This window comes from Bacillus sp. NPDC077411, assembly GCF_044543425.1.
Lineage (GTDB): Bacteria > Bacillota > Bacilli > Bacillales > Bacillaceae_G > Bacillus_A > Bacillus_A bruguierae.
Map to the genome: position 1 here is coordinate 1 of NZ_JBITWA010000022.1, position 57,671 is coordinate 57,671.

Annotated in this window: 52 protein-coding genes and 4 pseudogenes (1 of these 56 running past the window's edge); 13 read left to right on the forward strand and 43 right to left on the reverse strand. The window is 34.8% G+C overall.

The annotated features are described in order from the left end of the window. Positions 1-178: 178 nt before the first annotated feature. The 10 genes from ACIGHG_RS21015 to ACIGHG_RS21060 all read right to left on the reverse strand — a co-directional run bounded on the left by ACIGHG_RS21015 (position 179) and on the right by ACIGHG_RS21060 (position 15,400). On the reverse strand, positions 179-949 hold the full coding sequence (locus ACIGHG_RS21015; protein ID WP_396550388.1) for a 4'-phosphopantetheinyl transferase family protein: 771 nt from the start codon (positions 947-949) through the stop codon (positions 179-181). 138 nt (positions 950-1,087) lie between these two features. Continuing rightward, positions 1,088-1,309, reverse strand: a complete 222-nt coding sequence (locus ACIGHG_RS21020) for an MbtH family protein (RefSeq protein WP_336474200.1) — start codon at positions 1,307-1,309, stop codon at positions 1,088-1,090. Continuing rightward, positions 1,306-8,463, reverse strand: coding sequence for an amino acid adenylation domain-containing protein (locus tag ACIGHG_RS21025; RefSeq protein ID WP_396550390.1), 7,158 nt, complete (start codon positions 8,461-8,463; stop codon positions 1,306-1,308). Before ACIGHG_RS21025 ends, ACIGHG_RS21020 begins: the two co-directional genes overlap by 4 nt. Positions 8,464-8,469: 6 nt before the next feature. Then, entirely contained in the window at positions 8,470-9,402 is a 933-nt protein-coding gene (locus ACIGHG_RS21030; protein ID WP_336474202.1) for an isochorismatase family protein, read from the reverse strand. Positions 9,403-9,447: 45 nt separating this feature from the next. Beyond that, entirely contained in the window at positions 9,448-11,067 is a 1,620-nt protein-coding gene (locus ACIGHG_RS21035; protein WP_396550423.1) for a (2,3-dihydroxybenzoyl)adenylate synthase, read from the reverse strand. 3 nt (positions 11,068-11,070) lie between these two features. Continuing rightward, positions 11,071-12,291, reverse strand: a complete 1,221-nt coding sequence (dhbC, locus tag ACIGHG_RS21040) for an isochorismate synthase DhbC (RefSeq protein ID WP_336474245.1) — start codon at positions 12,289-12,291, stop codon at positions 11,071-11,073. Between the two features lie 24 nt (positions 12,292-12,315). Beyond that, positions 12,316-13,092 carry a 2,3-dihydro-2,3-dihydroxybenzoate dehydrogenase gene (locus ACIGHG_RS21045; protein ID WP_336474203.1) on the reverse strand — a complete coding sequence of 259 codons (777 nt, stop codon included), beginning with the start codon at positions 13,090-13,092 and terminating at the stop codon, positions 12,316-12,318. Positions 13,093-13,469: 377 nt separating this feature from the next. Continuing rightward, on the reverse strand, positions 13,470-13,649 hold the full coding sequence (locus ACIGHG_RS21050; protein ID WP_090914844.1) for a DUF3970 family protein: 180 nt from the start codon (positions 13,647-13,649) through the stop codon (positions 13,470-13,472). A gap of 90 nt (positions 13,650-13,739) precedes the next feature. Further along, positions 13,740-14,822 carry a DUF418 domain-containing protein gene (locus ACIGHG_RS21055; RefSeq protein ID WP_336474204.1) on the reverse strand — a complete coding sequence of 361 codons (1,083 nt, stop codon included), beginning with the start codon at positions 14,820-14,822 and terminating at the stop codon, positions 13,740-13,742. 14 nt (positions 14,823-14,836) lie between these two features. Continuing rightward, a complete protein-coding gene (locus ACIGHG_RS21060) occupies positions 14,837-15,400 on the reverse strand; it encodes a TetR/AcrR family transcriptional regulator (protein WP_336474205.1) in 564 nt (187 codons plus the stop codon). 117 nt (positions 15,401-15,517) lie between these two features. Here ACIGHG_RS21060 and ACIGHG_RS21065 point away from each other — a divergent pair. The 4 genes and pseudogenes from ACIGHG_RS21065 to ACIGHG_RS21080 form a co-directional block, all read left to right on the forward strand. Then, positions 15,518-15,664 (forward strand): annotated as a pseudogene (locus ACIGHG_RS21065) (MFS transporter); the annotation flags it as partial. Positions 15,665-15,702: 38 nt separating this feature from the next. Next, complete coding sequence (locus ACIGHG_RS21070; RefSeq protein ID WP_336474206.1) at positions 15,703-15,945, forward strand: hypothetical protein; 243 nt, start codon at positions 15,703-15,705, stop codon at positions 15,943-15,945. Further along, positions 15,938-16,309, forward strand: a complete 372-nt coding sequence (locus ACIGHG_RS21075) for a DUF2085 domain-containing protein (protein WP_336474207.1) — start codon at positions 15,938-15,940, stop codon at positions 16,307-16,309. The genes ACIGHG_RS21070 and ACIGHG_RS21075 overlap by 8 nt, the downstream gene beginning before the upstream one ends. A gap of 257 nt (positions 16,310-16,566) precedes the next feature. Then, positions 16,567-17,769 carry an MFS transporter gene (locus ACIGHG_RS21080; RefSeq protein ID WP_396550393.1) on the forward strand — a complete coding sequence of 401 codons (1,203 nt, stop codon included), beginning with the start codon at positions 16,567-16,569 and terminating at the stop codon, positions 17,767-17,769. A 32-nt stretch (positions 17,770-17,801) separates the two neighbouring features. Here the strand turns inward: ACIGHG_RS21080 and pduL are convergent, their stop codons facing one another. Continuing rightward, positions 17,802-18,371, reverse strand: coding sequence for a phosphate propanoyltransferase (pduL, locus tag ACIGHG_RS21085; RefSeq protein WP_336474209.1), 570 nt, complete (start codon positions 18,369-18,371; stop codon positions 17,802-17,804). Positions 18,372-18,648: 277 nt separating this feature from the next. Here pduL and ACIGHG_RS21090 point away from each other — a divergent pair, with 277 nt between their 5' ends. After that, the gene (locus ACIGHG_RS21090) at positions 18,649-19,842 is read left to right on the forward strand and encodes an LL-diaminopimelate aminotransferase (protein WP_396550395.1); all 1,194 of its coding nucleotides are present in this window, start codon (positions 18,649-18,651) and stop codon (positions 19,840-19,842) included. Between the two features lie 171 nt (positions 19,843-20,013). Beyond that, positions 20,014-20,424, forward strand: coding sequence for a 3-hydroxyacyl-ACP dehydratase FabZ family protein (locus ACIGHG_RS21095; protein ID WP_396550397.1), 411 nt, complete (start codon positions 20,014-20,016; stop codon positions 20,422-20,424). 85 nt (positions 20,425-20,509) lie between these two features. On the opposite strand, the gene ACIGHG_RS21100 is transcribed toward ACIGHG_RS21095, so the two are convergent. The 8 genes from ACIGHG_RS21100 to ACIGHG_RS21135 all read right to left on the reverse strand — a co-directional run bounded on the left by ACIGHG_RS21100 (position 20,510) and on the right by ACIGHG_RS21135 (position 30,674). After that, positions 20,510-21,712 carry a Ger(x)C family spore germination protein gene (locus ACIGHG_RS21100; protein WP_336474212.1) on the reverse strand — a complete coding sequence of 401 codons (1,203 nt, stop codon included), beginning with the start codon at positions 21,710-21,712 and terminating at the stop codon, positions 20,510-20,512. Next, positions 21,693-22,799, reverse strand: coding sequence for a spore germination protein (locus tag ACIGHG_RS21105; RefSeq protein ID WP_336474213.1), 1,107 nt, complete (start codon positions 22,797-22,799; stop codon positions 21,693-21,695). Before ACIGHG_RS21105 ends, ACIGHG_RS21100 begins: the two co-directional genes overlap by 20 nt. A gap of 27 nt (positions 22,800-22,826) precedes the next feature. Next, positions 22,827-24,347 (reverse strand): spore germination protein, encoded by a 1,521-nt coding sequence (locus tag ACIGHG_RS21110; protein WP_336474214.1) that lies wholly within the window; start codon positions 24,345-24,347, stop codon positions 22,827-22,829. A 193-nt stretch (positions 24,348-24,540) separates the two neighbouring features. After that, entirely contained in the window at positions 24,541-24,666 is a 126-nt protein-coding gene (locus ACIGHG_RS21115) for a hypothetical protein (protein WP_277928448.1), read from the reverse strand. Positions 24,667-24,809: 143 nt separating this feature from the next. Continuing rightward, positions 24,810-27,158, reverse strand: coding sequence for an RNA polymerase recycling motor HelD (gene helD, locus ACIGHG_RS21120; protein ID WP_396550400.1), 2,349 nt, complete (start codon positions 27,156-27,158; stop codon positions 24,810-24,812). Positions 27,159-27,460: 302 nt separating this feature from the next. Then, a complete protein-coding gene (locus ACIGHG_RS21125; protein WP_396550402.1) occupies positions 27,461-29,545 on the reverse strand; it encodes a V-type ATP synthase subunit I in 2,085 nt (694 codons plus the stop codon). Positions 29,546-29,702: 157 nt separating this feature from the next. Further along, the gene (locus ACIGHG_RS21130; protein WP_396550426.1) at positions 29,703-30,455 is read right to left on the reverse strand and encodes an alpha/beta fold hydrolase; all 753 of its coding nucleotides are present in this window, start codon (positions 30,453-30,455) and stop codon (positions 29,703-29,705) included. A 12-nt stretch (positions 30,456-30,467) separates the two neighbouring features. Next, positions 30,468-30,674 carry a hypothetical protein gene (locus ACIGHG_RS21135; protein WP_396550404.1) on the reverse strand — a complete coding sequence of 69 codons (207 nt, stop codon included), beginning with the start codon at positions 30,672-30,674 and terminating at the stop codon, positions 30,468-30,470. A 523-nt stretch (positions 30,675-31,197) separates the two neighbouring features. Here ACIGHG_RS21135 and ACIGHG_RS21140 point away from each other — a divergent pair. Further along, a complete protein-coding gene (locus ACIGHG_RS21140) occupies positions 31,198-31,338 on the forward strand; it encodes a YrzI family small protein (RefSeq protein ID WP_090914870.1) in 141 nt (46 codons plus the stop codon). A 266-nt stretch (positions 31,339-31,604) separates the two neighbouring features. Here the strand turns inward: ACIGHG_RS21140 and ACIGHG_RS21145 are convergent, their stop codons facing one another. The 4 genes from ACIGHG_RS21145 to ACIGHG_RS21160 form a co-directional block, all read right to left on the reverse strand. Continuing rightward, positions 31,605-33,368, reverse strand: a complete 1,764-nt coding sequence (locus tag ACIGHG_RS21145; protein ID WP_336474246.1) for a SulP family inorganic anion transporter — start codon at positions 33,366-33,368, stop codon at positions 31,605-31,607. Positions 33,369-33,448: 80 nt separating this feature from the next. After that, complete coding sequence (locus ACIGHG_RS21150; RefSeq protein ID WP_090914872.1) at positions 33,449-33,889, reverse strand: DNA mismatch repair protein; 441 nt, start codon at positions 33,887-33,889, stop codon at positions 33,449-33,451. After that, positions 33,873-34,241 (reverse strand): ArsR/SmtB family transcription factor, encoded by a 369-nt coding sequence (locus ACIGHG_RS21155; protein WP_090914874.1) that lies wholly within the window; start codon positions 34,239-34,241, stop codon positions 33,873-33,875. The genes ACIGHG_RS21150 and ACIGHG_RS21155 overlap by 17 nt, the downstream gene beginning before the upstream one ends. Before the next feature lie 232 nt (positions 34,242-34,473). After that, on the reverse strand, positions 34,474-35,556 hold the full coding sequence (locus ACIGHG_RS21160) for an AI-2E family transporter (protein ID WP_336474218.1): 1,083 nt from the start codon (positions 35,554-35,556) through the stop codon (positions 34,474-34,476). Between the two features lie 290 nt (positions 35,557-35,846). Here ACIGHG_RS21160 and ACIGHG_RS21165 point away from each other — a divergent pair, with 290 nt between their 5' ends. After that, entirely contained in the window at positions 35,847-36,659 is an 813-nt protein-coding gene (locus ACIGHG_RS21165) for an HNH endonuclease (protein WP_336474219.1), read from the forward strand. Positions 36,660-36,896: 237 nt separating this feature from the next. On the opposite strand, the gene ACIGHG_RS21170 is transcribed toward ACIGHG_RS21165, so the two are convergent. The 5 genes and pseudogenes from ACIGHG_RS21170 to ACIGHG_RS21190 form a co-directional block, all read right to left on the reverse strand. Beyond that, on the reverse strand, positions 36,897-36,989 hold the full coding sequence (locus ACIGHG_RS21170) for a putative holin-like toxin (RefSeq protein ID WP_090914879.1): 93 nt from the start codon (positions 36,987-36,989) through the stop codon (positions 36,897-36,899). A 161-nt stretch (positions 36,990-37,150) separates the two neighbouring features. Then, a complete protein-coding gene (locus tag ACIGHG_RS21175; RefSeq protein WP_336474220.1) occupies positions 37,151-38,218 on the reverse strand; it encodes a hypothetical protein in 1,068 nt (355 codons plus the stop codon). A 118-nt stretch (positions 38,219-38,336) separates the two neighbouring features. Further along, positions 38,337-39,032 carry a phosphopantothenoylcysteine decarboxylase domain-containing protein gene (locus ACIGHG_RS21180; protein ID WP_396550407.1) on the reverse strand — a complete coding sequence of 232 codons (696 nt, stop codon included), beginning with the start codon at positions 39,030-39,032 and terminating at the stop codon, positions 38,337-38,339. Between the two features lie 12 nt (positions 39,033-39,044). Further along, complete coding sequence (locus ACIGHG_RS21185; protein WP_336474222.1) at positions 39,045-39,869, reverse strand: AAC(3) family N-acetyltransferase; 825 nt, start codon at positions 39,867-39,869, stop codon at positions 39,045-39,047. A 156-nt stretch (positions 39,870-40,025) separates the two neighbouring features. Then, positions 40,026-40,232, reverse strand: a pseudogene (locus tag ACIGHG_RS21190) (multidrug resistance efflux transporter family protein); the annotation flags it as partial. Positions 40,233-40,359: 127 nt separating this feature from the next. Between ACIGHG_RS21190 and ACIGHG_RS21195 the strand changes: the two are divergent. Beyond that, a pseudogene (locus ACIGHG_RS21195) lies at positions 40,360-40,485 on the forward strand (VOC family protein); the annotation flags it as partial. Between the two features lie 221 nt (positions 40,486-40,706). Here the strand turns inward: ACIGHG_RS21195 and ACIGHG_RS21200 are convergent. After that, positions 40,707-41,882: an erythromycin esterase family protein gene (locus tag ACIGHG_RS21200; protein ID WP_396550409.1), complete on the reverse strand. Its 1,176-nt coding sequence runs from the start codon at positions 41,880-41,882 to the stop codon at positions 40,707-40,709. Positions 41,883-42,418: 536 nt separating this feature from the next. Further along, entirely contained in the window at positions 42,419-42,901 is a 483-nt protein-coding gene (locus ACIGHG_RS21205; RefSeq protein WP_336474223.1) for a hypothetical protein, read from the reverse strand. An 839-nt stretch (positions 42,902-43,740) separates the two neighbouring features. Between ACIGHG_RS21205 and ACIGHG_RS21210 the strand changes: the two genes are divergently transcribed. Next, positions 43,741-44,244 (forward strand): MepB family protein, encoded by a 504-nt coding sequence (locus ACIGHG_RS21210; RefSeq protein ID WP_336474224.1) that lies wholly within the window; start codon positions 43,741-43,743, stop codon positions 44,242-44,244. 255 nt (positions 44,245-44,499) lie between these two features. On the opposite strand, the gene ACIGHG_RS21215 is transcribed toward ACIGHG_RS21210, so the two are convergent. Further along, positions 44,500-45,024: a hypothetical protein gene (locus tag ACIGHG_RS21215; RefSeq protein ID WP_336474225.1), complete on the reverse strand. Its 525-nt coding sequence runs from the start codon at positions 45,022-45,024 to the stop codon at positions 44,500-44,502. A gap of 661 nt (positions 45,025-45,685) precedes the next feature. Here ACIGHG_RS21215 and ACIGHG_RS21220 point away from each other — a divergent pair. Beyond that, positions 45,686-46,102, forward strand: coding sequence for a hypothetical protein (locus tag ACIGHG_RS21220; RefSeq protein ID WP_336474226.1), 417 nt, complete (start codon positions 45,686-45,688; stop codon positions 46,100-46,102). 561 nt (positions 46,103-46,663) lie between these two features. Continuing rightward, complete coding sequence (locus tag ACIGHG_RS21225) at positions 46,664-47,095, forward strand: hypothetical protein (RefSeq protein WP_396550412.1); 432 nt, start codon at positions 46,664-46,666, stop codon at positions 47,093-47,095. A gap of 143 nt (positions 47,096-47,238) precedes the next feature. Here the strand turns inward: ACIGHG_RS21225 and ACIGHG_RS21230 are convergent, their stop codons facing one another. The 7 genes and pseudogenes from ACIGHG_RS21230 to ACIGHG_RS21260 all read right to left on the reverse strand — a co-directional run bounded on the left by ACIGHG_RS21230 (position 47,239) and on the right by ACIGHG_RS21260 (position 52,429). Then, a complete protein-coding gene (locus ACIGHG_RS21230; protein ID WP_336474228.1) occupies positions 47,239-47,739 on the reverse strand; it encodes a GNAT family N-acetyltransferase in 501 nt (166 codons plus the stop codon). Positions 47,740-47,913: 174 nt separating this feature from the next. Next, complete coding sequence (locus ACIGHG_RS21235) at positions 47,914-48,882, reverse strand: NAD-dependent epimerase/dehydratase family protein (RefSeq protein WP_336474229.1); 969 nt, start codon at positions 48,880-48,882, stop codon at positions 47,914-47,916. A gap of 409 nt (positions 48,883-49,291) precedes the next feature. After that, positions 49,292-50,056 carry a VOC family protein gene (locus ACIGHG_RS21240; protein ID WP_336474230.1) on the reverse strand — a complete coding sequence of 255 codons (765 nt, stop codon included), beginning with the start codon at positions 50,054-50,056 and terminating at the stop codon, positions 49,292-49,294. 242 nt (positions 50,057-50,298) lie between these two features. Then, positions 50,299-50,528: pseudogene (locus ACIGHG_RS21245) on the reverse strand (cupin). Then, positions 50,495-51,049, reverse strand: a complete 555-nt coding sequence (locus ACIGHG_RS21250) for a GNAT family N-acetyltransferase (protein WP_336474231.1) — start codon at positions 51,047-51,049, stop codon at positions 50,495-50,497. The pseudogene ACIGHG_RS21245 and the gene ACIGHG_RS21250 overlap by 34 nt, the downstream one beginning before the upstream one ends. Positions 51,050-51,053: 4 nt before the next feature. Next, positions 51,054-51,719, reverse strand: a complete 666-nt coding sequence (locus ACIGHG_RS21255) for a serine hydrolase (RefSeq protein ID WP_336474232.1) — start codon at positions 51,717-51,719, stop codon at positions 51,054-51,056. Further along, positions 51,719-52,429: a nucleotidyltransferase domain-containing protein gene (locus tag ACIGHG_RS21260; RefSeq protein WP_336474233.1), complete on the reverse strand. Its 711-nt coding sequence runs from the start codon at positions 52,427-52,429 to the stop codon at positions 51,719-51,721. Before ACIGHG_RS21260 ends, ACIGHG_RS21255 begins: the two co-directional genes overlap by 1 nt. Before the next feature lie 897 nt (positions 52,430-53,326). Here ACIGHG_RS21260 and ACIGHG_RS21265 point away from each other — a divergent pair. After that, positions 53,327-53,863 (forward strand): hypothetical protein, encoded by a 537-nt coding sequence (locus tag ACIGHG_RS21265; RefSeq protein ID WP_336474234.1) that lies wholly within the window; start codon positions 53,327-53,329, stop codon positions 53,861-53,863. 258 nt (positions 53,864-54,121) lie between these two features. Here the strand turns inward: ACIGHG_RS21265 and ACIGHG_RS21270 are convergent, their stop codons facing one another. From ACIGHG_RS21270 to arsA, 5 genes are all read right to left on the reverse strand, one after another. Beyond that, complete coding sequence (locus tag ACIGHG_RS21270; RefSeq protein WP_396550416.1) at positions 54,122-55,123, reverse strand: sensor histidine kinase; 1,002 nt, start codon at positions 55,121-55,123, stop codon at positions 54,122-54,124. Beyond that, positions 55,120-55,791, reverse strand: a complete 672-nt coding sequence (ybdJ, locus tag ACIGHG_RS21275) for a two-component system response regulator YbdJ (RefSeq protein ID WP_336474248.1) — start codon at positions 55,789-55,791, stop codon at positions 55,120-55,122. The genes ACIGHG_RS21270 and ybdJ overlap by 4 nt, the downstream gene beginning before the upstream one ends. 11 nt (positions 55,792-55,802) lie before the next feature. Next, positions 55,803-56,786 (reverse strand): alpha/beta fold hydrolase, encoded by a 984-nt coding sequence (locus ACIGHG_RS21280; RefSeq protein WP_336474236.1) that lies wholly within the window; start codon positions 56,784-56,786, stop codon positions 55,803-55,805. A gap of 291 nt (positions 56,787-57,077) precedes the next feature. Next, positions 57,078-57,359: a HesB/IscA family protein gene (locus tag ACIGHG_RS21285; protein WP_336474237.1), complete on the reverse strand. Its 282-nt coding sequence runs from the start codon at positions 57,357-57,359 to the stop codon at positions 57,078-57,080. A 21-nt stretch (positions 57,360-57,380) separates the two neighbouring features. Next, positions 57,381-57,671: the final stretch of an arsenical pump-driving ATPase gene (gene arsA / locus ACIGHG_RS21290; protein WP_336474238.1), read on the reverse strand. Its footprint extends 1,476 nt past the window's final position; only the last 291 of its 1,767 coding nucleotides appear in the window; the start codon falls outside the window, past its right edge — the gene reads right to left on this strand; its stop codon occupies positions 57,381-57,383.

Consider the following 57,671-nt stretch of genomic DNA (forward strand, 5'->3'; position numbering starts at 1 on the left):
TGAGGGGGATGGAGCTTCTGACGTAGAGGTTTTTTTACCTCGTAGGAAGAAGCGAAGCCACCGAACATTCTAGCCACTGGAGCTGGACAATGCTTTCACTGAATTTTGAAATGGGAGTATTACTGCTCACGAATAGCGGGATAAATAATGAAATAATAGTTACCCGAACCAACTTATTCTAGTAGGATACAGTCATGTTCGGCTTTTTATCTAAAAGTCGCTTTGCATGAAACTGTCTAATTTCTTTTACCTCTTTACTTAGTATAGAAAGAGCTGCGACATAATTGGCTTCTGGATACAAATCTATCATAGAAGTAATTTCCACAAGTTCTGGTTTGTTCTTAAATAAAAGTAACTGAGGAGAAGAGGCTGGACTAGACACACTAAGATTAGAAGGCTGAATACTAAGCCCCTCTCCTGTTGCTTTTAAAAGTGACTCTTTCCTTGTCCAATATGTTAAAAAACCTTTTACTTGCTCTTCTGTTGTTAATTTTTTAATCTGAGCAAATTCTTGATCCGTTAGTACTCCTTCAGACATTGTCATCACGTCAATCTTTGGTCTCAATTGTTCCACATCAATCCCCACAGGTGTTGACGCAGTAAATGCAACTCCTACTATTTCGCCTGAATGCGATACAGAAAAATGCGGCATTCCATTAGGTAATTGTGGCCGTCCATGTGGTAGTTTGCAATTAGAACAGGTACGGTCTATTGGGACTTGATAAGGAAACATCTTAAGCTGCCCACCTAATACTAATCTACTAATCACACATCCAATAATAAACCTTACTTGATCGTGGGAATGATGAAATACATTTGCTCTTTCTCGTTCTGTTTCATTTAGTAAGTCATAATGCCATGGTTGTATGTCTGTAATTCGCGCCCACCATATTTGACAACTATCTCTAGTAAGTAGTGGTACGGAATCAACAACCTCCCAATCTTTCATAAAAAATCACTCACTTTCACATTCTCTATATTTTATAAAGGAAACTTCCGTATTATTTTCTCGTACAACACTTGAGTGGAAATATTACCAGATTTTCCGTTTAGTCTAGGTAATATTTTTTTACAATGCAATTCATTGTTACTTCCCTGATGGAGTGCATGCAAGCGAGCGAAGATGATTTGGCTGCATATCATTCCAATGTAATTCAATATATGCTAGACAAGCTTGTCTACTATCTTGTTCGTGAACAACATCCCAACCAGATGGTACATCAAGAAAGGATGGCCAGACAGAATACTGGCCTTCCCCATTTACTAGCACTTTATACATGAAATTATCATTTTCAAATGGATTCGTCATACTTTACTTACCCCTCTCATTCCTTGTAATCTACTAGCTAATACTTGTCCAATTTCTGTAAGCGGTCCTGGCTGACATAAATCTTTATGCCGACAATCAATTTCATACAATTCAATCTCTCCATCTATATAACTATGCCATGTGTCTGGAGAAATTGGATTAAACCATTCTGGTATGATTGTTGATCTAAAGAATAAAAGGTTACCATAAAATGTTTTAGGAACGTACTTCCCTAAAAGACCGACAGAATTTACATATGTTTCTTTTAAATTCAAAATCGTCTCCTCTTCAAGAATAGCTAGCGTACTTCCATCCCTGCGAAGTATATCGATAGCGTTCGCCATATCAAGAGGTTTTCCATCCATGTTATCTGGGTCATATCCACCTAATGCCAGCAATGCAATGAGCGCTTCTGCCTCACTAGGTGCATCTGTATTCGGTAAGAAGTGACCTGGATAAGAATCAAGCATAACAAGCAGTTCAACTTCTTCTCCCTGATTTTGTAATTGGGTCGCCATCGCGTGAACAACATTCCCTCCGAGAGACCAACCTAATAATCGATACGGACCGTACGGCTGAACCTCACGAACATGTTCAATATAATCTGCAGCCATCTCTTCTAATGTTTTTGGTAGTTCTTCATTTTTTGCAATACCACGCGCTTGCACACCATAAATTGGATAATTCGTTCCTAAAGACTTCATTAACCCTGCATAACACCAGCTTAGTCCACCTGCTGGATGCACGCAGAACATAGGTAATTGTTCTCCACCTGTTCTTAATGGCAAAATTACATCTAGCGCACTTTGGCTTGTTCCCATCTTAAGTCTTTCGGTAAGCCCAGCAACTGTTGGTGCTGTAAACAAGGTCCCAATACTCAACTCTACTCCAAGTGCTGCCCTAATTCGGCTCATTAACTGAACAGCAAGTAATGAATGACCACCAATATCAAAGAAACCATCATCAATACCAATTCGCGGTAAATTCAGAATGTCTGTAAATAAATCACATAAAATTTCCTCTTGTGGTGTTCGTGGTCCTCTACTTATTGTAGATATAGTGAACTCTGGTGCCGGTAATGCTTTGCGATCTAACTTACCATTTGGAGTTAGAGGTAATTCACTGATCATAACAAAAGCGTATGGAATCATATAATCAGGTAAACTATATCCTACATACTGGCGCATTGCAGTTGTATCAAGAACATGATGTTCTGAAGAAACAATATAGGCCACTAAACGCTTATCACCAGGTTGATCTTCACGTACAATAACAGCCACTTGTTCAACATGAGGGTGCTGCATAATAACTGTTTCAATTTCACCTAGTTCAATTCGGAAACCCCTAATTTTAATTTGATGGTCTGCACGTCCTATATAATCTAATGTTCCATCTTGATGCCAACGTGCCAAATCTCCTGTACGGTACATGCGGGTACCCGGTTTTCCATATGGATCTGCTATAAATCGTTCGGCAGTTAATCCTGCACGTCCTAAATAACCACGGGCAAGCCCTGCTCCTGCAACATACATTTCTCCTACTACTCCTGGTGGTACCGGCTGTAAATAGTTATCTAATACATACACTTTAAGATCTGGTATACTACATCCAATTAAACTATTTGCTCGTAAAGATACAATATTTTGATTGAGTTCAATATAACTCACATGTACAGTTGTTTCTGTAATACCATACATATTGATAAGTTTAGGTGAATTTTCTGGATGACGACTATACCAATCTTCTAAACGACTAAGTTCCAGTGCCTCACCGCCAAAGATAATATAGCGTAAAGAAAGTTTTTGCCCCGCTTCAATATTTTCACGATCTGCTTGCATAAGTTGATAAAATGCTGATGGTGTCTGATTTAAAACTGTTACCTTTTCACAAACAAGTAGATTTAAAAATTCTTTAGGTGAACGGGTCACACTGTGTGGTACAACAACAAGACGTCCCCCATACAATAGTGGTCCCCAAATCTCCCAAACCGAGAAATCAAAAGCATAAGAATGGAACATTGTCCAAACATCTTCTGAATTAAATTGGAACCAATGATTTGTTGCTTCAAATAGTCTAAAGACATTTTGATGAGGAATCATTACACCTTTTGGTCTACCTGTCGAACCTGATGTGTAAATAACATAGGCGATATGTAAAGGTGATAGCGGTTGTATTCGTTCTATATCTCCTATATTCTCTTCACTATGCTTACTTAATTCTCCAATTATTTCCGAATCATCAACTACAATTTTGGGTGTCTTGCCACAATCAATTACTACTTGTGTATTTGTAATGACACAAGTAGGTTCTGCATCATTTAGCATAAACGCGATGCGATCGGATGGATAGTCAGGATCTAACGGTAAATATCCACCTCCAGCTTTCAGAACTGCTAATAAGCTGACAACCATTTCTAACGATCTTGGCATTGCTAAAGCAACCATTTTTTCTGGTCCAACACCTTTCGCAATCAATAGGCGTGCGAGCTGATTTGCTTTCTTATTTAGCTCTGCATAACTTATTGTAGTATTTTCAAATACTACTGCAGTAGCTTCTGGAGTACATTGAACCTGCTTTTCGAATAATTCTGGTAAAGTCATTTCAGATATAAGCTGAACATCACTATTCCATTTTTGTAGTACTGTTTGACGCTCTTCTTGTGTTAAGATCTCTAAATGTCCAATCGGTTGATCTGGATTTTCCACAGCATTTTCTAATAATCGCAATAGACGTGCAGCGAGTTTTTCTATTGTTTCGCGTTTAAATAAATCTGTACTGTATTCAACTAAGCCGTGTAAGCCATTTGGTGTACCTTCAGCAGTGTTACGTTCACTTAATTCAATAGTAAGATCAAATTTTGATGACCCAACACTTTCAATCTCAATGCTTGCTTCTAAATTTGGCACATCTAGTGTAGCTTCTGGTGTATTTTGAAAAGCTAACATAATTTGAAATAGTGGATGACTATTTCTCGAACGGATGGGATTCAATACTTCAACAAGTCTTTCAAATGGGACATCTTGATGTTCATATGCTGCAAGATTGACCTTACGCACACGACTTAAAAGTTCACTAAAGTTAGGATCTCCAGATGTATCTGTACGTAAAACGAGTGTATTTACGAACAATCCAACAATATCTCCGAGAGCATCATCATTACGTCCGGCAATTGGACTTCCTATCGGAATATCAGTTCCGGCGCCTAACCGTGTAAGTAATGCTACAAGGCCAGATTGTAAGACCATAAATAAGCTAACACTATTTTTACGAGCAAGCTCTAATAATCGTTCATGTAACTCAGAATTCACATGGAAATGTATCGTTTCTCCGCGGTAACTCGTTTCCTCTGGGCGCTGAAAATCTGTAGGTAATTCCAGTTGCTCTGGCAAATCTTTCAACTCTTCTTTCCAAAAATCAATTTGTTGTGAAATGAGCCCACCTTGTGTACTCTCACTTCCTAACAACTCTTGCTGCCAAAGAGCGTAATCCGCATACTGCACCGGAAGTGACTTCCACTGAACTGATTCACCTTGACAACGTGCCCGATAAGCAGCAGCAAGATCTCTTAATAACGGATTTAAAGACCAGCCATCGCCAACAATATGATGTAATAATACAAGTAGTACATGCTCATTTGGCTTTATTTCAAAAAGTTGGATTCGAATAGCGGACTCTTCTGCCAGTTTAAAGCTATATCGTACCGTTTCAGCAAGTAACTCAGGTAATTCTGATTCAGTTGTATGTGTGATTATTAGATTCGGTATAGCATCAGTAGTCTCCAAAATCTGCTGGTGTGATGTACCAAACGCATCTGGAAAAATTGTTCGCAGCGTCTCATGCCGATTGATAACATCATAGAATGCACCTTGCAAAGCCTCATGATTTAATTCTCCGGACATCCGAATCACTACCGGAATATTGTAAGTTGGGCTTGGACCTTCTAAGCAGTTTAAGAACCATAAACGACGCTGCGCAAAAGAAAGTGGTACTTCCTTGGAACGTTCCATTTTTTGAACGGCTGGTCTTGCACTTTGAGCACTATCTAGCTGTTTAGCGAGTTTAGCAACAGTTGGCGATTCAAATAGTTTTCCAATTCTTAATTCCACACCTAATGTTTCACGAATACGGCTCATTAAACGAGCAGCTAATAAAGAATGACCACCTACTTCAAAGAAGTTATTATCTATTCCAACCCTCGCTAGGTTTAGTACTTCTGCAAACAAATCGCATAGAATTTCTTCTTTTGGATTTCTAGCTACGCGTTCACTAACAAATAAATTAAAATTAGGTGCCGGCAGTGCTTGACGATTAATTTTTCCGTTCAGTGTTAACGGCAATTCAGATAAAATCATAATCGCAGATGGTATCATATAACTTGGCAAGCTTTCTGCTGCATATGTCCGAAACCCTGCAGAGTCAAAGCTTCCTTCAGCATGAGGTACAATATAAGCAACTAAGCGCTTCTCACCAGGTTGATCTTCACGAACAATTACAACGACTTGTTCCACATGAGGATGCTTTTGTAATACAGCTTCCACTTCAGCTAACTCAATGCGGAATCCATGAATCTTAATTTGATGATCTGCACGACTAACATAATCTAGCGAACCATCTATGTGCCATTTGACAAGGTCACCTGTACGGTACATGCGTGTACCAGGTGATCCATATGGGTTAGCAACAAAGCGTTCAGCTGTTAATTCAGGTCTTCCTAAATATCCATTTGCCAGTCCAGTACCAGCAATATACAATTCACCAATTACTCCAGGTGGAACAGGTTGTAGACCTGCACCTAGTACAAATACTTGCGTATTCCAAATCGGTCTTCCAATAGAAGGTGTACTGTTCTCCTCTTCATCCATATTCATTAAAGTTGACCAAATGGTTGTTTCAGTTGGTCCATAAAGGTTGGTAACATGACAATTTAATTCTTTTAACTTACATGCTAGATTAGAAGGAAGCGCTTCACCACCAACAAGAACTTTAAGCCCTCTTAACCTTTCTGGATAATCCGTTACAAGCGCATGCCAAAGTGTCGGTGTAGCCTGCATAATTGTGATATTTTCTTTTTGAATAATCTCTGTTAATACAGTCGAATCTTGGACTGCTTCTTTCTGAGCAATTCGAACACTCGATCCACTAATAAGTGGTAAATAGATTTCTAAAGCGGAAATATCAAACGCAAAAGTTGTAACTGCTAACAAACAATCATTTGCACGTAGTGAGAATTCATCTTGCATTGCCAATAAAAAGTTGCTTAAGCTTTGCATTGGCACAACTACACCTTTTGGCTTACCTGTTGACCCCGAAGTATAAATTGTATATGCAGGATTTAAAAGTGATACGCTATCAAATGAATCTAGATTTCTTTTCGGATATCCCCTTAACTCCTCTTTTGTATCCTTGTTATCAAGTACAACTATTGTTGTGTGACTCTCATTCGGTAAATTAGCCAAAACAGAAGAATGTGTTAGGGTACAAGCAGGCTGAGCATCGCTTAGTATATACGTAATTCTATCCTCTGGATATTCTGGGTCGATTGGTAAATACGCTGCACCTGTCTTAAGAACTGCTAGCATCCCGATAACCATCTCTACAGATCTTGGAAATGCTAACGCTACGAATTGTTTAGATTGAACGCCCTGTTCTAGCAAGAAATGAGCAAGTTGATTTGCCTGTTCATTTAATTCTTTATAGGTAAGCTCCATCCCATTACATACTACAGCAGTAGAATCAGGAGATTTACTTACTTGTTTTTCAATGAGAGCAGGTACACTTACGAATGAATCTTCCTTCGTATTTTGATTCCATTCGACCAAAACTTGCTTACGTTCTTCATGAAGTAAGAGTTCTAGTTTTCCAATCGGTGAATTTACTTGAAGATTCGAGATGTTTTCCAGAAGATTCACAAATCTTTTTTTATGAGTTAGTAGCTCTTCCACGTTATACACCTCAGGATTTGCATCAAAATGAATCTTCAAACCATTTCCACCAAACTCATTTGACACATTTATTGAAAGATCATCAACTGGTCCTGCTGAAAGGTTATGTTTCATTCCACGATTTCCTGCAAAGTTTAGACCATACTCAAATGGCATTATATTAATCATTGGACCAAATAATCTTTGATTTTCTCCTAATAATTTCAGATCTCGCCGTAATTCCTCATGACGATACTTATGATGAAGGCGTATATTACGGATCTCATGAGAAACATTTTGAACAACCTCAGCAAAACTCAAATCGGAGCTTATAGATAAGCGGAACGGGACTACATTCATAACCATACCAGGAACATTAATAGATGCAGATCCTAATCGTCCCATTATCGGTAAACCTAGAATTACATCCTTTGCACTTGTTAGTTTGTAAATATAGATGGCAGTTGCGGCTATAACAAGCTCTGGCCAACTTGCACTGCACTTATGTGCAACCTTTTGCAAAGATTCTGTACTTAAACGAGACAAATGAGCTGTTTGACGCAGAAATGATTTTGATGTTCTAGAAGCACGTTCTGCCAGGCTTACTACTTCTGGTTGATCTTGGAAGCGTTCTAACCAAAAATTACGATCTTTCTCAAATTGTTCTGATGCACGATATGTTGCGTCCTCCTCTAACATAGTATGTAAGAGTCCAAATGAACGCTCATCATACGATTGATTACCCATTAATGCCGTATACACTTTTGCTACTCGCTCTGCAAGTAACGAAAAACCGTAGCCATCCATCACAATGTGGTGGATGCGCTGATACCAAAAGAAACGATTAGAAGCAACTTTAAAGAGCGCCTCTGTATACAGCTTGTCCTTTTTCAAGTTAATCGGCTTAGATAAATCTAATTTCATCCAAGCTTCAGCGGCTTTTGTCGGATTCTCCTCTGCACTAACATCGATAATATGCATATAAAATTCAGGAGAATTATCAATAACTTGCCATGGTCCGTTTTCATCTTCTTCAAAATAGACATGTAAAGATTCGGTTTCCGTTACAACTTTACGCACTGCTAACTCAAATATTTTTGCATCTACTACACCATGTATTTCTATATATTCGCCAGTATTATAAATTGGATTTTCTGGATCAAGTTGCTGCGCAAACCACATACCTATTTGCGCACCTGACAATGAATAGCGAACCTCTTGATAATTAGACATTCGTATTTACTCCTTTATCATGTTATCCGTATTTGACAGCACCTTTTCTGTTTGGGAGGACAACAAATTAAACCATTCAGAAATTGTTGGACGTTCAGCTAAATCTGCGAATGTAACTTCTACCCCCACCTGGCGCCACTTCTCTACTAAATTCATAATTCTAACTGAATCCATTCCTCTATTTAATAAATCTTCATCCTCTCCAATAGCAGATGGTGATTCACGAAGCAATTCCGCTACTTGCTCACGTACTCGTTGTAATGTGAACCTTGAATCTCCCTCTATTGAAGAAGCGTCATTCAAATTCTGTAAATCTTTTAATAATAAATTTGTTGTTAAAGTTACTGCACAACGATCAGATGCGTACTGCACAGCTTGTTTATGATGTTCTTGTGAAAAATCAGCAACTGCATCAGCAATGAAAAATGGCTGAATCCCATCCATAAATGCCTCACACGCCGTTAAAAGACATCCAATATGCGCATAAACCCCACAAATAATAAGCTGATCACGTTCTTGTTTGTGTAAAATTTCTAGAAGATTTGTTTTCTTGAAAGCACTATATCTCCATTTTGTAAGGAAAATATCATCCTCATCCGGAGCAAGTTCATCTACAATCTTTTTCTTATGAGGCCCATCAGGAATGCCAGCTCCCCAAAAATCTTGCAATAATCCTCTTTGTTCTATTGTTTGTCCACCTGGCTGCGCTGTATAAATAACAGGAATGCTAAGTCCTTTACATGCTTTTCTGATTGATTGAATATTTGAAATAAGTTCTACTCTCGGTGATTCTGCTGCATGATATGCATCCAAAAAATACTCTTGCATATCATGAATGAGAAGAACTGCACGTTTAGGATCTGGCTTCCACATTACTTTATTATTTGGTAAATCTGCCTCTACTGGCATTGTGTATACTGAGATAGCCGGAATAGCCATCTAATCACTTCCTTCCGAGTATTATTAAAATTTTTTATAGACAATCTATGACTGCACTGTAGAATTAAGTTTTTCAGCAATAACTTTACGCAATTCTTTCTTGCTCACTTTCCCTACACCCGTTTGTGGGAATGATTTAATAAACTCGATGCGATCTGGAATCTTATATGCTGCAATCCCACGATTTCTTAAGAACCTTTTCAAATCACTTACAGTTGGTGCTTGTCCGCGTGCTATTACAAAGGCACAAGTACGTTCACCTAAATAATCATCTGGCATGGATACAATTGCTACATCATGTACAGCTGAATGAACTAGAAGATGATTTTCAACTTCTTCAGCTGCAACTTTCTCGCCGCCGCGATTAATTTGATCCTTATCGCGACCTTTCACTATTAGATAACCTTGCTCATTCACTTTGACAAGATCGCCAGTGCGATAAAATCCATCAGAAGTAAATGATTTAGCGTTATGTTCTTCAGCTTTATAATAACCACGGATTGTATAGGGTCCACGAGTTAACAAACCCCCTACTTGTCCCGGCCCCACATCATGATCCTTCTCATCAACGACACGAATTTCATCAAACTCGGACATCGGTCTTCCTTGCGTATGAATAATGATTTCTTCTGAATCATCCAATCTCGTATAATTCACTAATCCCTCAGCCATACCAAAAACTTGTTGTAATGTACAATTAAATGTCGGGCGTATACGCTTAGCAACTTCAGCACTAAATTTCGCACCACCCACCTGCAAAACTTGAAGGCTCGATAAATCATTATTTCGAGACGCTACTGCATCAAGCCATACCATCGCAAGTGGTGGTACAAGTGCTGTTATTGTAACGCGTTCCTTTTCGATAAGAGAAAAGGCTTCATCAGGACTTCCTCCAGAAGCAAGCACTATCCTTCCTCCGGCATATAATGTTCCAAGAACTCCTGGTGAGCTAAGTGGATAGTTATGCGCAACAGGAAGTACAGCTAGATACACACTGTCTTTATCCAACTTACAAATTTCAGCACTTGTTCGTAAGCTATAAATATAGTCATCATGCGTTCGTGGAATTAATTTAGATAACCCCGTTGTTCCGCCAGATAATTGTAGAAACGCTACATCATTAGATTGTATTTGGGGCTGATTGACAGGATTCATATAGAGGTCATGTATTCCTATAAATTCCTCTTCCTCTCCTACAACTATGACATGTTGTAACGTTGGTACTTTCTCTTTTACTTTTCTAGCAAGCTTGCGATAATCAAATCCAAGCTGTTTATCAGAGATAATATAAGCCGTTGCTTCAGCAAATTCACAGAAATAACTTATCTCACTACTTCGATGTGATGGCAATGCAAAGACTGGAAGTGCACCGATCCTAAAAAGCGCAAAACATACTTCAAAAAATTCCACAACATTAGGTAATTGAAGAACAACTCGATCTTCTTGCTTTATTCCTAAACTTCGAAGACCTGCAGCTAAACGATCTACTTTGTTATCAAGTACAGCATAACTTACATACGTGTCTCCACTTGTAAGTGCAATTCGATCACCATGCTTTTCTGCACGTTCTCGTAGCATTTCTCCAAACGTCTCTCCGCGCCAGCAACCTTTCTCTCTATATCGTTCTGCAAATTCCTTCGGCCACTCGCAGCATCCTGTTAACATCATTTATCCCTCCAGTAATTCATTATTTAATCCCATGGCACGTAGCATCGTACGAAACTTAGCGGATGTTTCGGCTAATTCTTCCACAGGTTTTGACTCTGCAACAATCCCCGCTCCTGCGAATAAACGAAGTGAATTTTCTTCAATTTCTGCACATCGAATGGTAACAATCCATTCCCCATCACCATTTAAATCACTCCAGCCGAGCATCCCAGTGAAAAATCTTCGGTCAAACGGTTCAATTTCTTTAATAGCTTCCCGAGCTTTTTCAGTTGGAGTCCCGCAAACAGCCGGTGTAGGATGCAGCGCAAGCGCAAGTTCTAATGAAGAAACGGATGTATCAAATAATTCTCCTTTTACTTCTGTAGATAAATGCCACATCGTTTCACTATTTATTAATGACGGTTTTTCCGGAACATGTAATATACGACAGTACGGACGTAATGCAGCAGCTACCGCTTCAACAACAACAGCGTGTTCATGTAAATCTTTAGCTGAAGAAAGTAGTTCCTCTGCTCGTCTCTTATCTTCTGCAGGGTCTTCACTTCGAGGCCTAGATCCTGCAAGTGGATTAGAAACGACCTGCATTCCATTACGTGAAACAAGCAGTTCTGGACTAGCTCCTATAAGTGTGCGACTGCGTTGTGGTGCAGTATCACTATTCTTTTCCTCTTCACTCTTCGGTAAATCTACCGCAAACGTATACCCGTGTTTATTGTGCTTTGCTAAATCACGAAGTATCTTTTGAATATTAACCTTTTCTGGAGAATTCAAATCTAGTGATCTAGATAGGACAATTTTCTTTAAGTCACCTGCTTTTATTTTTTCTACTCCTTGTTCTACACCACGCATATATTCTGAAGGTGATGGAACAGGTTTCATTTCATATGTAAGTGTAGAAAACAACTGGACTTGATCTTGAGCATCGAATTGTAAACAATCAGCAATTCTGCTCTCCTGTGGTACAACAAGCTGTACAGGTCGTTGTCTGTCAAAAGGTAACGCACCTACAACAATGGGATTATGATGGCCCGCTTGCTTTGCGTTATTTAGTACAGCATGAACAAGCTCTGAAAAACTTTCTACTTGATTATGCTTCACTGTAGCAAACACTCCTTCCGCTAGTATGGTTCGATAAGGTGAAGCAAAAAAGAAAGAAGACCCAGCTTTATAGTCATCTAACAGCTTTGTCGCTAATTCCCTTAAAGCAGTTGTATGATTCATCATTTTACAGCCTCCTATATTTATTTAGACTCCTAAAGTAGCACCGCCATCAATACATAAATTATGCATTGTAATATGGCTTGCTTTATCTGAAACTAAAAACAGAACTACTTCAGCAATTTCTGAAGGAGTTGCTATTTTGTTTAATGGAATTCCTAATCTGTATGTATCTTGCGAACCTGCAATCATTTTTTTAACTCCGTTTTCATCAGTCCAAAGTTGCCGCTGCATTTCAGTATCTGTTGAACCTGGAGAAACTAAGTTACACCGAACGTTATATTTAGCCATCTCTAAACCAAGACATTTTGTAAACATTGTTGCCGCTGCTTTAGACGCTGCATAGGCGGACATATGCATTCGTGGTACAGATGCAGCATTTGAGCCCACCGTTACAATCGAACCAGACTTGCGAGACATCATACGTCGGCTCACTGAACGAGATACATAAAAAACACCATTGGAATTAACTGAAAAGACCTCATTCCACTCTTCGTCGCTCAACGAATCAATAGGACTCATACGAAGTATGCCAGCAACATTAACTAAAATTTCAATTGGCCCCATTTCATTTTCAATTTGATTGACAACATCTTCAACACATACGCTGTCACGAACATCTGCGACAAATGCTTTAATAAAAATACCTTTAGCTGTTAGATCAAAAACAAGTTTATCGAGTGCAGTTATATTTTTATCTACAGCAACAACTTGTACACCATACTCACCAAGCATGCGTACTACTGCTTCCCCAATACCTTGGGCAGCACCTGTAACGAGTGCCACTTTTCCTGTAAGATTCATATAGCCACTTCCCTTCCTTAAAATGTATGTAATTGACAAACTAAAATACAAATTACTTTTTTGTAAAACAAGTAGATTTTATATAGTTTGTCAATTAAGAGATAAATTTTAGGGTTTCATTTATCTATCATCAATTTATTGATAATGATTATCACTATCAATATAACAATTAAAATGATAATACTTCTCAATTAAACAGTCAATATATTTTGTATTTTATTGGTTGAAAAACATAAAAATTAACATTCTGTATTCGTCGTATTTCCATATAAACCTCATTAACTACTCATTAAGGCTATAAATATAGTCCTTCTCTATCTTATACAAAATAAAATAACCAACCCTAAATAGGATCGGTTATTTTATTATCTGTTATTTTATTTGTTTTTTTGCTTATATGTGAGATATGCTAAAACACTCTTGCTATTTGTATACTTCGGATTATTTCCCTTTCGCGGTTCACGTGAATATGTTCTTTCATATCCAGGCACCTCAGGCATATCTTTTAAAAATTGCATAACTTCAGTTTCTGTTCCTTCAATACGTACACGAATCATTGTTATTGCTCCCTGCTAAATATATTCCACTCTATCAAGTATATCGATTACTATAAATCTCACAAGATAGAAAATATGTCATATTCTCAATCATTGATCACTATATTTTCTCATTAGTAATTCAATCGGGCCTCTTGTAAGACGGGATCGCCAAATATAGGACATAATAATTACAATTATAAAGAAGACAATAGACCACATAAGCGAAATATATAGAGTTTGACTTCCTAACAAATTTCCAGCTGCTAAAACAAATAAAAAGAGGACGTGACCAATATAATGTGTTAATGCCATTTGTCCTGTTAGAATAAGAGATTTTGTAATTACATTTTTAGTGAAAATTTCTGTGACATATATACATAAGATAATCACGATAATAGCCGTGCTTGAACTAGATAAAATATAAAATAGATTTGGAGGCATAGGCTTTGTGGAAAAAATATATATTGCAATGTCTCTGCCTATATAGGGGCTTATTGTTTTAATTAAAAAAAATGAAAGACCTTCTAATACAATACATGCAAAAGAGGAATACCATAATAATTTTTTTCTTATATCATTTCGCGTAAAATCTAACCTTCCTAGCCACATACCGAGTAATAAGAAGCAAAGCCAAGGAAAAATAGGATGAAATCCATTGAATAAGAGATTACGTAAAAAACCTGCTAGCGTCCAAAATGCAGGATATTCATGGAAAGATGCATCCCAGCCTTTCGTATAATCAAATATAAGTTGAAAAATTTGCGCTGTAGTTAAAATTCCGATGAAAGAATATAGAAGAGTACGATTTGATGCGACAATATAAAAAGAGGATAGAAACATATAAAATGCATAATAGTGTAATATATCAGCACTCCAGCCGACTATATATAAGAATATTCCCAGTATGAATAAAAAGATTGCCCTTCTCCAAGTTGTATGCTTGCTCTTTTTTATAAGAGTAGGGTCTTTCGTTATACGTGCTCGTTTGGTCATAAGAGAGATACCAATTCCAGCTAAAATAACAAATATTGCAGACGCTCTTCCTTCAAAAAGGCCTGTGAAATTAATAATCCACGCTGCCCCATTACCATCTGCTCCCATTGCTAGTTTATAATTCACAATGACCATTCCAAATATCGCAAGTGCCCTAGCGAAATCGAAACCTGTTATTCTTTTTGATTTTTCAACCATAGTATTACTCCCCTTTATAAAATACTCTTTACCGTTAGACTCCAAATTTCTTCAACATGGAGATTGAATGAACTTCCTACATATTTATCTAACCCCTCTACAACTAAAGTAAGCAATTGTGCCTTCGCTTCAATTTTTTCATTTTTTAGTACTCCTAGCTCAACTCCAAAGTGTAAAATTTCAATAAACCCTTCTAAATAATCCTGTAATATTTCCTGTAACCAGTCTCCATACTTTTCTTCGCGCATGCTCAACACAACGTATTCATTTAATATCTTGGAGTAATAAACGTCTTTTTTTTGAACTTGTATCATACGAATTCCGTCATGAATAAGCTGTGTTTCGAAATTTTCTTTACTATATTTACAAATTGAAAAAAATTTAGAGAAATTAATTTCTTTTACAATTACTTTAAACAATTCTTTAATTAATTCTTCTTTTGAAGAAAAGTAATAATAAATGGCAGGTTTAGTCACACCTACTTCTTTTGCAATCATAGATAAACTGGTTTTTTCAAATCCATTTTCGGCAAATAGTTTATATGCAGCTTCTAATATTTGTTCATATTTGATTGACATGGTTTTTAATCTCCTTTTTATTTACTTACCGGTAGGTAAATTGTAAAGGAAATTATTTCTATTTTCAATAGACGAAATACAATTTATTTTGAATGGAATAATGCGTTGATAAAGTTTCACTTTATGAAATCCGTTATTATGTTTAGTGGTTTATTAGCTGGAGTTCTTGTTGGTTCCATGGCTGGAAGATTCATTGATCAATATTCCAAGAAAAACGTACTTTTATATGCAGGGTTTGGCCGTTATATTCAAATATTTATGATATAATTTATATGATTCTGTTTTTTAGAGAGGGGATTCGTTTGTTTCATCTTTTTATTATTACAAGTTTATTTTTTTATATAAGCGCAGCTTTACTTGTTTCTCGAAATAATTTATTAGCAGGCATACTTGCACTTTTGGGTGTTGGAACAACCCTTTTTACACTATTTACATACAAAAGAAAAAAACATAAAAAGAAAGATAGTTGTTTTGATGTAGGCGATTTATTCGGTGGGTGCTGTGAGTGCAGCTTAGATTCTTGTGATGGAGATTGTAATGGTTAACAAGTATATAGAAAAAGTACTTTACATAGTTCCATGCCATCGAAAGCCGTCCCGTTGTTTTCATATGAACGGAACGCCTTTACCTATCTGCGCGAGATGTACAGGTATTTTAATCGGCTATCTTTTTATCCCATTTTTATTATTTATAACCTATACTGTGCCAATTTCAATCGGTATATTAGCGCAAATTCCAATGTTTGTTGATGGATATACACAATTGAAAAAGTGGCGCGAGAGTAATAATTTGTTACGTATTTTGACGGGACTGCTTAGTGGATTCGGCTTATCAGTGTTAGTTGTGTCTGGAGCTAGGTTATTTGTTACATATGTACAAATCGTCTTTATTGTTACTACCAAATACTGACCTTTTCATACATAGACAGTGGAAAACGCGATGAGCCAAACTCATCGCGCTTTTTCTTGTTATCTTTCGCATAAAAAAATTTAGTAGTATAACGCGTAAATATTTATTACTATTCCCTATAAATTTTCAAGTCAAAAAAATTGAAATTCCTCTTTTGAACCCGTAATATATACTCTGACTCAAAAAGTTCGAAGATAAAATAAAAAGGAGGACTTTTATACGATTTTCATTTTAACAAAAGATTGAGAGGTTATTCTATGTGGCATAATAAAAATGTATGGGTTGTTCTAACAGGTGAATTTATTGCTGGGGTCGGTTTATGGCTTGGAATTTTAGGTAATTTAGAATTCATGCAAAAGCATGTTCCCTCTGATTTTATGAAATCCGTTATTATGTTTATTGGTTTATTAGCTGGAGTTCTCGTTGGTCCCATGGCTGGAAGATTTATTGACCAATATTCCAAGAAAAACGTACTTTTATATGCAGGATTTGGCCGTGTAGTAAGTGTTATTTTTATGTTTTTCGCTATTCACTACGAAAGTATATCATTTATGATTTTATTTATGATCGCCATTCAAATTTCTGCTGCTTTTTATTTCCCTGCCTTGCAATCTGTTATCCCACTTATTGTTCAGGAGCATGAACTATTACAAATGAACGGAATTCACATGAATATCGGAACAATCGCTCGTATTGTTGGTACTTCGCTCGGCGGTGTTCTTCTCCTTGTAATGAGTTTGAAATATATGTATGCTTTTTCGATGGCTGCATACGCATTTTTATTCTTTTCTACTTTTTTATTGAACTTTGAAGATACAAAAACAAATATTACAAATGAAAAGAAACGTCAAAATACAAGTTTTATGGAAGTATTTCGCATTTTAAAAGAAATCCCAATTGCGTTTCGCGCTTTAATTTTAAGTATTATTCCACTATTATTTATTGGTGGTTTTAATTTAATGGTCATAAATATTAGTGAAATGCAGCATGATACAACAATTAAAGGGTTTATTTATACAATTGAAGGTTTAGCTTTTATGCTTGGTGCGTTTGTCATTAAACGTTTATCCGAACGTGTTTCATCATATAAGTTACTGTATATCTTTTCATTTTGTATTGCTTTCTCCCACTTATCTCTCTTTTTCAGCGATATAAAATGGATGACACTTGTCTCTTTTGGTATGTTTGGTTTTAGTGTTGGCTGCTTCTTTCCTGTTATGTCAACAATCTTCCAAACGAAAATTGACAAAAGTTACCATGGACGTATATTCTCATTCCGTAATATGTTTGATCGTGTAATGTTCCAAATTGTCTTACTTGGAACTGGTTTCTTCTTGGATACAATCGGATTGCAATATATGGTACTTATCTTTGGTGTTATTTCTTTATTTATTATTTTCATTTCAGTTTTACATCAAAAACAAGTAAGCAAAAATACTTCTCAAACACCAAATATGTAGGAGCCATCTCATTTTTGAGATGGCTTCCCTTATTATAAAATCAGTTCACCGAAATCTCCTGTTTTTATGTTTCCACTGTTTGCTTCATCAGTATCAATGTGCATGTCTAAAGCGTATGTATCCTTCACTCGGACTAACACTTGATTAAAAGTCAATCCTCTATCACCTTTAACTTTAACACTCACATATTGTCCATCACTCACTTGAAACTGAGCTGCATCTTGTGGTGTCATATGAATGTGCCGCTCAGCAACAATTACCCCTTTATTAATTTGAATTTCACCATTTGGACCAATTAAGGTAATACCAGGTGTTCCATCAATGTTTCCTGATGAGCGAAGCGGAGCATTTATACCAAGATTACGTGCATCTGTTTTCGAAATCTCTACTTGTGTAAATTTGCGAACAGGTCCAAGAATTCGTACTTTCACAATTTCTGCTTTATCTGTTTTGATTGTAAGTGTTTCTTCTGCTGCGAATTCTCCTGGCTGAGAAAGCCCTTTTGCTACCGTTAACTCATAACCATTTCCAAAAAGCTTTTCTAAGTCTTCCTTTGTCACATGAATATGACGATTTGATACACCAATAGGAATTTGTTTCATTATTTATTTCTCCTTTTGTCGATATACACTCTCTATTATTTCCTGCTTTTTAAAAATTAGTTATAAAAATAGCAGATAATCTAACAGTTTGAGTTTTATATATATGTATTGTTTTTATTATAAAAAATACGGTAAAGGAAATTTTATTATCATCGCTATTTTTATATTCCCGCCAAAAATGGTAAAATGAATTTATGTGTGTTTTCAGAAAAACAAAATAATACGAATACCAAGATAAATTTTAATAACAACAATAGTATTTTAGGGGGCGTTATTCATGAGTTACACGCTATCAACTCGAATGAAAGCATTTCAATCATCAATTTTTAGTGAACTAGCAGCATATAAAAAAAAGAAAATGGCAGAAGGTCATGAAATTATTGATTTAAGTATTGGAAATCCTGATATGCCACCAGCCGATATTGTAATAGAAACACTAGTAAGCGCAGCAAATGAAAGAAATAATTACGGATATACATTAACAGGTACACAAGAATTTCATGAGGCTGTAACAGAATATTATGAGATGAATCACCGTGTTACTTTAAATGCTGATAATGAAATCTTATTATTAATGGGATCACAAGACGGGCTTGTTCATTTACCAATGGTTTTTGCTGATTCGGATGATATTATTCTTGTTCCAGATCCTGGTTACACAGCATACGCAACAGGACTTGCAATGGCAGGGGCAACGCCGTATTTTATGCCATTACAAAAAGAAAATAATTTTCTCCCTGATTTACATACAATTCCAACAGAAGTTGCTCTAAAAGCAAAAATGATGATTTTAAACTTTCCTGGTAATCCAGTACCAGCAATGGCAACGGAATCATTTTTTACTGATGTGATTGCTTTTGCAAAGGAATATAATATTATTGTCGTTCATGACTTCGCTTATTCTGAATTTTATTATGATAATCAAAAACCTATTAGCTTTCTCTCGGTTCCTGGAGCAAAAGATGTCGGTGTGGAAATCAACTCTTTATCTAAAAGCTATAGCTTAGCTGGCAGTCGTATTGGCTATATAATCGGAAATAAAGAAATTGTCGGAGCGCTCAAGCAATTTAAATCAAATACAGACTATGGCGTCTTTCTTCCCATTCAAAAAGCAGCAACTGTTGCTCTAAAAGAGGGTGCTTCATATTGCGCAGCAAATCGGTCAATCTATCAAAAACGAAGAGATACATTTATTGATGGCCTGACAGAAATAGGTTGGTATGTCGAAAAACCAGCTGGGAGCATGTTTATATGGGCAGAAATTCCAAAAGGCTATACTTCTTTAGAATTTGCATATGCATTAATTGATCGTGCTAATGTCGTTGTTACACCAGGTCATGCGTTTGGTCCACATGGAGAAGGCTTTGTTCGCATTGCCCTTGTTCAAAATGAAGAAAAATTAAAACAAGTAGTTAACAACATTAAAAATAGTGGCATTTTTTCTAATGAGAGTGCTTTAATCAAAAATTGAATACAAATTAAAAAAACAACATAAAAACCCTCTTTCTTTTTAGGCGAGCAAGAGCATCTGGCCATGCATAGAAGCGGTCATGTTGTTCTACATAGCAGCGACTTAGATAGCAAAAAATTAAAATGGATTTATATAGTACTGCACAATAGTATATAATCAAGGAGGTAATGCATGAGTAAAATTAACATTCAAAGCATTCTGCCGCATAGGTACCCATTTTTAATGATCGATGGTATCGTTGAAATGGAATCCGGCAAGTGGGTAAAAGGGTATAAAAATATAAGTTGCAATGAATGGTTTATAACAGAATCACAAATGACGATGCCACACATGTTAATTGTTGAAGCAATTGCACAGCTCGGAGCATTTGTCAGCATAGGAAATACTGATGGGTTAGGATTTCTCTCATCACTGGAAGGAGTAAAAATTTCAGGAGCCGTTCAGCCTGGTGATCGATTAGACCTATATTATGAAGTTATTCGTAATAGACGTGGATTCGTTCTCGGAAAGGGTCATGCCTCTGTAAATGAGAAAACCATTGTCAGTGTAGATAAATTATTAGTGTATATGAAATCTGAATAACAATGAGGCCAAAGTCAGGTTTACAAAAATTAGAACAGTGATACTTTAACTCACTGTTCTTTTCTCTTTCTAAAAACGATCACTTTTAAGATCCTTTTGCTCCATAACCTTTGATGTTTATTTTTACACTATATTTGATTGGAACTTTACTAAATGTTTTATCCCAATCTTTTTTGACCTTTTCCCATTCTTTTGGATATTTAATTCTTAATCTGTTTCCAAAACCGGCAACATCGACCTGGTACTCTTTTTGAATTTTTTTTAATGTATGGCTCACTAACCGATTCACTTCTTTTTTAGCAGCTTTTTCAGCTCTTGTTAGAAATTTATTTTTAAAAGGAGTTTCCGAAGTAACCCAATTTTCAGATATCCGCCCCTCTGATTCGATATTTACATCAAAAGAAATTTTGTTTCCTTTAACGTGTGGAGTGATTGTACTTTTCATAGACGCCACCTCATACATAATCGGTTGTCCTGTCTCTTTATCAACACCTTTTACTAAACCACCTTTTCCCTTCCCTGTTATCCAGGTTAAGCCTTCCAATTCCTTTTCAGACAAAAAACCATGCAGTTTTTTTGTCTTTCCTTTTATGATAGCAGCTCCCGAAAATTTTACTTCCCCTTTTGCTGATACTACATTTTGTAAAAGAAAACTGGACTCTGATTGCATCTTACCTGGTAATTTAGCAAGAGGAACAGGAGGTAAAATCCTTGATGTTCTATATTGATTATCTGCAATTCCATACAGACGAAGCGCCGGAATTTCTCCGGTTTCCTTCATTTCTAACGTCTTACTAGCTCGCTCTTTGCTAATTAACATGAGGCAGCTTGGTCGAATCTCATTATCACGAAGAAACACATCTAGTAACTTTTTCAAACTATACGTACGAGCGAGATTTGCACTAATAACCATCACTTTCGTATGGTGGAAAATTACGGGGCGATCTCTTCTTAATGAAACTTCACGAATCATTTGATGAAGAGAATCTCCCGTTTCAGAAACATTCGTATAGGCTTTTTCTTGCGATGCCCCGCCCTTCCCCCCACTGGATGATTGCGGTTTAACAAATTGATAGGTAGTGGTTATAAGGTTTTTTTTTGAATATCCGCCGCCTTCTTCTTCTAGTGCTTTTTCAATAGTCGCCTCCTTGCCCTTATCAAATGCTAAACCTACTTCAAAACCAAGCTCTTCAATTTCATGACTACTCCAGCATCCTGTAAGAGAAAAAAGGAAAAGTACTGATGGTAAAATTAGGAGGAATCTTATATTATTGAGATTTCGTTTCATTCTTTCCCTTCCTCCATCTCACAATCATAAGGAAAAAAATTGGCAATACACCGAATAAAAACAAAGCAGCATTTCCAATCATATCTCCCAGTATGAATAAGTCGTTAGTATTCTTTGGGATTAAAGCAATGATGTAAACAACTGGTAATAACCCATACATAAATGAATGAATATTCTTTTTAAAAAGTTGAGCTAATCCAAAAGCAGCAGCATAGTAACAGATTGTATAAGTTGAAAAGATTTGCATAATCCATATTACAAGTAATAAAGATTCAAACCGTTCAAATATTAAACCAGGAATTTCAAAACTTCTCATGAGATCAAACGTTGGCCATGTTCTCGTTACTACTCCATCGATAGAAAACGCTCCAATTACCATCACAACTGTAATTACATAAAAAATCAAAGGAATAGCAATTCCAACTAATACAACTTTTACACCTTTGTCCGGCTTCTTCATAAACACTAAAAGGAGCAACATGATTTCAGCACCTGAATAAGCGAGAGTTGTTGTTTTGATTCCTTTTAGTACTGGCATAACACCCAATCCTAATACGGGACGGAGATTATCTATCTCAAATATCCCAATACTCATAAAGGCAGTCAGCAAAAAAAGAAAGACTGTAATTGGGAATATAATCCCAAACATACGAGCCATTGGATTTATGCCGCCTATCATCAAATAGAGACTTACCCACATAAATGTCATAATAATAGCCCAGCCAGGGGTTCCTTCCAGTAAAAAAAAACTTGTTACTTCCTCCAATATTCTTACTTCAAATGAGGAAAGGGTACAAAAATAAACGATAATAGATAGACTAAGTAACCCACCTATCCATTTTCCTACAATGTCTTGGCTGAATTGATAAAATGTTTTTCCAGGAAATTGCTGGCTTAATTTTACAATGATTACCCCCATAATCATCGCTATCAACCCGCCTAAAATAACAGTTATCCAAACATCTGGTGTTTTCACTTTCTCTGCAGCTGTTCTAGGTAAGGTGAGAATACCTGCTGCAAGTACATAATTGATAAGAATGACAGCTGCTTGTGAAGTCTCAATTCGATCTTTAGGGTTGGTAATCATCGCTGGTCACTTCCTTTTCAAAGTTAGCTATCCTTTTCGTATTGGATCTTTCGTATTTAGCATCTTTGGACGACGTTTCATCATCTGAAATGGAGCCCGAACTATAAAGTCTTTCCAATCACTTGATCGATAAGGAACAGCTGGACTAACATAGGGCACGCCAAAACTCTTCAGCTTTACCAAATGACCGCATAAGAAGAGAAAAAACAGAACGAGCCCGTACAATCCAAACAAGGCCGCGCAAAACATTCCTACAAAGCGAAGGATGCGAAGTGGAATCGCTGTGCTATAATGTGAGAGCGCAAATGATGAAATGGCCGTTGCGGCTACTACGATAACCATAATAGGACTAACAATTCCAGCTTCTACCGCAGCCTGCCCAATGATCAGTCCGCCAACGATCCCCATGGCCGAGCCAATTGGTTTTGGCAACCGCAGTCCGGCTTCCCGTAAAATTTCGATAGCTACTTCCATAAGCAGTGCTTCTATAATCGCGGGAAAAGGAACACCTATCCGTCCTCCTATGATAGAAATAGCTAACTTAGTCGGAATTAATCCAGGGTGAAACGAGATAAACGAAATATACAAAGCAGGTGTATAAAGAGCAATCATAGCTGCTCCAAAACGTAACAGACGGATAAGCGTGCCAGAAATCCAACGTTCATAATAATCTTCTGGTGATTGCATCATCATGCTAAATGTAACTGGGGCGATTAATGCAAAAGGTGTTCCGTCTAATAAAATTGCAACCCGCCCTTCCATCAATGCAGCAATGACGCGATCAGGACGCTCTGTACTCTGTACTTGTGCAAAAAGACTAAAGTAATTATCTTCAATGAGCTGCTCTACATATCCTGATTCCGGTACATTATCAATGTCAATTTTCTGAATTCTCCTCTTAACTTCTTCTACTAACTCCGAATCAGCAATCTCTTTCATATAAGCAACGACAAGGTCTTTTTTTGCCCGCTTCCCTACTTGGAATTTTACTAATGATAAGCCTGCATTTTCACCATGCCGTCGTAAAAGAGCGGTATTATCGCTTAAAATTTCTGTGAAACCTATCCGCGGACCTCTGACTGACACCTCTGAGATAGGCTCTTCTACGTTCCGGGTTCTCCCTTTCGTTGTACTAAGAATTAATACATCTGGTGAGCCATCAATCAACAGTGCCGTTGAACCTGTCAATACTTTTGACATCAAATCTTTTATATCATAAACTTCTTTTACTTCACTAATGGAAAGGACTTGCTCTTTAATAAACTCTTTTGAAACTGTACCTTTCATGTAAGACGAGTCATGTTTATATTCTTCATAAAAATTACTCATTAATGATTTCATAATGTGTGTGTCGATGAGCTCTTTATCTGACAATCCTTCCACAAAAATGATTGCCGCTTGAATACCAGTACGCCCAATGTTAAACTCCCGAAAGTGCACATCTGAGTGTTCACTAATTTCTTGCTTTACAAGTTCCAAGTCCAAAGTGAAATCGCCTATAAACTTTTCTTTTGGATCTGAAATAGAACTAACTTTCTGCTCTCTCATTCTTATCACTCTTTCTCTTAAAAAGCTTAGTGTGCATCCAAATTAAGTGGTAGCCTAATACCATATTAACTTCAGTGGCAATCAAAAGATTTTCATTAGTATTGCAGCAAATGGTTTCTAGACTGAGAGGATATTGATAAAGTTATTCTTCTGTGGTTGACCTCAAAATAAATACAGTTGATCATTTATTCTTTTATTTCCCTTCTAATTTATGAATCCAACTAAAAATTTTTGAAATCATATACGGGATGAACAATACAATAAAAGCTTGCCCAAAAACTTTCCACTCCGGAAGGTAGGAAACAATCGTTTTCCACATTTTAACCATCCTAAATCATCAAAATTTCTTACGCATTATTATGTGTGATGCGCGGAAATTTAATCCAACAAAATACGCTTTGCTACCATATAAAAATGTAAACGAAACAGAGGTCACGCTATGAAGCGTGACCTCTGTTTCGTTTATTTATCTTGCATATAAGCATTTACCTCTACTGTTGATAAAAACGGACTTAATTCGTTTTTATAATAAATATATAACTCGTGCATAGCACGTGTGCAAGCCGTATAAAAAAGCTTACGTTCGCTTTCTTTTCTATATTGTTGGTTTGAAGCATTATAAATAATAACAGCGTCAAACTCTACACCTTTCGCTAAATAGGAAGGTATAATAAGTACTCCCGAATCAAACGAAGCTGTTTCTTTTTCGATAAGGTGAAGTTGTACATGTTGCTGTAGTATGTCATATGCCGCTTTGCTTTCCTCGGCAGTTTTACAAATAATCGCTATCGTTTTATGATTATTTTTTTTCAAATATTTAATTCGATTTATAATTCTTTGATGTAATTCTTCATCTGTTTCTACTGCTGTTATAACGGGTTTTCTCCCCTCGCGCTCAAATGGTTCAATACAGTTACCTTCTGAAATAAGTTGCCGTGTGAATTCAATAATTTGTTTCGTTGAACGATAACTACGTGTAAGTTCAATCCTCTTACTCTTTTCCTCTCCATACAAAGCACACAATTGCGAAAAACCATTTTCAGTCGCATGTGCATGTATCGTTTGATTAAAGTCACCAAGTACTGTCATGTTACTATGTGGAAATAATCGCTTCAAAAAGGTAAATTGAAAAACAGAATAATCTTGTGCTTCATCAATAAATATATGCCTTGCAGATGTATTTCGTTGTAAATCTTCGAGCTGATCTTTTATATATAAATAAGGCGTCGCATCCTCATAAGCCATCTGAAAGTGCTGTATGCGTTCTACTGTTTCTTGGCATATTTCTTTCCAATATAGCGGTAATTCATTCTTGCTCGTAAATCTCTCTGCAAACAACGGATTTGCAAACAACTGTACATAAACCGCAGGTACATTCATGAATTGAAGACCTTTCACTCGTTTACGAAGTGGCTTAAAATGCTTTTTCACAATCATTGCAGCTAACATTTGTTGTTCACGTTCAAAATCATCAAATGTATTAGCATCATATTGTTTCTCTTGTTGAAGTTTTTTATGAATTTTAGCATACGCTTCTTTATCTAATAGCTGTATCTCTTCTTCCACCCAAAGTTCTTTTCGTTCTAGCAGCTCTCTTTTCTTTAATTCTTTTAGTAGCCACTCAGAAATTAATTTTATTCGATTAGGAATCCTCATCGACAGAGGAAAAGAATAAAATTTCTCTTTTATTTCCTCTTTTGATATTAATAAATTTCCGCGGAACTTCACATCTTTAAAAAGCATTCCACCTTGTCTCAAATACGTCACATAGTTATCTACAATTTTCAAAAAAGACGCACTTGCTTTATATTGGATACCTTGCATGCGTACTAAGTATTTTGAGTCTTCTTTCCCCGCAAGTACATATTCCATTTGCGTAAACGGATCTTCTACATGAAAGGTTTTTTCTATATGCTCCTCTACATAGTCTTGAAATGTTGTTTGTTTCATATTCTCTTCTCCTAATTCAGGAAGAACAGTCGATATATAACTATTAAACATTGGATTAGGAGAAAAAAGAATGATTTGATCTGCATGTAATGTATCTCGATATCGGTATAGTAAATAGGCCACACGCTGCAATGCAGCCGATGTTTTTCCGCTTCCTGCTGCTCCTTGCACAATGAGTAAACGACTCGTTTCATTACGAATAATTTGATTTTGTTCTTTCTGAATCGTAGCAACGATACTTTTCATTTGTGTGTTCGCATTCTTCCCTAACACCTCTTGTAATAATGCATCACCAATTGTTACTCCCGTATCAAACATACTTTCCATTTGACCGTTACGAATGATAAATTGTCTCTTTAAAGTTATTTCTCCTGTAATCATTTCATTTTGCGCCTTATACACGACCGATCCCAACGAATAATCATAATACAGACTAGATATTGGTGCTCTCCAATCATAAACAAGAAATTGTTCTGTACTTTCGTCAAAAAAGGAATGAATGCCAAGATAAATTTGATCAGGACTTCTTTCACTTTCTTCTAAAAAATCAATTCTCCCAAAATACGGAGATTGCTCTAGTCGTTTTAACATGGTAAGCTGCTTATCTGCATGATAGTGACTACGTTCTCTTTCCGCTAACAACTCTGCTTGTTGCTTTATACTTGCTGCTGTTTCAATAGCCTCTTCAGCATTATCAAAGTTAACTGTTACATCGTCCCAAAAGTTTTTTCGAATATGAACTACCTCTTTTTTCCCGCTACTTACATATTGTTGGAGACTCTCCACACGCTCTTGAATTTTTTTTACAACTTCCTCTATTCGATGCTGTTCTCTCTTCTGCTCTCGTTCATACTGCTCCATATTGTCACTCCTTATCGACAAAAAAATTTGACCAAAAGTTTGACAAACACAGGTGTTTTTGATAAAATAAAATTGGGTAATTATAGAATGAAAGAAAATATTTTCTAGTGGTCATTTTTTCATTTTAACATATACATCTTTCTTAGTTCAATGAAAATAGATACCGTTATCAAACAATTCCACTCTGTATGAGGGCGTTCATTAAAATTCCAGACTTTTTACATATTAAATAAAAAAATCGATTCCTTAATAAGGAATCGATTTTTCATTTGGCGTATTCAATTACTTCTTATCCTTTCACTTCATTGAATTTCGATCACTCTACTATTTCCATTCTTCGCAATTTGGACTTTTGCATACATCCTTTCCCCTTTCACAAGGGCAACAGGAACTTCACGTGTACTTCCAATCGTAACATATCCATAGTTTATATATCCTTTTATCCAGATTCCTTTTTCTTCCGGGTAGTCACCGAGCTTTATTTGATCTATGCGATAATTCTTTCCTTGTTCTTTCTTCAATTTTATAAACACAGGTGTTTTTGTTTCTTTTTTTGTTTCACGATTCAACATCATTTCGTTTGCTTCCGCTTCTATTTTGAGAGAAAACCAGACTTTTTTCATATCTTCTAATTCTTTCACTGGATTTTCCAATTCTAGTAATACAATATTACTGTTATAATAGTTCCATTCTTGTTGTGTAACAGTACCTAGTAAAATAAAAGCAGAAAGTATACTTACTAACCATACGTGTGTTTTCTTGTATGTTCTGTTATATTTTATAACGCCCTCTTGTTTTTGCTGCTTTTTTGTTTGTAACAATACAACACCTGCCAGAAACAGCATCCAGCTTAATCCATAATTTCCAATGTAATTTGTCTCATACATAATAAGATTCGTAAACAAATAGATAACGATACCAATTCGCTTTATTACAGTATCCCTTACATATAACATGCCTAGTACAAGAAATAATATATATCCGCCATGAGCACTTACGATAAACCAAGGATCTGCACCTTCGTATTTTCCTAACAAATAGAAAAATGCATATATCATTCCGAATCCAACACTATTTCGTAATAAAAATTTATTTTTCCGTACAATCGCAAAAATGAGAAAGCCAATATGGATGAGTACGAGATACCCCATACCCGCTATATATTCCGCATTTCTTATACATTCACTTATGATGACTCCTTCTAATAACCACCATAAACTATATTGTTCTGCCTTATATTTTGCAAATAACCAATACCCAAATACGCAACTACCATACAACACTCCCCATATGTAATGGTGACTTGTTGCAAGCGTTGTAATTCCTGCTGTGATAGCAAAAACAAATAAAAAAATTCGCAAAAATTTTGCTGTTATTTTTTTGTATCCCCAAATCCCAAGCACACTTAGCGTGGCGCCTACAATCATCATTATGCTGCTTTCTCTTACTGTTTCCCATAAAATGAAGTAAAGACTCGCAAGGAAAAGAACACTTCCTATTGAACTCACTAAAACATATAGCACATATTCTCCTATTTGCCGAGGGTTTGTGTTCGTTTGTTTCTTTTTTTCTTGCCAAGTGAAAAATACCTGCGAAATAACAACAAACAAACCGACAAGTCCCATCAATATATAAGAGATATTCATAGTTAAATTTACAAAGAGATTCGTTATGTCTATCAATGCATACAATGACCAAGACGTTAAGATTGCACCAGTTGTTATTTTATATAAATGTCCTTCTTTTATTTTTTTGAATATGATCAAGTATGTGACTGTCATGAATATTGCACACACGACTTTTACCCAGTAGCTAGGCTCTCCTCCCTCATATAAACATGCAAGATATACCATCCATAATCCTAATAGGCTAGCTGTATAAAATAAATAGCGACCCGGCATTTTTCGTTCTAGGCGGTACCAAATAACTAAGGCAATCGTTATAATAATAGATTGCCATTTGTGCGAAACAACAAACCACGTCGTTTCATCTATATTTGATAAAAAGAAAAGCAATGCTCCGCCGCCAAGTACATACCACTCTGGTTTTTTGTCAGTAAAATAAAGATATAATACTGGAAGTAGCCAACTAATAGAAAGCCAAATTTTCTCAGTTTCAATACCGTAAATATTTCGAAGCATCCAACATGACCACGCATAGGCGAGATATATGGTTACACGCATCCCTCTTATAAACAACACATTTGCAAACAGTACATTTCTTATCGCAAAATACCATACGATTGCAATGATGGGTACTCCTAATACCGTTAAACTTTGATACAACGTTAACCATGAATAACGCATCGACATTGTTAAAACGATATAAGCACCAAGTAAAGACCATACTCCAAGTATTCTAAAAATATCATCTTTCCAGTCCTTCATTCCCACCCCTCCTTCTACAAGTGTATTCTTTTTATTCATATTTTTCACTTGCAATTTATATATTTTCCCATTTTTTGATTTTCATTACGCAATCTATGAAAAAAAGAAAGCTTGATGTTTCTCTTTTTTTATAGAAACATTGAGCCTCTGAGACAATCTATTCTATCTTTAATAATTCTGTTATGGCTTTTATCACGACCTCTGGATTCTCCAATTGAATCGAATGACCATTCTCTGTTTGAATATGCTTCGTACAGTTCGTTAATCCACATAACAACTGCTGCTGCTCTTTCCATATTGGATCTGCATTATTAGAACTAATTACAACTACTGGTAAGTTTTCTCGTAAATTCTCTGCTTGTTTTACTTGTTTTGCTGATTCTTCACTGTACAACATTTCCTTATGCACTGCTTCATATGCTCTAGGAGTATACCCTACATGCTTTACATGATTTTGAACTGGCGTCGGAAGACTCCTCCCTCCTACTGGTATTTTTAATAAGCGCGGTAAACCAACCGAAGAGGTGATATATCCTAATCTCATCTGCTTTAAGCTTTTTACGTATTGCTGCGATCGGTCTGTATTCATTTCCTCTTTCATGTATCGATTTTCATGTACCGCATCAACCAATACAATCCCTGCTACTTCATTAGGATATCGACTTGCAAATAATCGCATATTTAGTCCTGCAAATGAATGTCCCACTAAAATATAAGGAGGCGAAATCCTCATTTTGTCTAAGGCCATTTTCAAATCATTCACTACTTCTTGACTAGTCGATACACCACTTCTCGTATCGCTCCAGCCATATCCAGCCCGGTCAAAAGAAACCACTCTTGTAAATTTTGATAATTCAGGCTGGACAAGACACCAAGCTAAACAATTTCCGCTTAATCCGGCATCTAAAATAACTGTAGGATTTCAATTTTCTTCACCGGAAACAATAGCATGAACGTTGCGACCATCGACTTTCACGATACTTCCAGGTTCTTTCGTTTCATTCTTTTTTCTTATGTACAGATTTGCCGCTGTAAACGGAAATAGTACTGTGCTAATTGCTGTTTTTAAATGATAATCAGTTTGAAAAGCCATGACAATAATCGTACCCCCATCCAACTTTTTTAACAAAATTCATGTTCCTGTTTTTAAATAGATTAATTCCATCATTTCTTCACAGTGTTCCTTCAACAACTGTCTTTCCCCAAAAATGTATTCCTCTGAAAATGAGCAATTTTAATTTATTCCTCTCCTCACTAATTGCTCAACGTTCATTGTGAAATCTCTCTTACAAATTGTATATTTTCATCAAAATTCAAAAATTTTATCCTATTTTAAAATTTTGGGGTTTACAAAGATTACCTAATTGTATATACTTACATACGTAAGAAAAAATTTCCAAAGGAGGTCGAATAATATGATGAAAGTAACTGTATATGCAGCACCTGTTTCACAATTAAATAAATGTTCGACCACCCATATGGAGAATTAAAAAGCGCATTTACTATGATTTTAATTATTCTGCCACAGGAGGTCGAATGCCGTCCTGTGGCTTTTTCATGCCTTGCCGCAGGAGCACTCTGTCTTCCTGTGGCTTTTTTGTGCGATTTTTACATTCTTACAATTTTATACATTTGAGAGGAGTTAAAAATATATGACATTTCATGTATTCTTTTTAACGATTACGATTCAAAAAGCTCGTCTATCCAAAGAAGAACTTGAACATGAACAACGTGTTCAACAAATCATGGACAAAGTAAAAGATCGTCAAATATCGTTTTATAACCATCTATAATTATGAATACCAAATAGCGATGAAAGGAGATGTTTAGAATGAGTTTATCAAAGCGGAAAATTATGATTTGGATTGTAGAGGTAGACTCCGCATAACAAAACTATATAAAGTGAAACTTTAATCAGTGGGGGTTTTCTTCATCCCCCACTGATTATCAGCCCTCACCAATCGGGCTTTTCCCGGATAAAATTTGACATGCAAACAAAAACAAGGTTGTTATATAAAAATATATGCAACCTTGTTCTCAATTTTTATTTATTACTTTTTTAAAAGTCTAATGCATTTACTTTACCCTTTACTGTATTCACCTTCTGAGGTTGATGAGAAAGTTGAGTGCATTCGCGAAATGCAAAGTGTTTACAGTCTATACATTTTTTTGTATCCAAATGTTCTAAAGCATAGGTAATTGCATCCCCTGTATGTTCAAAGAAATTCTGTTCCCCAATTTCAACATACAGCCCATTTCTAACTAAAGTTGTTTCGAGTTCAGATTGAATTCCTGAGACTAGAAGTATACCACCTTGTTGTTTAAAAGAATGAACAATACTTCTAAAATAGGACTCTCCTGTAGTATCAATAAAAGGAACTTTTCCCATTCTTAAAATTAAAACTTTAGGTTTATAATGAATAGTTGCTAAAATGTTTTGCTCAAATGTTTGAGCAGCACCAAAGAATAAAGGCCCTTCTATTGTATAAATACTAATTTGCGGACAATCATGAGTTTTATTCACCACATGTGGTAATAATTTTTCATTCTTTCTTGTATGATCTGGAAGCACTTTAGATATGACGAGCATGTTGCTCATACGTTTTGTAAATAAAATAATAGCTAAAATAAGGCCGATTTCTACAGCTGTTGTTAAACTCGTAAATACAGTAAACAAAAATGTTACAAGTAATACAAGCGAATCTCCACTCTTCATTTTAAGAATGTGGGCAAAATGTTTTTGTTCACTCATGTTCCAAGCTACCACCATTAAAATGGGAGCCATACTAGCAAGTGGAATGTGCGAAGCATACGGAGCGAATAATATAAGTATTAATAAAACAAAGATTCCATGAATAACACCTGATATCGGTGAAGTAGCTCCGCTCTTAATATTAGTTGCTGTTCGAGCAATTGCTCCAGTTGCTGGAATACCTCCAAATAATGGTGTCACAATATTAGCAATTCCTTGACCAATAAGTTCTTTGTTGCTGTTGTGCTTACTATTTGTCATACCATCTGCCACTACAGCGGATAAAAGCGATTCAATACCACCGAGCATTGCAATTACAAATGCCGGACCCATCAGCTGTTTGATGCGATCGAACGTAATTTCTGGTACATGAAACTGCGGAAGTGTATTAGGTATCGTACCATATGCTGTACCGATAGTCGGTACATGGCCTGAGAAAAATACCGTTGCAATTAAAGTTGAAATTACAATAGCTACTAATGAACCAGGCACTTTTGGAAAGATTTTTGGTGTTACGAGTATAACAATAAGGCAAATGAAAGCTGTTATAATACTATAAAAATTGATGGTATTAATATGAATAAAGATTTCGTTCAGATTTGCTATAAATGCCTCATGCTTTTTTATACCTGTTAAACCTAAAAAGCTAGCAATTTGTCCCGTAAAAATAGTAACAGCAATACCTGATGTAAAACCAACTGTTACAGGACGGGGGATAAACTTAATTAAAGATCCCAATTTAAAAATTCCCATTAAACATAAAAGAATTCCAGCTAATAAACCCGCCAGTAATAAATTTTCATATCCATAGGTAATTACAATACTTAAAAGAATCGGAACAAAAGCACCTGTCGGCCCTCCTATTTGATATCTTGAACCACCAAATAGCGCAGTAAGAATTCCTGCAATACATGTGGTATAAATCCCATACTCTGGTTTAACCCCAGAAGCTATGGCAAAAGACATAGCAAGTGGAATCGCAACAACTCCGACAATCGTTCCTGAAAGAAGATCCTTTTGAAAGTGCCCCAACGAGTATCCTTCAAATCTTCCTGTAAATAACCCTTTCATTATAAACCCTTCTTTTCCATTTTTAATAAATTCAAATTGTAAATACATTTTTCATGCTCTTATACAGGGAAATCATTAGCTTAATATTTACTATACGTTTTGCTCAAATGACATTCTAATTCACCTATATCTCCACCCTCTTGCACATAGGTTTTCAGCCTTTCTGCTAGAAGTTCTCCCTCTCTGCTATCTAATTTCTCTGTATCTATAAATGATTTAATCCATACCTTATCTGGCGTACTATCTCTACGAAACATTTGACCTGGAATTTCACTCCAAAAACGATTCCATTCATTCAATAATCCTATTTGATCAAATAAAAAGCTTTGAATCCCACATAACCAAGCTGTACAAGCCGTATTTCTCTTTTGACACCCAACTTCATCTTGTAGATGCTGGCATGAAAAACAACAAGAATTTCCACTCTTTATACAAATATCACAAACGTGATGAGCTCCTACAGAGTGAAATATTTCAACGCCATGTTGAATAATAACTTCTTTCTTAACTTCGATACTCAACTTCCTCCTTAACTATAGTTTTATCATCTTCTTCATCTAGTTCTTCCAACATTGAAATCGTATCAATTAAATGGTTATTAAAGATCGATCGTGCAACTTCCAGTAAATTCATAATCATAGGATCCCGAAGAGAATACAAAACTCGTTTCCCGTCCTTGGTACCAACAACAATATTTTTTGCACGTAGTACACTTAGTTGTTGCGAAACTGCCGAACCTTCCTTATTAAGAATACTTTGAAGTTCATTTACACTTTTTTCACCCTCTGACAACAATTCAAGAATACGTATCCGTAAGGGATGTGATAAGGCTTTAAAAAAGTCAGCCTTAAACTGTTGCATTTCGTTTCCCATTCAAACGCCTCCATAACTTACTTTTACTTTTAAAGACTTTAGCAGTATTCTATACATCTTCAAATGTTTGAATATGTATAGAATACTGCTATACTCAATAATTTTCAATACAAATTTTTAAGTATAGGTAACGAATGAAAATCAAATAACCCATACGTATATTTTAATTATTCATATTATATTTATACTTAGAACGAAAAAAGACCAGTTACAATCTGAACTGGTCTTCTTTCTATTTCTTATTCCTTTTCAATTTAAAAAGCCTTACTATGTTTGAAATAATCGTCTTCATTACGGCATAGGTTGGTACCGCTAAAATCATTCCAATAATTCCAGCAAAATTTCCGACACCAAGAATTAAGATGATAATTGTTAAAGGATGAATATTTAGTTTTTCACTCATAATTCGTGGTGATAAAATATTACTCTCAAATTGCTGAACAATCGTTACCACAACAATAACCCATACCGCCTGCATCGGCGATACAAATAGCCCAACAATAACCGCTGGTGCTGCTCCAATAAACGGACCTAAATTTGGAATAATATTCGTAAATGCTGCCACAATCCCTAAAATAAAAGCATAAGGCAACCCAATGATTAAATAACCAACAAACGTGAAAGCTCCGACAAATAAACAAACAAGTGCTTGGCCTTGAATGTACGCCGCAAGGGTTTCATTCGTTTCTTTAAAAACACGAAGCCCTTCTTCACGGTATGATTCCGGTAAAAAACGAACTGCTGCTCCAGGGAATTTATGACCATCTTTAAACATATAAAACAAAATAAATGGAACTGTGAAAACAACTAATGCAACGTTTGTAATAATTCCAAATAATGCAGTTGCACTCGCTGTAAGTGTATTTGGTATTTCTTTCAAATACGTAAGAGCATTCTTTTCTAATGTCTCTAACGAAACATAATCCTGTGTTGTAAGCCATTGAAATAGCCTATGATTCGATAAATCTGTTATGTATTCTCTCCCTACTTTAATATACGTTGGCATGTTCGTTACTAAATCCATCAGCTGATGAGATACAGTTGGAACTACAACACCGACCGCAACAGCTATTAATGTAATAATAAATACATACAGTAACAAAATGGATAAATTACGCGGTACTTTTTTGTTCTCTAAAAAAAGCAGCACGGGATTAAACATAAAATACAAAAATGCCGCAATTAAAATAGGGAAAAATAAAGTGGATATAAAAATACCGATTGGTTGAAATAAAAACGAAATTTTTGTACAGATAAAAATAATCGCTACAACCATCAATACTTCTAATGTCCAAAAATGAACTTTTGATTTCAAAAAAAGTGCCTCCTTTTAAATTTCTTTTATAATTGTAACAAATTGAAGTAAAAATTTATATGTTATTTCCTCGTTCTTTATTCCAAAACATAAATAAATACACTACAATAAAGACATATATAGTAAAACTTTTGGCAGTGGAGTTTTCATTCCCTGCTGATTATTAACCAATCGGACTTTTACGGGCAGTTATCCCCTGCTTATCTCCTTTGTATTTCTCAAAGTCGTGAAATGGGATTTTATTGCCCGCAAATAATAAGATAAAAATTTGCAACTAAAAGGTGATGACTATGTCAATATGCAATATATGTAGAGATGATAAACCATGTATAGAACAATATGTAATTCCAGAAGTGTTATGTGGATATTACTATATCAACACAGTGTGTGAAACATGCTATGAAAACGTAATAGCAAGTGTAGATCGTCTATTAATTAGCCATAAGTTAATACAGTATAAAATAGATCAGCTTAAACATCAAATCGACTCTCCTCTTCTTCTAGATATATATGATGAAGAAGAATATACAAATAAAGAAACGGATAGTGATGAGTTCCAATTCTCAAATTCTCTCATTATGAAACTATGCAAAAGACACGATATATCACTTCATAATGAAATATGGAAAGAAGAACGAGTAACAAAAGTTGCTGGTTCTATTCAACGTGAATTACTCCTTGATAACCGCAAATATAAGATGAGCTTATTGAAAATGGCTTATTTATTTGCTGTACATACAATAGATGGTTATTTCCATGATCCCGATGCAATTGTTATTTCTAACATCTTATCTAACATAGATTTCATTGAATTAAAAGATAGAAATATTGTACGAGACTTAAGCAAAAGTTCATTATGGAATACATTAAATACCGATTGTGAAAACCATTATTTCATTTTATTAAGCGGAAAAGACGGATTATTTTGCTTTATTCGTCTCTTTGATGTGTTTGATGTCGTTGTTCATCTATCTAAAAAAAGTTACAATCTTCCGTCACCAATTGTTGGTGTAAACGATGCAATCAACCAAGTATTTTATAAAAAAAGCTTAAAAGAATATATGAATGGATTATTCAAGCCAACAAACGGAATTCAATCTTAAGATTTGCTTCCAAAAAGAAGAACGTACGCTCTCCTTTTTTACATAAACAGGATTGTGCTATAATAACAATGAAAAGAACGATACAATCACATAAATAAGTGATTAGCATATAAGTAAAAAAAGACTAGTGTGCGGCAACACACTAGTCCCATATAACTCAGCAGAGTGGATTATTCATTATCCTATTTGTTTCTCATGAATTAAACAACCCACCTTCTATTGGCGTAGAGTGGGTTGTTATTTTTTGAGCTTGTCGATTAATAACACGACGAACGTTAGCAATGCAACGAGAAAAAGACCGCCTTGCAAAAGCAACGTAAGTTCACTCAAATTATCACCTCCCAACACTTAGAGAAGTGATAATAGAACAACCACTCTGACCATGAGTTACTCTTTCATTTTATCATAATTTCTATTTCTTGACGATGAAAACCGGCAAGCTTTGTACTTGCCGGTTATTTTATTGTGTTGAGAAATATGATCCTTTTTTATCACTCATGACTGCTTCTCTCTTGAACTTTCTTCATAATGGCATCATAAAACGCTCTCTCATCATCCACATTGATATGAACTTTTGTGACTGTTTTTTGAAACCCATAAAGCATAGTTGCTTTCATCGGCTCTGTCAATACGATTTCAAGTTTCGCAGGTTCTTTTATAAACTCGTTTACTGCTGCATCAAAAATTTGTTTTTGTTCCATTTTAGAAGGTAATAATCCTTTATAATGATGTATGCTTTCAATATTATAAAATGGTACGATAAGCTGTTTCGTCAAACCAACTTGTAAAATAAGTTCTTTATCAGTTACAACATATGGACATAAACGAATTGCTTGTATTTCTGCTAAGAAAAAGAGTGTAGCGTAAATATTTAAGATGAGCAGAATCCATGCTACAATCGGATTCCATTGATGAAGAAAATAATGAAAACCGATTGATTCAATTAAAGTTGCATGTATGAGCATAATATAAAATGCAATGGAACCTGTTTTTTTGTGATACGTAAACATATCTGAACCTGCATATACTTTTTTACGCCAAGAGAATAACGCGTAGTATAACAACTTACACTCTGATAACAATACATTCGCAACAACATTTTCGGAAACGGAATCGTATACTGCCTTTTCGCTCGCATATGAAAAAGATGAATATGCGAGCCTATATTTCTTATAAGAGCGAATAATCGCAGGTAGTTTTCTTGCTATTTTGTAAAAAAGATAAAGCTCTAAGCAAAGAAATGCAATTTCCCCAGCTACTAATATATATGTGATAAACGAAAAAGATTCAAAATACGGATTAGGAATAATAAATCTTGCAGCAACGTATCCTGCAAGTATTACAGGAAAGATGTATTTTAGTGAATATCGTTTTCTAATAATAAGTATGTATGTGACGATTGGAATAGTAAGTATAAAATCAAATAGCGAACCAAGTGCTACTCTATTTGGTAAAGGCGACATGATTGGTAGTGCATAAACAAGAATATTCGAAAGGATAATCAAGCTCGTAATAGCAAACCAGATTATCCATCGTTTCTGAGTTATAGCATGATTCATGTAATCATTCCTTTTTATTTAAAAATTTCATTTAAATGATCTTTGTAAAATGTAATCGATTTTTTTAATAAATTTTCCATCTTCTCACCCTACAATATGTATTCTTTCTTAACTCTCATTAATGAAAAACAACTTGTTCTTTTTCAAAATGGATCAGTGCAAGTTTATTGATAAGACTTTTGGCTGTATTTGCTTTATCGGAACATATCTGAACTTCACCATCTTTAGAAATAATATAGTGATTCGTTTCAGAGGTATATAGGGCATGAGAAGCATTTGCAACTATGAAATCTGCTTGTGCACCTTCCATTCGGATTTGTGCTCTCGTTATTAATTCTTGTTGACTTGTACCGCTCTCTAACTTAAATCCGACTAACACAACACCCGGATCCCATTGTTTAATTTGTGCTAGTACTTTTGGGGCTTTCTTAAAATGAATAACCGGCGGCATATCGCTTGATAACTTTCCTAATTGATCCATTATATTTCCTTCTTGATCGACAATTTTATCAACTATCCAATCCGATCCAGCTGCCGCCATAATGACAATATCTACTTTTTCACTTGTAATAATTTGTTTCATTTTCTCTTGTAAATCGATAATTCCTTCAAAAGAATGAGAAGAAAGATTATGAGTCCCTTCAGGTTTTTCTGCAAAATAACCATGTAAATATATAACTGAAGCCCCGCTCTTCAGCGCTTCTTCTGCTAGAAGCTTTCCCATTCTTCCTGTCGATAAATTCGTATGCCCACGTACTTCATCCCATTTTTCTAAACAACCGCCACTTGTTATGAGTACCTTTTTCCCTTTCATGTTCCCCATCCTTTAATTACATATTTGCTTCGTTTGTTTTTGAGTTAAAAACCATTCTGTTCCAAAATCAACGACTTCTCGTTGCTTCATTAATTTACATGATGCGTTCCCTATTTTCCCTAATATAACCAATCCGGTTTTATCAAATGCTTTTCCTAATGGCTTAAAATCATCAGAATCATAGTCAAATTCCTCATACTCTTTCCATTTGCGAACTCCATTCTCAATAATCGGTGCTCCAATTTGGACCTTTTCTCGATATTGCGAACGAACTTCAGATAAATGAAGTGATGTATTCGAATCATGATCTACTCCGATTAATAATATATATCCATCTAAATCATACATTTTCCCCAAAGGTGACTGTTCTCCAAAACTAGGAGAAAGGATGTGTCCATCAATAATTTGCTTTGCGTGTTTCCCCCACGCTGCAAAGCTATGTAAAGGATGATTACTTCTTTTTGTATTCGGATATGTCCGAAAACACTCTACTACTTTTCCCATACTTCGCGTTGGTGTTGTTTCAGGATGAAACGGTGGTACATTATCACGAATAATTTCCCACCAACTTTCTGGAACAGGTGGCATTTGCCAATTTTTCGGATCAGATAAATCACTCGTTTGAGTCGGCATAATAATTGTTCCTTCTTCTGTAACTACTTCCATTAAAGCTTCTACTACAGCCAATGCGTCACCACTTACCCAACCGATCGAACTAAGAGACGAGTGTACGATAACGTTCATTCCTTCTGTAACACCTAATTTTCGTAAATCGCTTACAATTGTACGAATTGTATTTGGCATTTTTGTTTTGGCAATTAAATCGTTCATATTCATAATAAATCCCCTATTTCTCTACTAAAATTTCTTTAATATACCATTTATATATTATCATATTTTTCTTAATTTTTAATCAAAAAAAGGGATTATCCTTCACTATACAGAATTTATCCTTAAAAAACAGGGAAAAGACGACCTTAAAAGATCATCTTCTCATGCTGTTATTTTCTCCTCTTTTTTCTCCATAACCGCCGCAAAACTATGTAAAATCATCCCTATGACAACAAGACTCATTCCAACCCAAGACAAGGCTGATAGAAATGGTGCTGACAATACTATTAATTCACCAAATAACGCGAATAATACTTCACCAGATTGCGTCGCTTCAACTGTTGCTAATTTTTGTGGATCATCTTTTACATTAATGGAATCATTAAGCAAACTTGAAAGAACCCGCTTACTCAACTGGGTATTTTTGCATTAACTTGTATTGGTAATTTTATACACACGACAGAGAGGGGACATAAATCAATTGGTGAAAGTACGAGTTGATTCAGATGGTAACAGTTTAGAATTAATATGCTATGTTGAAGTTCCTAATGAATTAAAACATATTACAGATAAGTTGTCCTTTGTAGATTGGGAGGAACTAGTTAATAATACATTTAAATGAGGGATGGAAAGATAAGCTTATTTTACTAAACAGGGGCACCACACATCACCATCAAGCTAATATTTTAGAGTATCCCCAAAAAGAAAAAATGTGCTTTTTTGTTACAAGTTAACACAAAATTTCGTTTTGGGGGCGCTATAAAATTTTAAGTTGCTAAAAATGATGGTGAACTCCTATAAAGCAAAAAGCGCACCAATACAATAGATGGTGCGCTTTTTGTTTTATTTAATAATTCGTGAAGGGCTAATATGATCTAGCCATAGAATCCCGTCATATTGTTGGTTAGGAATCATGGTTTCATCGTAAGATCCCCAATACTGCCCAATAATAGGCCTATACATCCAAGAGGTTTCAGGACGATTTTCCTCACCTTTTAAATTTACAAATACTTGCGGATGTTGTGCAGCTTTCAAAATTTCTTCTATACTATTGGCTTGATGCGTTTCCTTTACATTTATAATCTGTCTATTATCCGACCCTAAACTGCTACCACTATATGCAAATAAACCGACTGTGTATATTTGCTTTTTTAAATACTGTGGTATCATATCCATTATATTTGGGAATGGGCGTGGGGATGCGGCTTGAATCATTTTAGAATTTTGTCTTCTAATATGATAATTGTGTCCCCACACAATCATTTTTTTATTCTTAAATTGCATTTCGCTTAACCATGCCAAATTCTGTGACATCCTTTGCTCTCGAGTGTAAAATGGGAAATCATCCGGATATTTTTCAGGTGGAATATTTATCCGATCTTTCACTTCACTTGGAATATATGTTTTAAGCGTATCGATTCGAATCTTGATTGACTTTTCTAGAAGATTTACATCATAGGATGTTTTAGGCGCTACTTGTTGCAATTCATTTTTATGTTGTTGGATAAACTCTTTTATTTTTTCGTATTTGTCCAAAAGGGATACCTGCATTGCTTCAAATTCCTTATAAGAAGAGACAGAGCGGTATTTCACGACTTCTCCTTCTGCCTCTACAAGTAATTTCCCTATTTCAGGATTCAATTTCCCAATCCATTTATTTGTAGATGTTGCAAATGTAGCGGTAGCAGCATCCCAGGGTATTTGTATATCAAATCCCGTTAAAATAAGAGGTGTTCTTTTTTCTTTTTGTTCTTTTATATATTGAAATAATTCTTCCACATCTTCTGTATGCCAAACTCCAGCAATAGCTTTTTTCATGGCTTGTTCAGCTGTTAAATCATCTATATTTTGATATACAGCATTCGCTTCCGCAAAGCCTGATTCAAACGCAATCACATCATAGCCCATTTCTTCATGCAAATACTTAATGATACGAACCTTTGATTGATTCATTTCTGTTGAACCATGAGTAGACTCACCTAGTGAAACAATACGTTTGCCCTGTAAGGCTTGTTTCAAAAATGATAAATCCTCATTCGAACTAGCAGTTGGTTCTTGTAATTTAACCGCATGTTCACGAACCCAATTCTGCCATTTTTGTTGATCAGCAGGCAGTTCTTCAGCAGATGTTACTGTCGAAAACGTTGTGAGTGCAAATAAAGTAGTTACGAATCCTTTTTTTCATTTTGAAAACACACATATCCCTCCTCTAAGTATTAACGTACTTTAATATTTTACTAACAAACAAATAAAAATGTAATATTTTTCATAAAATTATAATAATTAGGATGTTAAAAAGGTAACTTTGTTTCTATAAGTGAAAAATTTAATAAAGATAAAAAAAGTTGTGACAATCATTTTAGAACATACTTATTCAAGCAATAGGATACATTTTTAACATGGCGTATAATTTTTTAATGAATTAAGCTAATTCCCCCTTTTTGGGGATTTGGGCAAAAATGCCCTCATAAGAAAACTGCACCTCCAATTGTTAGTTCGTGTCTAACAATTGGGGTGCAGTTCATAAATAAAACTCTCTATGTAATTCTATATAATCAAAGAGGTGCACAAGATACGGTGTTTCCTTTTTTAGAACAGTTACCTTTGAATGCCCAGTCAGCCTTCTTGTTATTACTTGTGCTTTTGAAATATCCATAGTCAAAAACATAAACACCATATGTTATATCACCATACAATACGGTATAGTATGTATCATACCCATGAAGCTGATGAGTATAGCTTCCTTCTCGAACAGATTGATTGTAGACTATTACATTTTTTTTGCCTTGCCCAACGATATTGTATGCATGATTGAGTGTTGCTTTAACAAAATCCTCTCTGCTTTTGTCTTTGTTTTTATCCTTATTTTTGTCCTTTCCTTTGCTAGAAGCTATCATATCACTTGTTTTAACAATGGGTTTAATTGTACTCGAATTATTAGATACATTTTCACTTGCGAAAGCTTCAGCAGTACCTCCTGTGAATAGAAGCGATAGTCCTAGTCCTGGAACAATTAACTTGCGAACGATCTTTTTCATGTGTTCTCATCCTCTCTTTTCTCATTAACATTTTTTCGACCGAATTATCTATTAAACTCAGTCTATAATCAAATATTACCATTTTAAAAGTGGGGGTTTTGTCATAATTTGTAATTTTGGAATAAATTGTTTCTTATTGTCATTTATTCACGGACCTTCACCATTAGCATGAAATACACGCTTATGGACATGTTAGTATGTAGTTAACACCTGTTATATTATTACATTTTAGTAGGTTGTGGTGACTGACTAGTACATGGGAAAGAGCCGTCTGGATTAGAGGGCTCTTTTTTATATCGTATAGGGGTCCCGCTAACTAAATGACGTAAAACCCACGTTAATAATTCAACTCGTGTTATGGAGCTTTGAGAATTTCTTAGCGTATAAAAACGTTAAAATGTGCGTCCTACCCCTGGTTGTATTACCATAATTAAAAGAATCTCCAATTACTAGATATTCTATCCTTGTTGATCATTATTCCAAGCTTTTACTTCACCTTGAAATTGTTTGACAGTTCCCCACAGATCTTTTCTGTCTAAACCTGCATAATTAATGTTTCCAATCCATCCAAAACTTCCATTACGACATTTTTCTACAATTGTATACTTTTACAAATGGATTAAAAGGCTCACTTAAAACTACATACAAGAAATCTAAAATGTACATTTTTAGGACATAGTTTCTAAAGTGAGTTTTAGGAGAAGTTTCCAGCAAAAAACAACGAAATTTGATTGATATCTGATTGTCTCATAAATAATCGTTTTGAGAATCGTATTCTATACGACATATAAGAACGGGTGTTTGTGATACACTAAGATATAAATAGAGGAGGAATTCACATGAACAATTTTAACAATATAATCGAAAAATTAGATAATATAGTTTATAAACCTAATAACTTAATAATCACTAATCTAAAAGAAGAAAGACAAAATTCAGAATATGCAGGAGGGATATTCAAGTTAAATAACAAAACCATACGTTTTAGGGTATCGAAAATTACTCCTAATAAAATTGGACAATTTGTTTCTTTTTGGGAGAAAAATGAAAACATGCAAAATCAGGCCTTCTCTTATGACTCCAATCCTGACTTATTAGTTATCACTTGTATTGATGATAATAAACTAGGACAATTTATTTTTCCAAAAGAGATTCTTTTAAAAGAAAAAATATTGAAAACTCAAAGCCAAAAAGGAAAGATGGCTATGAGAATTTACCCTATTTGGGATAACCCTGTTAGCGATCAAGCTAAGAAGAGCCAATTGTGGCAACTTCAATATTTTGTTGATTTAAGTGATACTAATAATTTATCCATAGATAAATTATTAAACTTATATTCATAGCTTCTTGTATTATAGTAAATTGAGGAAAGTCTTGTTTTATAGCAAGGCTTTTATTATGTTGTTTAAAATTTTAACTTGATGGGCATCGGGTACAGACCGCAAATCGAAAAAACCCACGCTAAGAGTATTTCAATGCAACACAACATCATTTATGTTACTTTCTTTTTTTGTCGAATTTCATAAAATAAAAACTTGACTCAAAAGATTCGTCATTCAACGAACTTTTGAGTCAGCCTCTTTGATTTATAGATTGAGTTAAGGGATAGTATACAGGATAGTGGCTGCCGCTCCATCCGTTAGGGCACCGTCGTCACTAGTAACAACTTGAACAGATAATAGATCACATTGATTGACAACTAAATTAGCAGGTGCAAATGCGTAACAATTTCCTGCTGTTACCGTTGCAGTAATACTTGTATTCACAGGAGTATTCGTACAATCTCTACTTATAAATATTGTACCTGTTACCGGGAACCTATTAGCCATAGTTTCATCGCGGACACTTAAAACGAGACCCGTAATTGTTGCTGTCTGTGCTATTACCACACTATTTTGGAAGAAATTTCCCCCATCGGTACCTAGTCCGATGAAATTACCACTTAGAAGTGATGATGCACTTGAAGCTAAATAGATCGACAAAACGCATCCACAAGGGGGGGCAAGCTCATCAGCAATCGCATGTTGTACAGTCTCATCTGCTAATTCATCAACTGCAAGAAGATCATTAACGGTAACTGGACCTCCTGTAGATCCCGGTTCAGTCCCCAGAACTTGTTGCACGTTATCTGCAACTTGATTGATTGCTTCAGCGTTTTCGAGATTTTTTAAAGCATCGGACAAAATTGAGTTTGGATCTGTATTATCCTCAAATTTCACAATATATGATACCTCACTTTCATCGAGATAAATTCAATGTCCACCACTACAACTAATGGTAGTGAATTTGGTTTCGACCTACCTACCACCGCCACTATAGTCACTCACTAAAAGTACCTACAGTACCGCCGGCGCCTCCTTGCGCAATGCTCAACGAAATCGAATCGTAAAATTGGGGTAAAGGGGCTTGTGATAAAGCAAATCGCTCTGAACATTAAATGTGGTTACATTAACAATATATTGATATGTGTTGGCAAATGAATCTACGCTTGTCTATTATTGATAGCCTTTTTATGCATTTGAACCTTGGAAAGAAGAAAAGGTTCAAATGCATTATTTTCTGAATTTTCAAACTTAAGTGCACGATTTGACTGTTAAAGGAGGACATGAAGTTTCTTTTTGTATACCCCATACATCAATAGTTAACATAACATTATCAGAAGTTAATGTATTTAGTTTATTTAACATTTGCTATCCGTTAGTAAAGATTGATGAAAGGTCTATCTTATTAAAATCACTAATAAGATATATTGATTGTTTAATATTAGGAGGTGTATGTACTATTATGCAATTTGCTTTTGTAGAAAGCCTAACAAGGATTCCTATACCACCAGCCAATGTATCCATTCTTACTCTCCCGCCTTTTCCTACATCTCGCCAAGTTGTAAAACTAGAATCAATGGCAACTGTTTACTTGGGTTCACCTGGTCCTAATCCTACTGATTTTGAATTTTTACTGTCTTACCTTTTATATCGTGACGGAACTTACATAGCTTTTACGTCACAATCTGATATTGCACACCGTAGTATAGAAATAACTCCTAACATTACGTGGGTTGATGTACCACCATCAGGAACTCATACCTATGAGATAAGGATAGCGCTAGCTGTACCAACGGGAACTGTTACCGATATAAGAAGTCGTACATTAACCGCTACTCTGTACCCAGAAGGTCAAGTGCTTCCTTCAACAATGACTTAGGTGTGCGAAAGGCGGCTACTTGTGCGTAGTCGTCCTTTTCATCAATTAGATTTTACCTTTGTACTCAATATCTAACATACTATTCCTCTATATGACTTGGCTTACCATTAACTGCTTGCATGAACCAAGTAGAGGAATCAACGCTTTATATATCACAATGATCTAATACAGTACATATCCTCTTTAAACTCGCTGTACTTCGATTTCGCTATGTCATCCCGTATAAGCATGTCGCATGTACATAAATCATGAAGTATTTCATTTAGCCGTTTCTTATTAATTTGTCATTCATATATTAAAATTTCCCCTCAATTATCTTTATCAACTTATTCCGGAATATTCAAATAATAAATTTATATACAAGTCATGCATAAACTATTTATTTTTTCTTGATGGAAACAATTTTAAATTATGACAAATATTTGAACACTGAATTATTATTCAAATATTTAAAAATATGTAGAATAATGTATTTTTTTGTTTATATACTCTACTTATCTTTTGAGTGTACACTCAAAAATGTAATGACAATCTGACACAAAAATTGAGGAGGAGTTTTTAATGAAAAAGATTATGAATTTTACTTTAGCAGCCATGATAGGTGTAGGGACCATAGGATTCATGACACCTTCAACGTCATACGCAGCAAAATGCACATCAATCGATGGACCTAAACAAACACATTACTTAGGTTCAGATTGTTATGAAAGTACACTTTATTTTGGTGGAGGTAGTGAAGATAATATATATTACTTTTATGCTGAAGAAGGTGCAAAAGTTAACTTTTGGTTAGAAAGAGGTGTCAAGACAGATTTTGAATTCACTGTTATTAATCCTGATGGTGATGAGAAAAACTCGAAAGCAAATGGAAAATATGCACAAGAAATAAGAGGATTTAAAACTGAAACTAGCGGAAGATACGAAGTAATTATCCATTCAGATAATGGATATGTAGGTAGGGACTTTAAATTAAAAGTACGACAAACTAACTAATAGCATCAACTACTAATTTTAAAAAAGATCATCATAAAGATGATCTTTTTATTTTTTACACCTAATGCTTAATCTATATTATTCCTAAAGCCGTAAACATTACGAAGTTGTTTGCTAAGCCAACGAAACGTATTTTTCACTTCTTATATAAATAAAACCATATATTCTTCATCTCGATACACTTCATCCATTTTCAATGCTCTTTTTTCTACACCATACGATTCAAATCCAATTGAATGATATAATTTTTTTGCTGCCATATTATCCGAAACAACTGATAAGCCAATTTGCTCTATATTTAATTTCTTTGCTTCTTTTACACTTTCATATATGAGATTACGTGCATACCCTCTTCCTCTACTTTGAGCACTTACATACATCCCAACAATATGCCCTTTATGACGCAGTACTGCTCTTGATTCTGTTAATAATGTTACAATTCCTACTAACTTATTATTCTCATCAAAAGCACCAAATGTATAGCTATGTTCCCCTTGTAAATTTTTTATTACTTCTTGAATCGGCTCTTCTTTTTTGATTGCTTCTTCATATGTAGTAACATATGCTTCTGGATTTTTTTGCAATGCTTCTAAACGTAAATCCCAATAACTTTCTGCATCTACTTCTGTTAACATTCTAATCATCCGGCTACATCCTTTCTTACATATAAAGTGAAACTTCTATCAGTGGGGGTTTTCTTCATCCCCCACTGATGGTTAGCCCGTCCAATCGGGCTTTTAGATAGGTTCTACAAAATTAGATTTTTTCCTTTATATTATTTAACCAACATGTAGTTTACATAATAATATTATATTTTTTTACTTGTTTAATGAAAAAATACGAAGTACCTCATCAACTTTATTCATAGTAGCATCACTTAACTGAACATTTTCAGTTTGATAAAAATGATATGCCTTCTGTAAACCGGTATGCAAATTCACTCGTGGCACGTATAAATGATGTGCATTTAATTTTTCTATATTCATCGTGTAAGTAACATTACGGAACGGAAAATAATTTCGTGTTGAAATGGCAGGGTCTAATGCTGTTTCATCTATTTCCACAGTATGTGTCTCTATTCCTACTATATGGCTTGCTGTATCGACAAGTGTCTTCCATGTAATATCTTCTGGATATGACAAATTATAAGCTTGTCCATTAGATTGTTCTGAACCTATTACACTTTCCATCACTCGAACTACATCATCAATATGCACAAATTGCACTGGACCCACATTCTTGGGAATAGGAATAGTGAGGTTTTTTGTCAAGCGATCGAATATGTACGCTTCTCTATACAAATTGTTGCCTTCGCCGTAAATATACGAAGGTCTAAAAATCGTAATTGGAAATCCTTCTTGTTTATGTAAGGAAAATAAATAATCTTCCGCTTCTTTTTTATCGAGCCCATATTGTCCCCAATTATAATTTTCTGTTCGCTCAAAATCTTCAAATAAAGTTTGATTAGAAGGAGCATACACTGCTCCTGAACTACATAATACATATCGCTTTAATTTACTTGTATCTATATAATCAAGCAATGTTTTTACATGATTCTTATGATAAGCCGTAATATCAAAAATAAAGTCGTACTGTTTACCTGAAATATTCTTCTGTATATCTAATGAAACATTACGATCTCCAATAAGATGTGTACGTACTCCTTCATAAGTAATTTCTCGTGTTCCTCTAGTGAAAATATCTACTTCATATCCTTTAGAAATGAAAAACTTTGCTAATGCTTCACTAACAAACTGTGTACCACCCATTACTAATATTTGAACCATCTATGTATCCCCCATTTTTTAAAGAATCTATATAAATCCACATTAAAAAGTTGACATAAAAACCCTCTTTCTTTTTAGATGGTCGAGAGCATCTAAAAAGCATAGAAGCGGTCAGGTCCTTTTGCTCGCACATGCAAAGTTTAAAACAAAAGGAGAAAGCGAGTGCAGGTCATGTTGTATTCTGCATAACAGCGACTTATAAAGAAAAGCGGAGCCGACTGTTTAGGCCCGTTGGCTAAGGTTCTTTCACACAGAAGGTGTTTTTTACCTTCTCGTGTGGAAGGTTCTTAGACATGAGGGCTTAGGAGGCAGAGCTAGACAAAGGTGTCGAAAAATTAAAATGGATATATATTTACACTATAAGTTTATAACTCTAGTCCATATTTTTCCATAATAACTTCATGTTTATTTACAAAGATAAAGGTAAATGCAGTTGTTTCGGAGTAGCGTGTAAAAACTCTGGTGTATGTTTCAGCCTAATAGAATAAGAGTACTGCTTAAAATGTAGTGTATTTTCTTTTTTATTTACGTTTTGGATAAATTCTATATCCGGAGTTCCAAAGGTAATGTTCATTATAGGCATTAATGCTCTCATATCAATTGGAATCCATGGCCTTCCTTCTTTCACAACAACTGCATGTGCAGTTCCTCCAATTACAAAATTAAATATATCTTGGTCATGCATCGTCTTCATTTGCAATGTTTGTTTCAGCCATTCACGAAACATAGGAACAGAAGGAACTGGAAATCCCACTTCTCGAACATACATAACTTGTAAAGGACCATTTCTTTGTAAAACCTCTTCTTTTACATATTCGTGTGAAATAACCTCAAGAATATTTCCATCACTATCTTTGAAATATACGGCCTTACTGATTGAAGAATGATACGTAACTTTTTCACCTTGTTTATCTTTTAAAATTTGAACACCTGATCGTGTGAGCCACAATGCGATTTCATCAAACAGAGAGTACGGCACTTGAAAAGCAAAATGAGTTGGCACAATTGGTTCTAATATTTCTTTGAAACTAATGGTTGTAAAAGGAGTAACTTGAAACTGAATAAACGTTTCTGTTTGCTTTGCAATAGGAAATTGCAGTATATCAGCATATACTTGTTTTACGCCTTCAATAGATAATGTTTGTAATTCTATATCTGCAAAATGTGTAATCATCTAGCATCCCTCACAATGTTTATACTTTTATCCCGCATTAACGGGCAGTAATACTCCCACCTCAAAATTCAACAAAAGCAAAGAAGTTAGGTGGGAGATAAACTGTCCGTAAAAGCCCGATTGGTTCAACTAATAATCAGTGGGGGATGAAGAAAACCCCCACTGATTAAAGTTTCACTTTATTACTAGTGTATAAAAGATACTTCGTAAAGGAATCCACTGAAAGAGGGATAAGGAATTTACTACTTTTGTAGTATAGGCATATTCACCGACATCTCTTCTCCTTCTATTACAATTGCCATTAGACCCGCACTTGTACTTATTCCGTGATTTTCAGCATTTTTCCAAAAGCAGCCTGTCCCGCCTGAATATAAATCTTTTCTTTATTCTCTCCGCACACATACCCTTCTCCTTGTGCAACTAACAAAAGTTGATTCGTCACTGCTTCATAATAGCCAACAGTTCCATTAATTCTTCTTTTAACATACTAAAACGATAACGATCGACAAATTCTCCGTGTCTCAGTCGATCTTTTCTCATTAATCCTTCACATACAAACCCAGCTTTTTCATAACTTTTCATCGCTTTTGTATTATCTGCATCTACCCGCAGCCAAATTTTTTCTAAACTGAACTGTTTAAAGCCAATTTGTAGCATTTCGTATAAAGCAGCCATTCCGTAACCTTTTCCCCAATATCGTTTATCTCCAATCGCAATTCCTAGCTCTGCATTTTTATTTGTTCTATCGAAATTTTTCAAATCGACCCAGCCGATATGCACACCTTCTTTGGAACAAATTGCTCTTTGTTCATAACCATTTGTTCGATTGATGCACATTTCAATCCATCTTCTTGTATCTTCACGTGTGAATGGCGGATATTGATCTGGAACTACTAGGTGACGTGTTACTTCTTTATCTAATGACCATTGATAACGGTCTTCTATATCCTCTAATGACAATTCTCTTAATTGAATATTCGGTAAACTAACCATGTAATCATTCCTCATTTTTATATGTTTGTACAATTAATTCTCCTATATTTTTCAGTACTTGTTCTAGTTGATACCACGCTGTATTTTCATCGTATGCTCGAACAAATCCAATACAAAATAACACTCGATCTTCTAAATATAAATAACCAACATCATTACAAACTGTTTCAAGCCCACCAGTCATATGTAACCATTCATATTGATTTGAGAATTGGAAACCATCTGGGTCTTCTTGTTCTTTTAAAGATTCGAAGATAAACATATTCTCTTTTTCATGCTTATATAAGAATTTCATGAATTGAAATACACTAGCTGGTGTTCCACAATTTTTAGTTATATTCGTATTATCCTTATTAACGAGTATATCGAGTTTCATATGCTGTAATTCAATATTCATCTCTCTTATATCAATTTTTTCTAAAATACAATCATATGCTTCTCTCGAATGTTTACGAATAGCCTCTTTGATTGTCATTGGTGCTATATGCTCACTTTTCTGAAAAGCAATACTACCTACAATCCATTTTGCCAAACTTGCTAAAGGGAACTTTTTATTTTCATTTATACATAAAGTTTCATTTGTTTTAGTGTCATACAAATATAAACCTATTTCTACAGAAGAAGGAATTAGTTGTTGTACATCTTTTATCAAAAGATTTTTAAGTCCCATCACTTTTCAACCTTTCCAATACAAAATCCCTCAAAAAGTCGTCCTCCATACATATCTAAAATACCATTAACAAACGCGATAACTTGCTCTTTCGCTCCTGTTTTATAAAATTCTTCAAACACCGCTGCAAACTCTACAGCAAACTGTTCATCATATTTCCTCAGTGTCTTCATAAACCACTTTGATTGCCCAGTCCAACAATTATTTATTCGCAATACGAACTCATGAACAAGACCTGCAAGATGATTCGCGATAAACAATTCATCTTCTCGTTTTGTTGCACCAATAAAGTCGTCTAACACATCTGTAATAAAATACCGCTTCTGTTGTATCATTTCTTTTGTCCAAGGTTCAGGCCCTTTTTCTAATAGTTGCTGCGCTTCTTTCTTTATAACTGGTATAATCCCTTTCATATCTTTTAGCACAATTCCTTCTACAACAAGTTGCGGCAAAGAAGGACGACCACGTTTACAATCACTCGCAAAAAAGTCTTTATAAGACGTAAAGTTGTGCACAAATACTTCAACAGGCCATCCGTTAGCTATGAAAGATTCACGATATGCTGAAGAAAGAGTTCTATCAAAAACGATAATGTCCAAATCAGAAGTTTTCGTTCCTTCTCCCCTTGCAATGCTTCCTCCTAAAAGAGCCGCATCACAATTTGGAAATTGAGATGCAAGAATTTGTTTAGCTGCTTCTACTGGTTCCATATGTACCTCTCCTATTCGTTCATTGTTATATATATTTTTTACTATCTATTACCACTTATGATATATTCGACATTACTTTTTGATTTTCCTATTTTTTAATAAAAAATACGGTATGTGAAATTTTAAAACTAATCCTTATTTATAACATTTTATCACTATACAAATCGATGCTATGCAAAATACAGCAGGACCTATCCCCCGCACTTGCTCCCTTTGTTTTAAACATTGCATGTGAAAAAAAAGGCCCTGACCGCTTCTATGCATGGCCAGATGCTCTCGCCCTCCTCTAAAAAAGAGGGGAATTATGTCGTTTTTTAACTTATATTAATAGATTACTTTTTGAACTATATAAATATAGCTGTTGAATAAAGTTCAACCCTTTCTTACAATCGTTCTTAAACAAACACACCTAACTATTTAAATGTGATCCTTCACAAACTTAGCTATCTTTAAGCTAACTCATATATTTTAAAAACATATTTCTAGCAAAGATAAAATTAGAAACAGTCATTTGAGACTTTTTATTTTGTGAATTATTTTAATTAAAAAATCCTTTCATTACATTGTACATAGACCATAAAGTGATACTTTAATCAGTGGGGGTTTTCTTCATCCCCCACTGATTATTAGCCCTCCCAATCGGGCTTTTACGGGCAGTTTATCTCCCACCTAACTTCTTAAAAAAAGTGGAAGTGGCTCGTTCAGAATGTGAGGGGGATGGAGCTTCTGACGTAGAGGTTTTTTTACCTCGTAGGAAGAAGCGAAGCCACCGAACATTAATATAATTACATGTATCTCGATCAAACCCCCTATTGAGAAATAAATTAACCCCTTTCCAATAAAAGGGAAATAGTTATACAATGAACTTGTACGTATTCTATTATAGGAGTGATAAATTTGAAACGTGTTATGGGTGTACTTTCTACTGCTTTATTAACTGGCACAATGTTGTTTGGTGTATCAAATACGGCGGCTTATGCAGATTCTTCTTCACAGCCATATAAAGTTGTAACACCGGGTGAATTGAATGAAAATCCTAAAACAATTGGATTTGATAACAAAGCCGAATTTGAAACATACTTAAAGACACATCCAGTTTCTCCGAACGTTACAAAATCTCTACAATCTTCATCACAGATTTATTCTACTTTTTATTATGACATAGATTTAAAGGGAGCACGTTTTACTGTGAACTCGAGTAGAAACCCTGTTATTTTAGCTAACTTTGGTGGTTCAAATAACGATGCGGTTTCATCTATCCTTACGCATCCATTTGGAGACTATACAACAATTTATGAACATAGTAATGCAAAAGGACGTGCGCTTGCTATTGTAAACAATGGGAAATATATTAATTTAACAACAGTTAGTATGGGAGATGGCGCAAGAACATGGAATGATCAAACTTCCTCTGCTATTGTGAAGGCAAATTAATACTAAACTAATAGAAACAATAAGAGCCGACTCTTAGGAGTTGGCTCTTATTACTGCTGTAGCTTTGAAACAAAGTCGTACCGTTTTATCTCATTAACCAATACATTCATACAGGTTTATTTTTGATAAACCCTAAACTTAAATCTACTAAAAAAGAATCCATTTTGAAAAGAGAATGATCAAAATGGATTTAATTCAACTATTTAAATTACAAAATATTCAAACCATATTCCTTTACAAAATAATAATAAGTACCCCTTATGTATTATTTTCAATTGCGGTAAAACAATATATAGTCCCACCTCTATTTGACTGTAAAGTATATTTGATATTGAGCATTCTAGATATATCTTCAATTATTTTTAATCCAAGTCCTGTACTTTGACCATTCATATCAAAACCAATTCCATTATCCCTAATAGAAACAACACTATTTTCAATCGTTATCACAAGTTTTTTAGCTTTTGAATGTTGTAACGTATTCTGAAAAATGTTATCAAATAATCTTTGAAGCCACAAATCGTTACTAGTCCATATTAAATCTTTACATATTGGATTATATACTAATTCGATATCATGCATACTATACAGATAACTCCATTTTTTAACCATCGTTTCTAATACATTATGTATATTCACATCATCATTTACAATATAAGAATTCTCTAATGCATCTGTAGATTGCAATTTAAATTCATTGGTTAATTCAGCAATATACTGTATTTGTTGATATAACGATTCTAGTACTTGTGTTTGGCCATTATATTGGTCTTCTAAATAAAATAGTTGTAATCTCATAGCTGTTAAAGGTGTATTAATATCATGTCTTAGTTTATTTAAAAGTTCCTTCTTCATTTCCTCTTGCTGTTTAAGTTCTAATTCTCGATATGTAGTTCTTTCAATTAATAAATTTACTGAGCGAATTAATTCCCCTACTTCATCATCCCTTTTCACATCTAATGTATTCGGGATCTTTTTATCGCTAGCTAAATGTCGAATCGTTTTATTTAGTATATTTACCTTATTTAATAGTGAGTTAATTGATTTCGAAAATAAAAAGGCTAACAATAATAGTGATACAAAAAAGATAACTAGCATTGTAGGATATGCAAATGATTCATGAAAAGGAATGTGCTTGTTCTTCGCTTTAAAGGCAATATTATAAATTACTGACATAGAGACACTAATCAATAGCAATAACAATGGTACGCTAATAATAGCGGAAAATAATAATAGCTGGTATTTCTTCTTTAATTTCATTTCTTCATATAGGTATTTAGTCGATACCCTTCTCCATATATATTTTGAATAATTTCACCCGTTTTATCATGAATCTTTGTTCTAATTTTTTTAATATGTACATTCACGATATTGGGATTTCTGTCTTCTAGTTTCCATAAATAGTCAAAGAAATGTTCTTTCGTTAAAATTCTATCCCTATTTTCATATAAATAGAAGAATATTTTACGCTCAATCGTAGTAAAAGCAACTTCATTATGCAAGCTAGTATTGAAAACCTTTTTATGTTCTGCATCAATATATAAATGTTTGATTTGCGTAAACGTACCGTATTGATTCTCTAACATTTTCTGCATTCTTAGTAATAGCTCTCTAGGATCAAAAGGTTTTATCATATAATCTTCCCCAATAGTCAATCCTTGGAGTTTGCTATCCATATCACTTCGAGCAGATAAAAAAATAACCGGAATATTTAATCCAAGGTTTTTTATTTTCTTCGTAATTTGATAACCATCTTCACCTGGTAACATAATATCCATTATAACTAAATCTATCTCATGGATGATTTCAGTAATATCTTTTCCTTCTTTCTTCCAACATACATTGTACCCTTCGCGTTGCAAAATTTTTTGCAATAAATCACCAATCATCAAATCATCTTCAACAATTAAAATGTTATATCCCTTCATCATGCAAACCTTCATTTCGCTTTTTTGTTGATAAATTCCTTAGAAAACTTATATATTTCATCGGCCTGATATAAATAAATGCTGTGCGTCCCCCTCAATTTTATAACATCTGCTATTTCAAGTTGTTCTGCAAATTCTTTATAATCCTTATAATGTTGTTTTGTATATTTCGAGTTCTTAGATTGATCAGCAACTGCATCTAAAAATAATATAGGTGTTTCTTTTGGTATCGGAAGGTTAACGGATTTTTTACTGTTTTCGTAAGAATGTAAGAGCTCTTGTTTCATATCATCATTAAAAAACTGTTTATACGATATTGCTTTATAAATTTCTTTTTCATGTTTAGTTAAAAAAGATTGTCGAATCACTTCAGGATTATAAGTAGTAGAAGGTAGAAGTCGATGAATACCCATTTTTGTTAAGATATTTATTCCTCTTATTTTTAATGTTGACTTATCTACTTCGCTTTTATATTTCACATACTGCTGAGGTAAACCAATATCTAACGCAATAATGCCTTTGATTTCCTCCGGATATTTTTGTGCCCAATAAATCGCTTCTATACCTGAGATAGAGTGTGGTACTAATATATATGGTGGCTTATTTCCACTTTGAATAAGTGCCTTTCTAGTCTGTTCTAATATTGTATCAATATCTCTGTTATCTTCAAAAGCATCGCTGTAACCATAACCCGCTCTTTCTACGACAGCTATTTTGTTCTCTTTTGAAAATTTGCTATACAAACCTTTCAATTCATAAACCGGCGCAGCCATCCCAGCACCAGACATAAATACATATGTATCCTCACCACTACCTTCATTATATACGTTCATTTTTTTGTTATTAAAATCAACTAACGTTCCTTTCTTTTTCATTAACACTGATTCCTTACTTAATTGGTAGTTATGGTATATACATACAGATACTGCTACAAGTAAAATAACCGCAATGAACACAACAAATATATTTTTTAATACTTTAAACAATTTTCTCATAGAATTCTCCTTTCAAGCTATATTGAAAGGATACGAGATAAAAATAAATTTCTAATAAATTTTTATACTATTACTACTCCTTCACCGAAACAAAACTTTCTTTAGGTTAATTGCTTCACTCTTATACCATGACAATTTATTTTATTATTTTAAATAAATAACTTTCATAAAAATGAATAAAATCACATAGAAAAAGAGAACCTGTTGATAAGGGGCTGTTGACAAAAAGAGGAAACGCAAAGCGCTTCCCTTTTGTCAACAGCCCCGTTTAAGGAGATCTTTTTTCTATCTTTAACAGCAGCTTTCTCCTCCGTGGAAGACCAAACCTGCTTCTTCCCCTTTTCCTTCAAAATCAAGAGTAAGTTTATCTACTGTATCTAAAACCTTTTTATCAATTGCAATCTCTAGTCCATTAATTGTTTGTACAACATCGTCTTCTTGTACTGCAGCTAACGACATTCCCCAGCTCGGTCCACAACATCCTGCACCTTCAAATGAAAAACGTAATGTGAATACACCATGCTCTTTCATAACTTCTTCAATATATGTTTTTGCTCCATCTGTAATAATCATGTTAATCTCTCCTCTTCTATTTTACACTGTTAAATGTTTTAAATTTTTATAGCCAACAATATCTTGTGCTTTCCAAGGAATCACCACATATTGTCCATTCGATCTTTTTTCGATCTCACACATCCATTCTATTTCTGACATTGCTCTGCCATGTAGGATAGGGTCTTTCGTATGCGTTGCATATAAACTTTGATTAATTACCCACCAAGTTGGTGTGATGTTTGCTCGTTTTAAATCTTCTTGCAAACGACTTGCCTCAAGCACAGGTGTAGCTTCTGCTAATGTTACAATCACAACACCTGTTTCTTTTGT

Excerpts from the sequence above, each read along its gene's own strand:
- ACIGHG_RS21035 (WP_396550423.1), bottom strand. The coding sequence starts at position 11,067 with ATGTTAACAGGATGCTGCGAGTGGCCGAAGGAATTTGCAGAACGATAT.
- ACIGHG_RS21180 (WP_396550407.1), bottom strand. The coding sequence starts at position 39,032 with ATGAAAGGGAAAAAGGTACTCATAACAAGTGGCGGTTGTTTAGAAAAA.
- helD (WP_396550400.1), bottom strand. The coding sequence starts at position 27,158 with ATGGAGCAGTATGAACGAGAGCAGAAGAGAGAACAGCATCGAATAGAG.
- ACIGHG_RS21060 (WP_336474205.1), bottom strand. The coding sequence starts at position 15,400 with ATGTCAATCAAATATGAACAAATATTAGAAGCTGCATATAAACTATTT.
- ACIGHG_RS21015 (WP_396550388.1), bottom strand. The coding sequence starts at position 949 with ATGAAAGATTGGGAGGTTGTTGATTCCGTACCACTACTTACTAGAGAT.
- ACIGHG_RS21095 (WP_396550397.1), top strand. The coding sequence starts at position 20,014 with ATGAGTAAAATTAACATTCAAAGCATTCTGCCGCATAGGTACCCATTT.
- ACIGHG_RS21260 (WP_336474233.1), bottom strand. The coding sequence starts at position 52,429 with ATGGAACCAGTAGAAGCAGCTAAACAAATTCTTGCATCTCAATTTCCA.
- ACIGHG_RS21115 (WP_277928448.1), bottom strand. The coding sequence starts at position 24,666 with ATGTGGAAAACGATTGTTTCCTACCTTCCGGAGTGGAAAGTTTTTGGG.
- ACIGHG_RS21210 (WP_336474224.1), top strand. The coding sequence starts at position 43,741 with ATGAACAATTTTAACAATATAATCGAAAAATTAGATAATATAGTTTAT.
- ACIGHG_RS21155 (WP_090914874.1), bottom strand. The coding sequence starts at position 34,241 with ATGGGAAACGAAATGCAACAGTTTAAGGCTGACTTTTTTAAAGCCTTA.
- ACIGHG_RS21110 (WP_336474214.1), bottom strand. The coding sequence starts at position 24,347 with ATGAGAGAGCAGAAAGTTAGTTCTATTTCAGATCCAAAAGAAAAGTTT.
- ACIGHG_RS21280 (WP_336474236.1), bottom strand. The coding sequence starts at position 56,786 with ATGAGAAAATTGTTTAAAGTATTAAAAAATATATTTGTTGTGTTCATT.
- ACIGHG_RS21025 (WP_396550390.1), bottom strand. The coding sequence starts at position 8,463 with ATGTCTAATTATCAAGAGGTTCGCTATTCATTGTCAGGTGCGCAAATA.
- ACIGHG_RS21020 (WP_336474200.1), bottom strand. The coding sequence starts at position 1,309 with ATGACGAATCCATTTGAAAATGATAATTTCATGTATAAAGTGCTAGTA.
- ybdJ (WP_336474248.1), bottom strand. The coding sequence starts at position 55,791 with ATGAAGGGATATAACATTTTAATTGTTGAAGATGATTTGATGATTGGT.
- ACIGHG_RS21100 (WP_336474212.1), bottom strand. The coding sequence starts at position 21,712 with ATGAAACGAAATCTCAATAATATAAGATTCCTCCTAATTTTACCATCA.
- ACIGHG_RS21140 (WP_090914870.1), top strand. The coding sequence starts at position 31,198 with ATGACATTTCATGTATTCTTTTTAACGATTACGATTCAAAAAGCTCGT.
- ACIGHG_RS21255 (WP_336474232.1), bottom strand. The coding sequence starts at position 51,719 with ATGGGACTTAAAAATCTTTTGATAAAAGATGTACAACAACTAATTCCT.
- ACIGHG_RS21235 (WP_336474229.1), bottom strand. The coding sequence starts at position 48,882 with ATGGTTCAAATATTAGTAATGGGTGGTACACAGTTTGTTAGTGAAGCA.
- ACIGHG_RS21240 (WP_336474230.1), bottom strand. The coding sequence starts at position 50,056 with ATGATTACACATTTTGCAGATATAGAATTACAAACATTATCTATTGAA.
- ACIGHG_RS21270 (WP_396550416.1), bottom strand. The coding sequence starts at position 55,123 with ATGAAATTAAAGAAGAAATACCAGCTATTATTATTTTCCGCTATTATT.
- ACIGHG_RS21050 (WP_090914844.1), bottom strand. The coding sequence starts at position 13,649 with ATGATTCGTGTACGTATTGAAGGAACAGAAACTGAAGTTATGCAATTT.
- ACIGHG_RS21165 (WP_336474219.1), top strand. The coding sequence starts at position 35,847 with ATGTCAATATGCAATATATGTAGAGATGATAAACCATGTATAGAACAA.
- ACIGHG_RS21205 (WP_336474223.1), bottom strand. The coding sequence starts at position 42,901 with ATGAAAAAGATCGTTCGCAAGTTAATTGTTCCAGGACTAGGACTATCG.
- ACIGHG_RS21220 (WP_336474226.1), top strand. The coding sequence starts at position 45,686 with ATGCAATTTGCTTTTGTAGAAAGCCTAACAAGGATTCCTATACCACCA.
- ACIGHG_RS21080 (WP_396550393.1), top strand. The coding sequence starts at position 16,567 with ATGTGGCATAATAAAAATGTATGGGTTGTTCTAACAGGTGAATTTATT.
- ACIGHG_RS21185 (WP_336474222.1), bottom strand. The coding sequence starts at position 39,869 with ATGAATATGAACGATTTAATTGCCAAAACAAAAATGCCAAATACAATT.
- ACIGHG_RS21045 (WP_336474203.1), bottom strand. The coding sequence starts at position 13,092 with ATGAATCTTACAGGAAAAGTGGCACTCGTTACAGGTGCTGCCCAAGGT.
- ACIGHG_RS21225 (WP_396550412.1), top strand. The coding sequence starts at position 46,664 with ATGAAAAAGATTATGAATTTTACTTTAGCAGCCATGATAGGTGTAGGG.
- ACIGHG_RS21145 (WP_336474246.1), bottom strand. The coding sequence starts at position 33,368 with ATGAAAGGGTTATTTACAGGAAGATTTGAAGGATACTCGTTGGGGCAC.
- ACIGHG_RS21105 (WP_336474213.1), bottom strand. The coding sequence starts at position 22,799 with ATGATTACCAACCCTAAAGATCGAATTGAGACTTCACAAGCAGCTGTC.
- ACIGHG_RS21055 (WP_336474204.1), bottom strand. The coding sequence starts at position 14,822 with ATGGTTGAAAAATCAAAAAGAATAACAGGTTTCGATTTCGCTAGGGCA.
- ACIGHG_RS21030 (WP_336474202.1), bottom strand. The coding sequence starts at position 9,402 with ATGGCTATTCCGGCTATCTCAGTATACACAATGCCAGTAGAGGCAGAT.
- ACIGHG_RS21090 (WP_396550395.1), top strand. The coding sequence starts at position 18,649 with ATGAGTTACACGCTATCAACTCGAATGAAAGCATTTCAATCATCAATT.
- ACIGHG_RS21285 (WP_336474237.1), bottom strand. The coding sequence starts at position 57,359 with ATGATTATTACAGATGGAGCAAAAACATATATTGAAGAAGTTATGAAA.
- ACIGHG_RS21125 (WP_396550402.1), bottom strand. The coding sequence starts at position 29,545 with ATGAAGGACTGGAAAGATGATATTTTTAGAATACTTGGAGTATGGTCT.
- pduL (WP_336474209.1), bottom strand. The coding sequence starts at position 18,371 with ATGAAACAAATTCCTATTGGTGTATCAAATCGTCATATTCATGTGACA.
- ACIGHG_RS21175 (WP_336474220.1), bottom strand. The coding sequence starts at position 38,218 with ATGAATCATGCTATAACTCAGAAACGATGGATAATCTGGTTTGCTATT.
- ACIGHG_RS21230 (WP_336474228.1), bottom strand. The coding sequence starts at position 47,739 with ATGATTAGAATGTTAACAGAAGTAGATGCAGAAAGTTATTGGGATTTA.
- dhbC (WP_336474245.1), bottom strand. The coding sequence starts at position 12,291 with ATGAATCATACAACTGCTTTAAGGGAATTAGCGACAAAGCTGTTAGAT.
- ACIGHG_RS21075 (WP_336474207.1), top strand. The coding sequence starts at position 15,938 with ATGGTTAACAAGTATATAGAAAAAGTACTTTACATAGTTCCATGCCAT.
- ACIGHG_RS21250 (WP_336474231.1), bottom strand. The coding sequence starts at position 51,049 with ATGGTTAGTTTACCGAATATTCAATTAAGAGAATTGTCATTAGAGGAT.